This is a genomic window from Streptomyces endocoffeicus (assembly GCF_016741935.1).
Taxonomy (GTDB): Bacteria; Actinomycetota; Actinomycetes; order Streptomycetales; family Streptomycetaceae; genus Streptomyces; species Streptomyces endocoffeicus.
The window spans coordinates 115343-173013 of the sequence record NZ_JAERRG010000006.1; the positions used below are offsets into that span (position 1 = coordinate 115343).

Consider the following 57671-nt stretch of genomic DNA (forward strand, 5'->3'; position numbering starts at 1 on the left):
GGCGGTTGCGGCTGGAGGGTGCCGTCGAGGACATACGTCCGGGTGTTGTCCAGCGGCCGTCCGATGGGCAGCGAGCGGGGCAGTTCCTCCCCGGCGCGGAAGGGGCGCCGGGTGGCGAAGGTCGTGGTCTCGGTGGGCCCGTAGCCGTCCATCACCGTCAGATCGGGGCAGGCCGCGAGCACTCGGCGCACCGCGCCCGGGGGCACCGCCTCACCGCCGGTCCACACCTCCCGGGCGCCGCGCAGACACTCCGGCGCCTCCTGCGCCAGCAGCCGGAACAGCCCGGCGGTCAGCCACAGGCAGCTCACCCCGTACTCGGCGATCGCCCGGCGCACGGTGTCCGCGTCCACGTCCCCGGGGGGCGCCAGCACGGCCCGGCCGCCGCGCAGCAGCGGCACCCACAGTTCGTACGTCGAGGCGTCGAACGCCTGGGGCGAGTGCACCAGCACCCGGTCGTGGTCCGCGAAGGCGCGGTCCGCGACGAGGGCGGTCACATCGCGGTGGCGCACCGCGACCCCCTTGGGCCGCCCGGTGGAGCCCGAAGTGAACATCAGATACAGGGCGTTGTCGGGGGAGAGCGCCACGTTCGGCGGCCGCGACGGGCCGTCGTCGTCGTCGCCGTCGTCGTCGCCGGGCCCGGACTTCACGAGCAGGGTAAGCGCGGCGTCCGAGATGTCCGCCGCCGTGCGTTCCCATGCGCGGTCGGTCAGCAGCACCTCCGCGCCCGCCTCCGCCAGCACGCTCCGCAGCCGGTCCTCGGGGGCGCGGGTGTCCAGCGGTACGTACACCCCGCCCGCCTTGACGACCGCCAGCAGCGCCACCACCAGCTCCACCGACCGGTCCATCAGGACGGCCACCGGGCGCTCCGGGCCGACGCCGTGTCCGATGAGCCGGTGGGCCAGCCGGTTGGCGCGGGTGTCCAGCTCCCGGTAGCTCACCGGGCCCGCCTCGCCGTCCAGGGCCGTCGCGTCCGGCGCACACCGCACCCGCTCGGCGAACAGTCCGGCCACCGTGGACTCGGGCAATGCGACCGCGGTGTCGTTCCACTCCCGGAGCACCTGGTGGCGCCGGGCGGCAGTGAGCATCGGAAGGTGTGCGGGCGCCCGGTCCGGAGTGTCGGCCATGGCCGTCAGCAGCACCGTCAGGTGCTCCGCCATCCGCCGGGCGGTGGCCTCGTCGAACAGCGCCGGGTCGTAGCCGAGCCGCAGCGCCAGCTCCGCGCCGGGGTAGACCACCAGGGACAGCGGGTAGTTGGTGGTCTCGACGCCGTTCAGCTCGCGCAGGGCGAGGCCGTGCGCGGCGGCGAGGTCCCCGCCGATCGGGTAGTTCTCGAAGACCACGATGGAGTCGAAGAGGTTCACCCGCTCGGGCAGACCGGTCCAGGACCGCAGCCGGGTGAGCGGTACGAAGTCGAACCGCCGGTCCTCGGTCTGCCCGGACTGCACCGCGCCCAGCCAGGACAGCAGGGCGGACCCGGCCGGCACCGTGAGGCGGGTCGGCACGGTGGTGATGAACAGCCCGTTCATCGTCTCCACGCCCGGCAGCTCCGGCGGCCGTCCGGACACCGTCGTCCCGAAGACCACGTCCTCGCGGCCGGACTGCCGGGCCAGCAGCAGCGCCCAGGCGCCCTGCACCACGGTGTTCAGGGTGAGCCCCTCGTCCCGGGCCAGGGCCTGGAGCCGCTGGGTGGTGGCGGCGGGCAGGGTCACGCGGAGGTCCTCGGTGGACTCGGCGTGATGGGTCTCGGTGGGCTCCCGGTCGTACGGCAGCGGGGTGGGCTCGGCGAGATCGCCGAGCCGGGCCCGCCAGTGCTCCTCGGCCAGGGCCCCGTCGCGCTCCCGCAGCCAGGCCACATAGTCGCCGAACGGGCGGCGGCCGGGCAGCCCGGCGGCCATGGCCGCGCCGGACGCCCCGGCACGGGCCCGTGCGTGGCAGTGGAAGACGTCGGAGAGCACCTGGAACAGGCTCCAGCCGTCCAGGATCAGATGGTGGAACGTCCACACCACCTGGACCTCGGTCTCCGACAGCCGGGCCAGCGCCAGCCGCGTCAGCGGCGCGGCGGCCAGGTCGAGCCCGCGCTCCCGGTCCTCGGCGAGGAGCCTCCGCAGCTCCTCCCGGCGCTCGTCCGGCCCGGACAGCCGCCGCCAGTCGAGCAGGGCCACCGGGATCCGGACCCCGCGCTCCACCACCTGGACCGGCTCCGGCACGCCTTCCCACACCGCCCGGGCGCGTAACACCTGGGTGCGGTCGGCGACCTGCTGCCAGGCCGCGGCCAGCGCCGCCGGCTCCGGCACCCCGTCGAGGACGAAGGTGAGCTGCTGGAAGTAGGCCCGCCGGTCGCCCTGCGCCAGCGCGTGGAACAGCATGCCCGCCTGGGTGGGGGTGAGCGGGTAGATGTCCGCCACCGTGCCCCCGTTCCCGGCCAGCCGGTCCACGGCGGCCTGGTCGAGGGCGGCGAGCGGGAAGTCGGACGGGGTGCGGCCGCCCGCGCCGGGCGCGCTGCCGTGCCGGGCGATCTCGCACAGCGCCTCGCGGAACTCCCCGGCGAGCCGGGCGACCGTCTCCTCCCGGTGCAGATTCGCGGAGTAGAACCAGGTGATCTCCAGGTCGTCCCCCTCGACCCGGCCCACCACCTCCAGCGGATGCGGGCGCGGCGAGGTGGGGTCGGCGTCCAGGGCCAGCTCCCGGTGCAGACCGCGGAAGAGCCCGTCGCCGCCCGGCGCCTCGAACCGGCCGAGGTAGTTGAAGCTGATCCCGGCCGTGGGGCCGTCGGGGAGGCCCGCGCCATCGAGCAGATGGCGCCGCACCCCGTAGCCCAGACCACGCCGCGGTACGGCCCGCATCTGCTCCTTGACGGACTTGAGGACCTCGCCCCAGCCGCCGTCCGGAAGGTCGAGCGCCACCGGGAAGCGGGTGGTGAACCAGCCGACCGTACGGGACAGGTCCAGGTCCGCGAAGAGCTCCTCGCGGCCGTGGCCCTCCACGTCCACCGGCACCCGGGCGCGCCCGGTCCAGCGGCGCAGCACCCGGGCCAGCGCGCTCAGCAGCACGTCGTTGACCTGTGTGCGGTAGACCTCGGGGAGTGTCTGGAGGAGTGCGGCGGTCTCCTCCGGGCCGAGCCGGACGGTGACCGACCGGGCCGAGGCATAGGTGTTCTCCGCCGCGTCCGCCCTGGTAGCCCCGTCAGCCCCGTTCGTTCCGTCCGCCCCGTTCAGGTCGGTCGGCAGCGAGGGGTCGCAGGCCCCGGCCAGGCCGGTCCAGTACGCCTCCTCGTCGGCGAACCCGCCTTCCCCGGCATGGGTGTTGAGCCGCAGCGCCCAGCGGCGCAGCGGGGAGGACTTCGCGGGAAGCCCGGCCCCCTCGTCCCGGGCCGCCCGCCGGTAGGCGCTGTCGAGATCCTCCAGGATGACGCGCCAGGCCACCCCGTCCACCACCGCGTGATGGATGGTGAGGTGGAGGACCGGGCGCGGCCCGGTGTCCCGGTCGAGCACCGCCCGCATCAGCGGCCCCCTGGCCAGGTCGAAGCGGCCCAGGTGCCCGGCGCCGGTGGTCTCGAGCGGTACGCGGACCGCGGCCGCGTCCTCGATCCGCTGGTACCAGCCGCCGTCCCGCCGCTGGAAGCGGGAGCGCAGGGCGTCGTGGTGGTCCACCAGCGCGTCCAGGGCGTGCCGCAGCGCGTCCTCGTCCACGTCCTCGGGCAGCACCAGCGAGATGGTCTGGTTGAAGTGGCCGGCCCGCTCGGGGTCGGTGGTGAACAGCCAGTGCTGAATGGGGGTCAGCGGCAGCTCCCCGGTGGCGGTCTCGTCCCCGCCGGAGCCGACGGGCTCGGCCGGGGCCGTGGTGGTGTCCAGGTGCAGGGCCAGCGCGGCGATCGTCTGATGGCGGTAGACATCGCGCGAGGTGACGGCGAGCCCGGCCTGCCGCGCCTGGGAGACCAGCTGGATGCTGAGGATCGAATCGCCGCCGAGGGAGAAGAAGTTGTCCTCCATCCCCACGCGGTCCACCCGCAGGATCCGGGCCCAGACCGTCGCCAGGGTCCGCTCGGTGGCGGTCCGGGGCGCCACATAGCCCGGTGCCGCGGCCTCGGCCCAGTCCGGCTCGGGGAGTCGGCCGCGGTCCAGCTTGCCGTTGGGGTTGAGGGGCATCCGCTCCAGGACGACGACGGAGGCGGGCACCATGTAGTCGGGCAGCGAGCGCCGCAGGAACCGTCGCAGCCCCGCCGGGTCGGGCTCGGCGCCCGCGGCGGCCACCACATAGGCGATCAGCCGCTGATGGCCGTCCGTCTCCCGGGCGACGGCCGTCGCCTCGGCGATGTCGGGGTGGTGCAGCAGCGCCGTCTCCACCTCGCCCAGCTCGATGCGGAAGCCGCGGATCTTCACCTGGTCATCGGCTCTGCCGACGTACTCCAGCTGGCCCTCGCCGTTCCAGCGGACCAGGTCACCGGTGCGGTACATCCGGCTGCCGGGCGGCCCGAGGGGGTCCGCGAGAAAGCGGTGGGCGGTCAGTCCGGGCCGCCGCAGATACCCCCGGGCCAGGCCCTGCCCGCCCAGATACAGCTCACCGGTCACCCCGGGTGGCACCAGCCGCAGCGTCGGGTCCAGGACGTAGGCGCGGGTGCCCGCGACCGGGCGGCCGATCGGCGGGGCCTGCGCGGGCGCCTGGCCGTCGCAGAACCAGCCGGTGGCGTACACGGTGGCCTCGGTCGGCCCGTAGAGATTGGCGATCCGGCAGGACGGCATGGCCTCCCGGATGTCCCGTACGGTCTGGGCGGGCAGCGCCTCGCCCGCCAGTACGACGGTCCGGGCCCAGTCCGCCGGGCGATCCTCGCCCAGCAGCCGGGAGAACACCGAGGGCACCCCGCTGAGCAGCCCCGTCGCCCGCGGCCGCCCCTCGGGGTCGGTGAGGGCGAGCAGGTCACGCACCACCTCGACGCTGCCGCCGGCCAGCAGCGGGCAGAGGATCTCGAAGACCGACACATCGAAGTTGAGCGAGGTCGAGGCGACCACGTCGGTCAGCCGCTCGCGCCCCAGCTCCGCCTCGGCCCAGGCCGCGAGCCCCGCCACCCCGCGGTGGTTGACCACCACGCCCTTGGGCCGGCCGGTCGACCCGGAGGTGTAGATGACATAGGCGGGATGGGCCGGGACCAGTGGCCGGAGCCGCTCGGCGTCGGTGATGTCACCGTCCGCGAGCCCGTCCAGCCGGGCGCGTACCTCCGGGTCGTCCAGCAGCAGCGGTGCGGCGTCCGCGGGCAGACAGCCGGCCGCGCCGGTGGTGGTGAGGACGGTCGAGGGCGCGGCGTCCGCCAGCATGAACGCGATGCGCTCGGCGGGGTATTCGGGGTCCACCGGCAGATATCCGGCGCCCGCCTTGAGCACCGCCAGCAGGACGACGACGAGCTCGGCCGAGCGGGGCAGGGCGAGGGCCACCAGCCGCTCGGGACCGGCGCCCCGGTCGATGAGCAGCCGCGCCAGCCGGTTGGCGCGCCGGTTCACCTCTTCGTAGGAGAGGCTGGTGTCCCCGCAGGTCACGGCGGTGGCCGTGGGCCGCCGCGCCACCTGGGCGGCGAAGAGGCCGGGCAGGGTGGCCTCGACCGCGGGCCGCTCGGGCCCGTTCCAGGCGTCGAGCATCGCATGCCACTCGGCGTCGGCCAGCATCCGCAGCTCGATCAGGGTGGCGCCCGGATCGGCCACCATGGCGGTCAGCAGCCGGTGCAGATGCCCGGCCATCCGCTCGATCGTGGCCGCGTCGAACAGATCGGAGTTGAACTCGACGGTCAGCCCAAGCGAGCCGTCGTCACGGGGCAGGAACTCCAGCACCAGGTCGAACCGCGCGGCCGGGCGCGGCAGCGAGTGCTCGGTGATCCGCACACCCCCCGCCTCCTGGCCGGGCACCATGGCGCTCTGCTGGACGACCAGCGCCTGCACCAGCGGATTGCGGCTGGGGTCGCGGCGTGGCGCCAGCTCCTCGACGACTCGCTCGAACGGCAGCCGGTCATGGCTGAAGGCGTCCAGCACCGTCTCGCGCATCGCGTCCAGGAACCGCTCGACCGTGCTGTCCCCGTCCACATCGGCGCGCAGCACCAGGGTGTTGACGAAGAACCCGGCGACCGTCTCCAGCTCCTCGCGGTGGCGCCCGGCGGTCACGGTGCCGAAGGCGATGTCCCGCTGGCCCGAGTAGCGGGAGAACAGCACCGCCGCGGCGGCCGCGAGCAGGGTGAACTGCGTGGTGTCCCGCTCCCTGCCGAGCCGGGCCAGCCCCGCCACCAGCTCGGCGGGCAGCTCACGGCGGTGCACCGCGCCCGCCGTGGTGCGCACCGGCGGGCGCGGGCGGTCGGTGGGCAGCTCCAGCGTCTGCATCCCGGCCAGCCGGCCCCGCCAGTACTCCAGATCGGCGTCCGCACCGGCGGTGGCGGGACGGCTCCGCTCCCACACCGCGAAGTCCGGGTACTGGAGGGCGGGTTCGGGGAGCGCGGCGGTGGTGCCGGACACCTCGGCGGCGTAGAGCGCGGCCAGTTCGCGCACCAGCAGCCCGACCGACCAGCCGTCGGTGACGATGTGATGCTGCGCCAGCAGCAGGATGTGCTCCTCGTCGGCGAGCCGGATCAGCAGCGCCCTGGTCAGCGGTCCCTGTCTGAGGTCGTAGGGCCGGTTCAGCTCGGCGGTCAGCGTGGCGTCGAGCGCCTCGGCGCGCCGCCGCGCCGGATGCCCGCCGAGGTCGAGCCGCTCGAGCGGTACGGTCCCGTGCGCGGCCACCTGCTGCACCCCGTGCCCGTCCACGGTGGCGAAGGTGGTGCGCAGGGCGTCATGGCGGGCGGCGAGCCGGTCCAGCGCCCGGCGCAGCGCGGCCACGTCCAGCGGGCCGTCGAGCCGCAGCCCGGCCCCGGTGTTGTACTCGGTTCCGCCGGAGGTCAGATCGTCCAGGAACCACAGCCGCCGCTGGGCGGAGGACAGCGGCAGCGGACGGTCGCGCGGCGCGGGCGGGATCGGCGCCTCGGGCCGCTCGGCCGCCGCGGCGGACAGCTTGCCGGCCAGCCGCGCCACCGTCCTGGCGTCGAGCAGATCGCGCAGCGAGAGCTCCACACCCAGCTCGGCCCGGATCCGGGTCAGCAGCCGCACCCCGAGGATGGAGTCGCCGCCCAGGCCCAGGAAGTCGTCCGCCACGCCCACGGTGTCCACCGGCAGCACCTCGGACCAGATGCGGGCCAGGGCCTCCTCGGCGGGGGTGCGCGGGGCGATGTGGCGCGAGTCGCCGTCCGGCGCGGAGCGCGGGGCGGGCAGCGCCTGCCGGTCGATCTTGCGGTGTTGCGTGAGGGGGAACGCGTCCAGTACGACGTAGGCGGACGGCACCATATGCGCCGGCAGCACCCGGGCCACCGCGGCGCGCACCTCCGCGGCCTTCGGCGGGGTCCCGCCGCCGGGCGGCACCACATAGGCGACCAGCCGCTTCTGACCGGGCTCGTCCTCCCTTACGGTGACCACGGCGGACCCCACCCGGGGGTGGCGGGCCAACGCGGCCTCCACCTCGCCCAGTTCGATGCGGAAGCCGCGTATCTTCACCTGGTGGTCGGCCCGGCCGAGGAATTCCAGTTCACCGTCGGCGTTCCAGCGGACCAGGTCACCGGTGCGGTACATCCGTGCGCCGGGCGGCCCGAACGGGCAGGCGGTGAAGCGATCGGCGGTCAGCCCCGGCCGGTCGAGATAGCCGCGGGCCAGGCCCGCGCCGCTGACGCACAGCTCTCCCGTGACCCCGACCGGCACCTGCCGCGCCGCCTCGTCCAGTACGAACACCCGGGTGTTGGGCAGCGGACGGCCGATCGGCGGGGCGCCGGTCCCCGCCGCCAGGGCGTCCGTCCAGGAGGCCACGACCGTGGCCTCCGTCGGGCCGTAGGAGTTCACCATCCGCCGCCCGGGCGCCCACAGGTCCACCAGATCGGCGGGGCACGCCTCCGCGCCCACGATCAGGGTGCGGAAGTCGGGCAGCCCGTCGTGGAGCTCCTCCGGGGGCACGGTCGCGAGCGCCGCCGGGGGGATCAGGGCATGGGTCACCCGCCGCTCCCGCAGGACCGCCGCCAGCTCGGCGCCCAGCAGGGGCCCCTCCGGGGGCACCACCAGTGCCGCCCCGGCCAGCAGGGAGGAACACAGCTCCAGGACGGAGGCGTCGAAGCTGGGCGAGGAGAACTGCAGTACCCGGTCGCCGGGCCGGACCCGGTAGTGGGCGGCCGTCGCGGCCGAGAAGTTGCCCAGACCGGCGTGCGGCACCAGCACGCCCTTGGGCACGCCCGTGGAGCCTGAGGTGTAGATGACATACGCGGGATGCTCGGGGCACAGCGGGCCGAGCAGCTCCCCGCGGCCGGGCGCGTGATCCGGGCCCGCCCCGGCCCCCACCTCCCGGATCCGCGCCGGGTCGTCCAGCACGGCCACCGGCCGGGCGTCGGCCAGCATCATGGCCCGGCGCTCCTCGGGGTGCGCGGGGTCGATCGGGAGGTACGCGCCGCCGGCCTTCGCCACCGCCAGCTCGGCCACCACCAGTTCGGCCGAGCGGGGCAGCACCAGCGCCACCACGCGCTCCGGCCCCACACCCTGCCCGATGAGATGGTGGGCCAGCCGGTTCGCCCAGCGCTCGACTTCCCCGAAGGACCACTGGTGCCCGTCCGCCACCAGGGCCGGTGCCTCTGGGGTGCGTTCCGCCCAGATGGCGAAGAGCTCGCCGAGCGGTGCGTGGGAGACGGCGCGGTCCGTGGCGTTCCACGCCTCCGGAGGGAGGGCCGGGACGGGTTGGGGTGCGGACACCGATGAGGTCTCGTAGTGGTCCGTCATGGTGGGTTGTGGCCCTTCAGAGCGGTTGAACGGGCGGATATGGGGGGCGGCTCGGGCCGGCCGGCGCCGAGCCGGTGCGCCCGCGCCCGGCCGGGGGAGATGTGGGGAGTACGGCCGTGTGCGGGGCGGTGGGAACCTCAGACCAGGGCGCTTCTGCGGGCCATCCGGCCCGAGAGCTGGATCCGGTCCACGGCGCCGGTCCGCGGATCGCGGACGAACCGTCCGCCGGGGAGCCGGCGTCCGGAGGAGGGGTCCACCAGATCGCAGGTGAGGTCCTCGTGGCAGACCAGCGGCGCGGGGAGGTCGCCGTCCACGGACAGCGCGAGGCCGCCGCCGTCGCCGATGGTCACCTGGTACTCGATGTCGCCGTTGAGGTAGATCCCGGTGCACTGCGAGGTGGCGGCCATGGGGGTGGCCCGGTGCCGTGGGGTGGGTGTGGGGGGCACCCGGACGCCGGTGATCTCGCCGAGGACATCGGTCAGTTCGTTCCACAGCTCGGTGCCGGTGCCCGCATTGGCGGTGAACCCGACCACCGCGCCCGTGGCGGGATCGGCCCGCAGGAAGCAGGAGGTGCCCTGGGCGTTGCCGTCGTGCCCGAACCACAGGGTGTCACCGTGCCGGAAGAGCCCCCAGCCCAGGCCCCAGCCGTCGGCCAGCACACCGGGGTCGGCGCCGGGCACCGGGCGGCGCATCTCCTCCGCGAGCTCGCGCGGCAGCAATCCCGCGGCCCCGTCGCCGAGATGGGCCCGGCCCAGCGCCACCAGATCGAGGGCACTGGCCCGCAGCGCGCCGGCCGCGGCCTCGGCGGGGGCGAGGTTCTGCCGCACCGGCCGCGTTCTGCCGGTGGCCTTGTTGGCCGAGTGGCCGCGCGCCGTGGGCCGGTGCGGGGCGCCGGCCGTGCCGATGAAGGACGGCACGGTGCCCAGCGGATCGAGCAGAACGGACCGCACGGCCTCCTGCCAGCTCATCCCGGTGACCGTCTCGATCAGCCGGCCCGCGGCCACATAGCCCGCGTTGGAGTAGGAGAAGTCCGTACCCGGGGGCATCACCAGGGTGCGGTCGGTGCAGTGGTCCAGCAGATAGCGCGGGGCGCTCAGCGAGGCGACCTGGTCGGAGTCGGGCCCGGACGGAAGCCCCGCGGTGTGGCTGAGCACCTGGCGCACCGTGCACGGCTGACCGGCCCGCCGCAGCTCCGGCACATGGTCGCCGAGCGGGTCGTCCAGCTCCACATCGCCGTCCGCCACCAGGAGCATCACCACGGTCGCGGTGTACGCCTTGGTGATGGAGCCGATGGGCACGGCCGCGTCGGCGGCGCACGGCTCGCCGGAGTCCGCGTCCAGGACGCCGGTCTCCACGGCGAGGGTCATTCCGCCGCTGTGCACGGCGAGTTGGGCCCCGGGCACCTGATGGGCGCGGGCCAGGGCGGTCAGTCGGTCCTCGAGGACGCGGCGTATCTTCGACCGCTCCTCGGCGGACGGGGCCGGGGTCGTACGTAACACGGTGCACTCCTTGCCGGGGGATGGGACGGGCGACGGGGGCAGGGTCATGGCAGCTGGCTCGTGGCCGTGACGTCCCGGGGCACGATCCTGAAGCCCTGCCAGTGGGTGGGCATGGGGTCCTGGTCCTCGTCCCTGGGCACATGGTGGAAGTCGACACTGACCCAGGCCACCGGGTCGGTCAGCTTCTCGTCGCCGGTGTACTTGTCGACCGAGGTGGCACAGTCCGGGGCGGTGTTGCCGTAGGCCAGCCGTTCGCACTCCCGGTACTGCGTGAAGTACATGTCGTGATGGGTGAACTCCTCGGTCTCGCGCGGCCCCCGGTACTGGTCGCTCTGGTGGTTGTCGATCTCCCAGGACTTGGCGTGGCCGTCGGAGTTCTCGGTGGTGGGGTTCACCACCCGCCAGAAGCGGGTGGGCGCGAGGTCCGCCGCGGTCTCACGGGAGAACACCGTGCGCTTGGTGGTCCGCGCGGCCGTGCCACTGCCCGGGTAGTCGTACTGCTCCACGCGGTTCTTCGACTGTCCGTCGACGTCGAAGTCCAGCCGCCAGAAGATGTTGTGCGAGTGGTTCTCGCTGAACCGGGTGGAGCCCACTCCGGTCGGCCAGCCGCTGCTCGCGTCGGAGAACTGGAACGGCGAGAGGCTTCCGGTGGCGCCCGACCGGGGGGTGATGGAGCCGTCGTCCGAGAAGCGCCACTCGGTGATGTAGTCGTACCAGCCGATCTCGGAGACCGAGAAGACGACCAGGTCGGTGCCGTGCAGCACGCCATTCTCCACCGCGCTCTTGTAGGCGAACGGCCGCGGCTGCTCCTCGACGCACAGCACCGGGGTGTCACGGAAGTCGCGCAGCCTCCCGTCGGGGCAGTCCTTGGCGCCGAGCCGGGTGAGCGTGCCCTGCTCCAGATCGCCGAAGCCGATCGCCGAGACGTCGTAGAAGCGCGGCTGACCGCTGTCGTAGGGCACATGCACCTCGGCCAGCGAGGCGCTCTTGAGGACCCGGGTGGGGGTGCCGCGGTTCGGGGTGTAGATCACATCGCTCAGCACCGCACCGGTGTTGCGGTCGATGTCCCAGCACATCTGCCACCGGGCACCGTTCTTCAGGGTCGTGTCGATGCGATCCGCGGCGGGGCAGGACGGGGCCGCCGCGGCCTTCGCGGGCGCGGCGGAGGCCGGGCCCGGCACCCACAGGGCCAGCAATCCCACCGCGGCGATCAGCACACGGGCACGCCGAAACAGACTGGACACGGACAAGGCTCCCCTCACAGACCGATGACGGCGGCGCGCCTGGCCGACAGATCGATGACGATCCGGCTGGTGTCGATCCACTTGCCACCCGGAATGCGCACGAACAGCTGCACACACCGGTGCTCACCGCACCGGGACACCTTCCGGGCGCCGCCGACCCCCTTCGCCCGGGAGCCGAGGAACGACATGCTCTGGAGCCGCAGTTGGGTGGGCGAGGTCAGCCGCTTCCCGGTCTGCGAGGCGTAGGACTCGCGCATCCCCGGGCCGAGTGCGCGGTCGGCGAGGACGACCTTCACCGCCTCGCGGGCCTCGGCCAGGGTGGGCGGCGGCTGGACGCCGTGTTGGCGGGCGGAGTCGAGAACCTTCTTGGAGCGCAGATCGACCACCCTGGTGATGAGGGTGTCCGAGGCGTAGTCGTAGAGCTGGACCTCGGCCCGGCTGTCGGTGGCGGAGGACGCCGACTTGGCCCGGGGCGGACGGCGGGTGTCCAGCGGCTCGGCGCCGGAGCCGCCCGCGGCGTTCCGCTCCCCGTCATTCTTCTCCGTCGCTTTCCGACGGTCCTTCGCGGTCCCGGACCGGGTGGCGGCGTCGATGGCGATACGGGACGCCTCGCGCGATTCCTCGGATGTCAGCCGGCCGGAGTGTGAGGCGACGGCGGCCGCGGGCGCCGAGGGATCGGACGCGGGCGATCCGGCCGTACGGAGGGCGGCGATCCCGCCGCCCGCCAGCACCGCCGTCAGACCCAGTGCCGCGGATACGCGCCATCTCCGGTGACGGCGCCCCCTGGTATCGGCCGCACCCTTGTCCGTCGCGTTGTCTGTCATCACCCAGCCGTTTCCGTTGTCGGTCAAGTGAGCCCGGCGGGGCTCGCGGTGACAGCACTCGGCCGGATACCGGATTGTCGCTGGTGCGTTCCCCGTCGTGCAGACGGGATTCAAGCCGCTGACAACGGCTCGCGCGGACTCCCCCCGGACTCTTCGCTGTCCACTGTTAGCTCACGCTTTCACCACTCCGGGCGGCGTAACAGTCGCATTTGTCATCAAGCGGCTGTGAGAAACGCATGTCCCATGGACGGCTGAGCGGCCGCAAAGCGATGACGGGGAAGGCTCTGGGGAAGGCTCTCTGCCATCATGCTCACATGAGCCATTCGATCACCATTCGATGTGACATCTGTGGCGCCACTCATTCCTCCTCAGCGGCCGACAGCGTCGGTGCGCTTCGCGAAGTCATCGTCCAAATGAGCTGGTCGAGGGCGCGATGGGATGGCCGGGTGATCGATATGTGCGGTGGCTGCGGCGCCCGGGAAATGACGCCGAGCGCGCCCGGGCGGCGCTGCGGTTCCTGTGAGGGAGGCGAACTCTTCGATGCCCTCGGACACGACAGAATCGGACATCGTTTGGCCAATGCATTACTCAGAGCTGGTATCGATAATCTCGAACTACTCTCCGGTTTCTCCGCGCGTCAGCTTCGTGATCTGGACGGTATCGGTGCCGTGAGCGCACGCCACGCACTCAATCGTCTGCACTCCGCACCGAAGGAAAGGCGATCGTGAACGAATATTCCACTGGAACATCCGCCGGAACGTCCGCTGGAACGTCCGCACCGCCCGCTCTGTACGGCAGTCGGCGGCACCGGGTGCTGTGGGTGATGGGCGTGGTGTTTTCGGCCGGGCTGCTGGCGCCGCTGTTATTCCTCGGCGCCGCCCGAAAGGGGATCGTGCCGCGTACCGTACCCGCCGGATACGCGGTGGCCATCTATCCGATCGCGCTCGGACGGCAGTGGCTGCCGGACCCGGGGGACTGGATCTCATGGACCCTCGCGGCCGTGGTGCTCACCGCGGCCGTCCATGCCGCGGTCCTGGACACCGGCCGCACAGCCGCCGGTTGACCCCCGGGTGGGGAGGTCAGCTCTGCGCGGTGGGACGGACCACGATCTCGCCGACGTCGACACCGGCCGGCTGCTCGATGGCGAACGCGATGGCGCGGGCGATGGCGTCCGGGGAGATCGCGATCTTGTCCATACGGGTCTGGATCCCGTTCCTCGCGTCCGGGTCGGTGATGGAACCCGCGAGCTCCGTCCGGATGAACCCGGGCGAGACGGTGGTCACCCGCAGCGTCTCACCGGCCTCCTGGCGCAGCCCTTCGGAGATGGCGCGCACGGCGTTCTTGGTGCCGGCGTAGACCGCCATCGTCGGGACGATGACCAGCCCGGCGGTGGAGAGGGTGTGCACGAAATGCCCGGAGCCCTGCTCCCGGAAGACGGGCAGGGCCTCCGCGATGCCGTACAGCACCCCCTTGATGTTGACGTCGACCATCGCCTCCCAGTCCTCGACGCGCAGATCGTCGAGGGCGGAGATCGGGCTGATACCGGCGTTGCTGACCAGGACGTCCAGCCTTCCGTACCGTTCGCGTGCCGTCGCGATCAGACGGGACAGGTCCGCGCGCCGCTTCACATCCGTGACGACGGCGACGGCCTCGCCGCCCGCCCCGGCGATCCGGGCCGCCAGTGCCTCGATGCGGTCCGACCGCCGCGCCGCCAGGACGACCTTGGCGCCGCGCTCGGCCAGCAGCAGCGCGGTCGCCTCGCCGATACCGCTGCTCGCGCCCGTAATGGCGACGACCTTGCCTTCGATACCCGATGTCATGGGGTTCCTTCCAGGGAAACGTTGCGGGAGGGCAGGGGGGAAAGAGGGACGGCGATGGCCTACAGTGAGAAGTGGAGGCGCCGCCACTTCGCCCCACACTAAGTGGGTGTGCCTCCACTTAGCAACCGGGGAATGAGCCGGGGAATGAGGAGAGTCGCCGATGGCCAGGGATCCAGGGCGCCCGCTGCGGGCCGACGCACAGCGCAACCGGGAGAAGATCCTCTCCACGGCGGTGCGGGTGTTCGCCGAGGAAGGGCTGGACGCCCACCTCGAGCGCATCGCCAAGGAGGCGGGCGTGGGCACCGGCACCCTCTACCGGAACTTCCCGACCCGCGAGCTGCTGATCGAGGCCGCCTACCGCAATGAGCTGGCCCGGCTCTGCGACGCCGCCCCCGAACTCCTGGCGGCCCTGCCCCCGCGCGAGGCCCTGCGGGCGTGGCTGGCCCGCTTCATGGACTACGCCAACGCCAAGCTGGGCATGGCGGACGCGCTGCGGGGCGTGGTCGCGTCGGGCGTCAATCCGTACGCGCAGAGCCACGAGATGATCCAGGACGCGCTCGCGCGGCTGATGGACGCCGCCGTCACGGCCGGTGTGATCCGGTCGGACATCAGCGCCGCCGATATGTTCGCCGCTCTCACCGGCATCGCCCTCGCCTCGGGGAAGCCCGAACAGCGGGAGCGGGCCGACCGTCTCCTCGACCTCACTCTGGACGGGCTGAGTGCCGGAGCCGGTCAGTAAAGATTTCTGAGTTTTCAGTTCAGACTCTTGTGCCACCCGCTCAGCGCTCTTAACGTGTCCGGCCATGGAGAACGAACACGCCACGGACCGGGCCGCGGGATCCGGCGACGAGTCCGTGGGCGACCGGCTGCGTGCGCTGCGCAAGGCACGCCGGCTGACCCTGCGGACCGTCGCCGAGTCCGCCGGGATCAGTGAGGGCTATCTCAGCCAGATAGAGCGCGGGCAGGCCAATCCCAGCATCGCCACCCTCCAGCAGGTCGCCGCCGCGCTCGGCCTGAAGGTGGCCGATCTGTTCGGCGACGACTTCACCAGCGGCCCGAGCGTGCTGCGCGCCGAGGAGGCGCCCCGGCTCGCCCTCGGGGTGCTCGGCGGCCGCAAGTTCCGGCTGACCCCGGGGCCGCAGCACCATCTCGAAGTGTTCCTGGGGGAGTTCGACGCCCATGGCTCCACGGGCGAGACCCTCTACAGTCACGGTGACTCGGAGGAGTTCCTGTACGTCCTCGAGGGCACGGTCGGACTCCAGCTCGGCGACCGCTCCTTCACCCTCGGCGCCGGTGACAGCATCCGCTACTCCTCCGCCGTACCCCATCGGCTCAGCGAGACGGCCGGGGCGGCCGCCCGGGTGCTGTGGGTGATCAGCCCACCCAGCTACTGATCCACCCCACCTCACACCACTCGCCCCCTCGAGCCACTCCGATCCGCGACGAAACCGGGGCCATCCCAGGCCGCCCGACCAGCGGCCGTTCGACCACGATTGGCTGAGTGCCGCAGTGCTGAACGGAAATGTGTCCTTCTGGTACCGCCAGACCGGCTTCCCCGAACGGCGTCCGCCGCTCGACGGTGACCTCGCCACCGATGTGTGCGTCGTGGGCGGGGGCTTCACCGGGCTGTGGACCGCGTACTACCTCAAACAGGCCGCCCCCGATCTCGACATCACCGTCGTGGAGCGGGAGTTCGCCGGATTCGGCGCCTCGGGGCGGAACGCCGGCTGGCTCAGCTGCAAGATCGCCGGATCGGCCGGGACCTATGCGAGGAAGCGCGGGCGCGAGGCGACGATCGCCCTCCAGCGGGAGATGATCCACACCGTGGACGAGGTGATCTCGGTGGCCCGTACCGAGGGCATCGAGGCCGACATCGTCAAGAGCGGCTATCTCACCGTCGCCCATGGCGCCGCCCAACTGCCCCGGCTGCGCGCCGCGTACGACCAGCTGCGCCACTGGGGCGGGCAGGACCTGGAGTGGCTGAGCGCACCCCGGCTCGCCGAGCGGCTGCGCCTGGACGGGGCGCTGGCCGGCTACCACAATCCGCACTGCGCCCGGGTCCACCCGGCCAAGCTGGTGCGCGGCCTGGCCGCCGCGGTGGAGGCGCTGGGCGTGCGGATCCTGGAGTCCACCCCGGTCACCGCCATCGCCCCCGGCCGGGTCAGCACCCCGTTCGGCACCATCCGCGCGGGCCGGATCGTCCGTGCCACCGAGGGCTTCACCAGCGGTATCGAGGGCGAGCGGCGCACCTGGCTGCCGATGAACTCCTCGATGATCGTCACCGAGCCGCTCCCCGACGAGCTGTGGAAGCGGCTCGGCTGGGAGGGGCAGGAACTCCTCAGCGACGCCACCCACGCGTACACCTACGGACAGCGCACCGCGGACGGCCGCATCGCCATCGGCGGCCGCGGAGTGCCCTACAAGTTCGGCTCCCGCACCGACCGGGCGGGGCAGACCAGCGCGGACACCGTGCGCGCCCTGCGGCGGATCCTCACCGGCCTCTTCCCGGACACCGCCGAGGCCGCCATCGACCACGCCTGGTCGGGGGTGCTGGCCGTGCCCCGCGACTGGTGCGCCTCGATCGGCTACGACCCCGCCACCGGCGTCGGCTTCGCCGGTGGATACGTCGGCCATGGCGTGGCCGCCACCAACCTCGCCGGGCGCACCCTGCGCGATCTGCTGCTCGGCCACTCCACCGAGCTGACCGCGCTGCCCTGGGTCGGCCACCGCACCCGGCGCTGGGAGCCCGAACCGTTCCGGTGGATCGGGGTGCACGGCATGTACGCCGCGTACCGCGCCGCCGACCGCTCGGAGTCCTCCGGCCGTACCACCACGTCCCCCATCGCCCGCCTCGCCGACCGCATATCTGGACGCTGACCATGAGCAAGCCCACCGTCACCGCCACCGCCGCGGCCACGGACCGCGCCCCGGACACCGACCGCGAGCGGACCGCCCGCAGGGCCGGCCTCGCCTCGTTCATCGGCACCACCGTCGAGTGGTACGACTTCTACATCTACTCCACCGCCTCCGCGCTCGTCCTCGGCAAGATCTTCTTCGGTGGCGGCGGTGACACCACCGGCGCGCTGCAGGCGTTCGGCAGCCTGTGGCTCGGCTTCCTCGCCCGGCCGATCGGCGGCATCGTCTTCGGGCACCTCGGCGACCGGATCGGCCGGAAGAAGACCCTGGTCACCACGTTGCTGATGATGGGGATCGCCACCACCCTGATCGGGCTGCTCCCCGGCTACGACGAGGTCGGCGTCGCCGCGCCCATCGCGCTGGTGCTGCTGCGCATGGTGCAGGGCATCGCGGTCGGCGGCGAATGGGGCGGCGCCGTCCTCATCGCCAGCGAACACGCGCCCAAGGGGAAGGCGCTGTCCTTCGGCGCCTTCGCCCAGCAGGGGTCCCCGGCCGGATCGATCCTGGCCACCGGGATGTTCGCGCTGCTCACCCAACTGCCGGACGACGACTTCGACGCCTGGGGCTGGCGCGTGCCGTTCCTCTTCTCCGCCGTGATGGTGGTCATCGGCCTGGTGGTGCGCCTCAAGGTCGAGGAGTCCCCGGAGTTCGCCCGGCTGCGCGACGAGAAACGGGTCGCGAAGGTGCCCCTGCGGGAGCTGCTCACCGGCCACCCCGGATCCCTCGCACTCGGCGTGCTCGCCAGCTCCATCGGCATCGCCGCCACCTACTTCATCACCACCTTCGTCCTGTCCTGGTCCACCGACAGCCTCGGCATGGAGCGCTCCACCATGCTGAATGTGCTGCTCGTCTACAGCGTCCTGCAGTTCGTCACCCAGCCCTTCGGGGTGGTGCTGGCCGGCCGCTTCGGCCCGCGCCGCACCGTGGCGGCCCTGCTGGGCCTCAACTTCCTGCTGGTGCCGGTGATGTACGCCTGTGTCTCGACGACCCAGCCGGTCGTCGTGGGGCTCGGCATCTCCCTGCTGGGCATCACCGGCGCGATGAACTACGCGATCCTGGCCGGACTGCTCGCCGCCGCCTTCCCGATCTCCGTGCGCTACACCGGTATCTCCCTCTCCTACCAGCTGTGCTCGGCGCTCATCGGCGGTACGGCACCCCTGGTCGGCGAGTGGCTGCTGCACTCGGCCGGCGGATCGATCGTGCCGGTCGTGATCTACCAGATGGTGCTGGTGGCCGTGTCCCTGGTCTGCTCCCTGGCGCTGCTCAACCGCTCGCGGACGGCGTAGCCGCGGCCGGGCCTTGGCCGAACGGTCAAAGCCACGGACGGGTCTTTGGCCGATGCGTGCACCTCCCCGCCCGCTCCCTTCCGCATCATCAGGGGCCGTACAGCGCGGCGGCGCGGACAAGGGAGGCAATGTGAACGGTGTGCGAACACAACCGCACGGCCGGCGAACCCCGGCGCAGGCCACCGGCCCGGTCGGCAGGCTGACCCGCCGCCGGGAAGTGGCGGAGCTGGTCGCCGAGGCAGGTGGCGGTCCGCTCCGCCGCACCCTGGGGCTGACCCAGCTCACCCTGCTCAGCGTCGGCGCCACGCTCGGCACCGGGATCTTCGTGGTGCTCGGCGAGGCGGTGCCCCAGGCGGGCCCGGCGGTGGTGCTCTCCTTCGTCCTCGCCGGGGTCACCGCGCTGTTCTCCGCCCTGTCCTACGCCGAGCTCGCGGGCATGATCCCGGGCGCCGGGTCCTCGTACAGCTACACCTACGCCACCTTGGGCGAGCTGGTGGCCTGGGTGTGCGGCTGGTGTCTGATCCTCGAGTACGGCGTCTCCGTGGCCGCGGTCGCGGTCGGCTGGGGTCAGTACGTCAACGAACTGCTCCAGCTGACCGTCGGCCGGACCCTGCCCGACGCGCTCGCCGCCCCGCCCGGCGACGGCGGGGTGCTGAACGTCCCCGCCGCCGCCATCGTCGTCCTCGCCATGGTGGTGCTGCTCCGCGGCGCCCGGGAGAGCGCCGTGGTCAACACCGTGATGGTGGCGGTGAAGCTGGCCGCGCTCGTCATCTTCTGCGCGGTGGCCTTCACTGCCTTCCACGCCGGGAACTTCCGGCCGCTCTTCCCCCTCGGCACGGCCGGGATGACCGCGGGCGCCTCCTCGCTCTTCTTCTCCTACATCGGCTTCGACGCCGCCTCCACGGCGGGGGAGGAGGCCAAGCACCCGCAGCGCGATCTGCCCCGCGCCATCGTCCTCTCGCTCGGCCTGGTCACCGCCCTGTACTGCGCGGTGGCGCTGGCGGCGGTCGGCGCGATGCCCTGGCAGCGGTTCGAGGGCACCGAGGCCACGCTCAGCCAGGTCCTCGTCCGCTCCGTCGGCGGTGGCGAGCTGTGGCCGATCCTGCTGTCCATCGGCGCGGTCGTCGCCACCACCAGCGTGGTCCTCACCGTGCAGTACGGGCAGATCCGCATCCTGTTCTCGATGTCCCGCGACGGACTGGTCCCGGGGCTGTTCTCCAGGGTCCACCGGCGCACCGGGGTGCCGCGCGCGGGCACCGTCATCGTCTCCGCCTTCGTGGCCGCCCTCGCCGCGCTCATCCCGCTCGGCGACCTCGCGGACGCCACCAGCATCGGCACCCTCTTCGCCTTCGCCCTGGTCAACCTGGCCGTGCTGATCCTCCGGCGGCGCAAGCCGGACGCGCCACGCAGCTTCCGGGCGCCGCTCGCGCCCGTAACCCCCCTGCTGGGAGTGGTCTGCTGCGGGTATGTGATGTACGGGCTGGGGGCCGACACCTGGATCGCCTTCGGCGCCTGGATGGCGGTCGGACTCGTGGTCTACGGGCTCTACGGCATCCGGCACTCCACCCTCAACCGCCCCGCCCCCGAACCGGAGACCACGGAAACCACGGAGACCACGGAGACCACCCCATGACCCCGCTCGATCCCACCGCCGATGTGCTCGCGCTCACCCGCGCCCTGGTCGACATCCCCTCGGAAAGCGGCCATGAGGCCCCGCTCGCCGACGCCGTCGAAGGCGCGCTGCGCGCCCTGCCGTGGCTGACCGTCGAGCGGCTCGGCCACTCCGTCGTGGCCCGCACCCATCTGGGCCGCGACCGGAGGGTGGTCATCGCCGGGCACCTGGACACCGTCCCGGCCGCGGACAACTTCCCCTCCCGGCTGGACGAGGGGCTGCTGTACGGCCTCGGGGCCTGCGACATGAAGGGCGGTGTCGCGGTCGCCCTCCGGCTCGCGGCGGCGCTCCCCGCGCCCGCGCACGACATCACCTATGTGTTCTACGAATGCGAGGAAGTGGCCGGCGACCGCAATGGCCTGGCCAGGATCGCCGCGGAACGCCCCGAGCTGGTCCAGGCCGATCTGGCGATCCTCATGGAGCCCTCGGACGCCGGTGTCGAGGCGGGCTGCCAGGGCGTGCTGATGGCGGACATCGCCGTACGCGGCGAGCGGGCGCACACCGCCCGCGCCTGGAAGGGGGTCAACGCCGCCCACCGCGCCGCCGCCGTCCTGCGGCGCCTGGACGACCACACCGCCGGGCGGATCACCATCGACGGGCTGGAGTACCGCGAGGGGCTGAGCGCCGTGGCCGTGCGCGCGGGCGTGGCCGGGAACGTGGTGCCCGACCTGTGCGTGATCACGGTCAACCTGCGTTTCGCGCCCAGCCGTTCACCGCGGGAGGCCGAGGCGTACGTACGCGACCTCTTCCCCGAGTACGAGGTCGAGATCACCGAGAACACCCCGGGTGCCCTGCCCGGTCTGGACCAGGAAGCGGCCGCCTCGCTGGTGGCGTACCTCGGCGTGGCGCCCCGCCCCAAACTGGGCTGGACCGATGTCGCCCGCTTCGCCGCGCTCGGCACACCGGCGCTCAACTACGGCCCCGGCGACCCGTCCCTGGCCCACACCGCGGGCGAGTATGTGCCGGTGGAGCAGTTGCGGGAGTGTGAGACGCGGCTCATGGGCTGGCTCGGCTGAATCCGCAGGACACCCCTGAGCAGGTCGGCGGAAGTCGGCTGTGGCTCGAAAGGCGCCCCTAAGGGGCGCGGGGAACTGCGCGACCAGCCACGATGGTGCTGCGGACGATCGACGGCAGTTCGGGGCACTTCCAGTAGAGCGCTTAGGCGCACGCGCTCCGCAGCCCGGCGAGCGTGCGCAGCTGGAGCCACAGCACCAGCCGCTCGTCCGGGTCGTCCAGGTCGATGCCCAGCTGCGTCCGCGCCTGCCGCAGCCGGTAGCGGCAGGTGTTGGGGTGGACGGCCAGCAGCCGGGCCGCCCGCGCCATATCGCATCCGGCGTCCAGCCAGCACACCAGCGTCCGGGCATAGTCGGTGCCGTGCCCGGCGTCGTACGCCACGATGTCCCGCCAGGCTCCGGCCGCCAACTCCCGCCGTTCGCCCAGGAGTTCGGTGAGCCGGAGCAGTACGGCCCGGGCCCGGACCTCGTCCATGGCGGCCACCGTCTCCTCCGGGCCGAGCACCCGCAGCACCAGATCGGCGTCCTCCCGCGAGCCGCGGACCTCCGCCACCTCCGGCACCACATCGCCGAGACCGGCCCGCACCGGCACCCTCAGGGCCTGCTCCGCGCGGCGCACGATGTCCTCGGCCAGCCGCCGCTGCCGCTCCCCGGCCCGACCGTCGGCCACCGGCAGCAACGCGTACACCACCCCGTCGACCAGCACACAGGCATGCCGCCCGTACCGGGCCTCGCACTGCAGCCGTACGAGATCCAGCAGCCGCAGCGCGGCCTGCTCCCCGTCCGGCGCGCCCGCCGCGCCCTCCAGCGCGAAGGCGGCCACCCGCACCGGGGTGCCGGGGGTCATCCCCAGGCGCTCGGCGGCGGTGGCGGGCTCGGCGGTGCCGTCCAGGAGACGGCGCAGCAGATCGCCGGTCATATGGCGGGACAGCTCCTGTGCCGCCCGCGCCCGCAGCAGGAGCAGGGCGGCCGTGGAGGCGCCCTGGGCCAGCGCCTCCTCGGCGTCCGGTGCGAGGGTTCCGTCGTCGACGACCCACAGCGAGCCGAGGGTCTCACCACCCGCCCGTACGGCGACGGCCAGCCGCGGCAGTTCCTCGGCGCTGAGGGCGGGCAGGCGCACCGGCCCGTGGGAGGCGAACAGCACCCGGTACTGCTCGGTGTTCTCGGGGCTGCCCGGCACCTGACGGCCCAGGATGCCCTGGCGCCGGGGCTCGTCCACGGGCTGGCCGGGGATGGTGGAGTGGGCGAGGATGCGCTGGCGCGGATCCTCGATCACGGTGGCGCCGCCCACGGCCGTGGCCACGGCGCCCGCGAGCGAGAACAGATCGCCGAGCGCGGCGCCGCCCGCGGGGGAGGGCCGGGCCCCGACCGCCCCGGCCAGCAGCAGATGGACATGGTGCCAGGCGGCGTCCTCGTCCAAGGTGAGCAGGGCCGGCCCCCGCTCCCGCGCCCGGGCGACGGCGTCCGCGAGCCCTTGCCCGTGCCCGGACACGGATCCCTGCCCGGACGAGGGCCCCTGTCCGGATGAGGGTTCCTGCTCGGACAAGGGCCCGTTCGCACCGCGTATGACGAGACCCGCCATCCGCGCGGCCGCCGCCTCGTCCACCAGCGCCCCGGCCGCATCCGCGCGCACCCCGACCGCCAGCAGCAGGGCGCCGGGCGCCCGGTCCGGGAACGGGGCGTGGGCGTCGTACAGCAGCACCTCGGTGACGGGCGTGGTGAGCCCGGACGGGGCGGTGAGCAGCCGCAGCGCGGGCTCGCCCAGGGTGTCCAGCAGCTCCCCGAGGGTGCGGGTGTCCATGGGCGGTACCGGGCCTTCCAGGGGCTGACGCACGAGGCGATTGGCTGATCGCAACAGGACCCTAGGCCGCGGTTGTGCGTCCGGACAAGCCGAGCGCGGGCCCGCCCCGGGAGACTCGGGCCCATGACATCAGTGACGATGGACGCCGAGGCGCTGGCCACCGCCGCCGCCCGCGCCGCCGGGGTCGCCGTCCGCACCGTCCACGACGTGGCCGGTGTCCAGGCGGTGGCCGACTTCTTCGCCGAGGTGTGGCGGCTGCCGCGCAGCAATCCGCCCTATCCGGCCGAGGTGCTGCACAGCATCGTCCACGCGGGCGGCGCGGTGCACGCCGCGTACTCCACCGGGCCCGACGGGCAGGAGGGCGAGCGGCTGTCCGGTGCCGCGGTCGCGGTCTTCGGCCCGCCGGCCGACCGGGAGGTGTACTCGCTCGTGGCCGCCGCCACCGCCTCCGACCGGGGCGTCGGCCACGCCGTCAAACAGGCCCAGCGCGGCTGGGCCCTGGAGCACGGGGCCCACACCATGCGCTGGACCTTCGACCCGCTGGTCGCCCGTAACGCCCGCTTCAACCTGGTCAAACTGGGTGCCGTCGGGGCCGAGTACCTGGTCGACCTCTACGGGCCCATGAACGACGGGGTGAATGACGGCGACGAGAGCGACCGGCTCACCGCCCGCTGGGACCTCCTTGCGCGACCCGCACCCGCACCCGCACCCGCACCCGCACCCGCACCCGCACCCGCCTCCACCCCCGCCGATGACACCGACGACCGGGCAGCGGCCCCGGTCCTCCGCCATGCCCCCGACGGCGGCCCGCTCGCCGCCCGCCACGGGGACCGGCTGTGGTGCAGGGTGCCCGGGGACATCGTCGCGCTGCGCACCGCCGACCCGGCCCTGGCGCTGCGCTGGCGGCACGCCGTGCGCGAGGTGTTCACCGAGGCGTACGCCGAGGGCTTCCTGGCCACCGCGATGTCCCGCGACGGCTGGTACCGGCTCACCCGGAACCCCGCCCCGACCACCCCCGGAGAGGACCCGCGGCCATGAGGCTCGAACGTGCCGAACTGCTCCATGTCGCCCTTCCGCTGATCACTCCCTTCCGCACCTCCTTCGGGACGATGACCAGCAAGGACACCTTTCTGCTGCATATCGTCACCGACCGGGCCGAGGGCTGGTCGGAGTTCGCCGCCGATCCGGAGCCGCTGTACTGCGCGGAGTTCGTCGCCGGCGCCGAGATCGTGATCCGCGACTTCCTGCTGCCCCGGGTGGCCGCCCTCCCCACGCCCACGACCGCGGCCCTCGCCCCCGCCATGGCCGCCGTCAAGGGCCATGAGCTGGCCAAGGCGGCCCTGGAGACCGCGCTGCTCGACGCCGAACTCCGCGCCCACGGCATGCCGCTGGCCACCTTCCTCGGCTCGGTCCACGAGCGGGTGCCCGCCGGGGTGTCCGTGGGCATCAAGGACTCCCTCCCGGAGCTGATCGACGACGTCGAGCGGTATCTCGCCGAGGGCTATGTGCGCATCAAGCTGAAGATCGAGCCGGGCTGGGACGTGGCGCCGGTGCGCGCGGTACGGGAACGGTTCGGCGAGGCGCTGCCGCTTCAGGTCGACGCCAACACCGCGTACACCCTCGCCGACGCCGAACACCTCAGGAAACTCGACGAGTTCGGGCTGCTGCTCATCGAGGAGCCGCTGGAGGAGAACAACCTCCACGCCCACGCCCGGCTCCAGCGGCGGCTGACCACCCCGGTCTGCCTGGACGAGTCCATCCACAGCGCGCGCGACGCCGCGTCCGCGATCGCGATGGACGCCTGCCGGGTCATCAACATCAAACCGGCCCGGGTCGGCGGCTATCCGGAGGCCCGCCGCATCCACGACCTCGCCGCCGCCCACGGCGTCCCGGTGTGGTGCGGGGGCATGCTGGAGACCGGTATCGGCCGCGCCCCCAACCTGGCCCTCGCCGCCCTGCCCGGCTGCACCCTGCCCGGTGACACCTCGGCCTCCGGCCGGTACTTCGCCGAGGACATCACCGAGCCGTTCGTCCTCCAGGACGGCCACCTCCCGGTGCCCACCGCGCCCGGCATCGGCATCGACCCGCTCCCGGACGCCCTCGCCCGCTTCACCACCGCACGGCGGCAGCTGTACCCGCGCTGACCCGCGCCCGCCACCAGCCGGTCGGGTCCAGCCGGCCGGGTCCAGCTGGTCAGGTCCAGCTGCTGGTCAGGTACGGCCGGTCAGCACGACCGTGCAGCCGCGCAGCTCATAGCTGTCGATCCCGTCCTTGAAGCCGACCCTGGGCGGGGTGGCCATACGGACGCCGGGCAGGGCGAACAGCCGGCTGAGGAAGACATCCGTCTCCAGGAGCGCGATGGCCGCCCCGGGGCATTTGTGCGCACCGTCCCCGAACGACAGCCCCGGCGCCCCCGCGCCCGCGGCCATCGGGCGGCCCGGACACACCCGCTCCGGCCGCCCGCCCACCGTACGGGCGTCGAGATTGGCGCGGTGCAGCAGGACATCGACCAACTCCCCGGCCGGGACCGTCACTTCCGCGTCCGGGTCCCGGCCGTCGCCGGGCAGCCGGAGCGGTGCGGTGGTACGGCGGCGGAGCCGGCCGATGACCGGTTCGAGCCGGAGGATCTCCTGGAGGACCGCGATCCGGCCGGGCTCGTCGGCGGCCCGGTAGCGCGCCAGCAGGGCGGCGTCGCCGAACAGATGCCACGCGGCCATATTGACGAACTCCCGGGTGGTGACCATGCCCGCGGCAGCGAAGGTGAGGCATTCCCCCAGGATCTCGCCGGACGAACACCCCTCGTCCAGCAGATGGGAGATCAGGTCGTCGCGCCGCCGTCGCCGCCGCGCCCGTACGGCCGGACGGACATCACCCCAGTAGACCCGCAGCCAGTTGGCGTTCTGCCGCACCAGCCAGCGGATCCCGTGGAGGCTGGTCAGCCCGGGCGTGCCGAACTTCTCGGGGAAGAAGCGCTCCAGCCGCGTCCGGATCCCGGGCCGGCTCTCCGTCAGGCCGATCACGGCGCCGGCCACCTCGATGGCCAGATGGAAACTCAAGTCGGCGAGGTGGCCCCGGCCGGTCTCCCGGACGGTGTCGAGCTGTGCCTCCGCCACCCTGACCATGACCTCGCGGTAGTGCTCGTCGACCCGGCGCGGGGTGAAGAACCGGGCGGTCTGCCGCCGGTCCTCGCGGTGTTCCGGACCGTCCCGGTAGAGCACCGGGCGCCGGAACCGGGACGGCAGCTTCTCCACCGTCTCGACGCCGAGCCCGGCCTGCACAGTGGCGGTGGCGCGCAGTACGGCGCGGGCCTCCTCGTAGCCGGACACCTGCCAGATCCCGTCGGGCCCCCGCCGCGCCGGGCAGCCGTCTCCGTCCGGCCCCCGGCCGGCCCTGCGCTCCCCGTAGTGGTCCATGGGCGGCACCTCCCGGCCCAGACTAGGAGTAGCGCGGCCACCTTACGAGGCCCTGACCGTGCTTTCCCCGGTCTACGCTCGCTTTCATGGACAGCGAGAACCCTCTGGGGCGCTTTCTGCGCGCCCGCCGTGAACGGGTGCGGCCCGAGGACGTGGACATCCTGCACGCAGGCCGGCGCCGGGTGGCGGGGCTGCGCCGGGAGGAGGTCGCCCTGCTGGCCGGGGTCAGCACCGACTACTACATACGGCTGGAGCAGGGCCGGGAGCGGCATCCCTCGGCGCAGGTGGTCGAGGCGCTGGCCCGGGCGCTGGTGCTGGAGGAGGACGCGGTCGCCCATCTGCACCGGCTGGCCCGCCCGGCCCCCGGCCGGCGCCGCCCGGCCGCGCGGCGGGAGCGGGTGAGCCCGACCCTGCTGCGGATGATGGAGGGCTGGCCGCGGACCCCGGCCGTGGTCCTGGGCCGCTGTCTGACCGTACTGGCCCACAACACCCTGGGCAGGGCCCTCTTCGACGGGCACACCCACAGCCGGGATCTGATGCGGCTGGTCTTCCTCGACCCGGACGCGCGGGAGTTCTACCCCGACTGGGAGCGGGTGGCGGTCAACACCGTCGCCGGGCTCCGCGCGGCGGCCGGCATTGACGCCGAGGACCCGGAACTGATCGCCGTCGTCGGTGAGTTGTCGCTGAAGAGCGAGTCGTTCCGGCGGCTGTGGGCCCGCCATGACATCCGCCAGAAGACCCATGAGACCAAGCGCTTCCGGCACCGGCTGGTCGGTGAGCTGACACTGGAGTACGAGGCACTGACCGTGAACAGCGCCCCCGGCCAGCAGCTCATCGTCTACCAGGCCGAGCCGGGCAGCCCGTCCGAGCAGGCGCTGGCCCTGCTGGGCAGCCTCACCGCCGACATGGTGGAGGCGCCCCACGACCCCATGACCACCACGACGAAGGACACATCCGCATGACCGTCAACGACTCGCCCGTCTGGTTCATCACCGGCTGTTCCACCGGTCTGGGCCGGGCCCTGGCCACCGCCGTCCTCGGCCACGGCCACCGCGCGGTGGTCACCGCCCGCGACCCCCGGCAGGTGGCCGACATCGTCGCCGGTCACGGGGACCGCGCGCTGGCCCTGGCGCTCGACGTCACCGACAAGGCCCGGGTGGCGGAGGCGGTGAAGGAGGCGGAAACCGCCTTCGGCCGCATCGACGTACTCGTCAACAACGCGGGCTACGGCTACCTCGCCGCGCTCGAGGAGGGCGAGGACGAGGAGGTCCGGGCCCTGTTCGACACCAATGTCTTCGGCCTGGTGGACGTCACCCGCGCGGTGCTGCCGGGCATGCGCGCCCGCCGCGCCGGCCACATCGTGAACATCTCCTCCCTCGGCGGCCTGGCCGCCTTCGGCGCCACCGGCTACTACCACGCCACCAAGTTCGCCGTGGAGGGCCTGTCCGAATCGCTCGCCGCCGAGGTGGCCCCGCTGGGCGTCAAGGTGACGATCGTCGAGCCCGCCGCCTTCCGCACCAACTGGTCCGGCCCCTCCATGTGCCAGTCCGCCACCACCATCGACGACTACGCCGGGACCGCGGGCGCACGGCGCGCCGGCACCCTCGCCACCTACGGCCACCAGCCCGGCGACCCGGTCCGCGCGAGCGAGGCCATCATCGGCGCGGTGGAGGCGGCGGAACCCCCGCTGCGGCTGCTGCTGGGCAAGGCCGCCTACGACATCGCCCAGGCCCGGCTGGACTCCCTCAGGGCCACTTTCGACACCTGGCGCGAGGTCACGCTCGGAGCCGACTACCCCGTGGCTGCGGCGTCCTAGGGGCGTCCGACGTGTGGTGACGCCTGCGGCGGGCTGTTCCCCTCCCCGCCCCTTCCCACAACTGGGGCTCCGCCCCAGACCCCAGACCCCAGACCCCAGACCGGGGCTCCGCTCCCTTTCGCCGTCACGGCCGAGGTGCCCCTCCCCGGCGGCGGCCCCCGCACCTATGCTCGGCCGGGTGCTCGCGGGAAACGAAATATCCTCTCCGGGCAGCGGCCCGTCCGGGCCGGGGCTTTGAGGAGCACCCTTGAACGCTTGTACGCTCGGCGACCTCGTCGGCAGCTTGGCCCTGCGGCTCCACACCGCGCCCGCCGGCCCCGCCACCCCGGTCACCGAGGTGCTGCTGTATGACGCGCACGTCCCGCTCCCGCATGCGCCCGGGGCTCTGCTGCTGGCGGTCGGGGTGCGGGCAGTCGCGGCCGGGTCGCTGGTGTCGGCCGCGGCGGCGGCCGGGGTGACCGGGGTCGTGGTGCGGGGCGCGGACGGGCCGGTCGGGGAGGCCGAAGCGTATGGTGTGGCGCTGCTGTCGGTCGACGAGGAGGTGTCCTGGCACCATGTGTATCTGATGCTGGCCTCGGCGATCGGCGCCCGGTCCGCCCCCGGAGGTGGGCCGGATGACCTGTTCGCGCTGGCCGACGCGATTGCGGCGGCGACCGGCGGGGCCACGTCTGTGGAGGACCCGCACCAGCGGATTCTGGCCTACTCCACGGTGCCCGGTCAGCCGGTCGATGAGGACCGCCGCCAGGGCATCCTCGGCCTTCGGGTCCCGGACGGCGTGGCGAACGAGGACCAGGTCCGGCTGGTGTTCGGCTCGGACGGGCCGGTGCGGCTGCCTCCGCTCACCGTTGGAGACCTGCCGCGGCTCGCGGTCGCGGTGCGGGCCGGTGGCGAGACGCTCGGCTCGATCTGGGTGGTCGACGGCGGCACGCTGGCCGCGGGCGTGGAGGAGACCCTGGCCCAGGGCGCGTCCACGGCGGCGTTGCTTCTGCTGCGCGCCCGCGTGGCCCGGGAACTGGCTCGCGATCAGAACACCTACCTGGTACGCCGGTTGCTGGAGGGTTCGGCGGATGCTTCGACGGCGGCGCACCGCCTGGGGTGGGACGCGGTCCGGGTGGCCGCGTTCGTGCTGGACTCATCGGCGAGTGTGCCGGACGCCGAGCGGGCCCTGCTCAGGCTGCTGGACGTCGTGCGCCTTCAGTGCGAGGCCCGCCACGGGCAGCATGGGTGCGTGCTCCTGGACGGGGTGGTGTACGCCTTGCTTCCCGCGCCGGCACGCGGGAAGCAGGGCGGGGAGCATATGACGCAGGAGCAGAGGACGGCCGACCGGCGGCACCGGCACTTGGCGGAGGACATCGTGCGCCGGGCCGGGCGGTCGCTGCGGGTGCCGGTACGGGCGGCGCTCGGCGAGGTGGTGCCCGACCTCGGCGAGGTGGCGGACTCGCGTGCGGACGCGGACCTGGTCCTGCGGCTGCTGAACGACGATCTGCCGGTGGCCACCGTAGCCGAGGTGCGTCCCCGGGTGACGCTGCTGCGGCTCCGCGATGTGATGGGGGAGCGGCGGGAGTTGAGGGCGGGCGCCTGGCGGCGGGTGCTGGCGGCGGACGCCGAGCACGGCACCGATTACGCCCGCACCCTGGTGTCCTGGTTCGACGCGGGCTGTGATGTGGCAGGCGCGGCCAAGGCGCTGTCCGTCCATCCCAACACCTGCCGCTACCGTCTGAAGCAGGTCGGCCGGCAGCTCGGGATCGACCTGGCGGACCCCGACGAACGGCTGGTCCTTTGGCTGCAGTTGAGGGTTCTGGCCGAGGGCTCCTGGTCGGATGGTCCCTGACAGGTCGGATGGTCCCTGACAGCCGCTCCCTGACAGCCGCTTCCTGACAGCCGCTCCCCGTCAGCGCAGGTCGCGGATGAGTTCGCGGAGGATGGAGTCCACCTTCTCCTCCTTGAACTCTTCCGAGCCGATCAGCAGCGTCACGGCCCGCCGGCCGTCATCGGTGACAGCGTTCCTGAGCTTGTGGCCGGTCTCCATGAAGCCGCTGTGTCCCCAGGTGACAAAGCCCGGGGTGCTCTCATATCGCTCGACTCCCAGGCCGTACCGCCCGCCGCTCTCCTCGGGGTCCGCAACGGTCCGCTTCATCTCGGCCAGCTCGGCCGGGGCCAGCAGCTTCCCGGACATCAGCGCGGTGAAGAAGGTGGTGACGTCGGCACCGGTGGAGACCAGCGCACCGGATGCGTCGGCCGCGGAGACGTTCCACTCCGTCCAGTCCAGCACTTTCCCGGACCGCTCCACGTAGCTTCGCAGGTCCGGCTTGGGGAGCGTGGTCCGGTCGCCCGGCCAGGAGGTGTGGCGCAGTCCGAGGGGCTTGATGATCCGTTTCTTGATCTCGGTGCTGATGCTTCGGCCGGTGACCTCGGTGACGATCAGGCCGGCCAGGTTGTAGTTGGTGTTGGAGTAGGAGAAGCGGTGCGGAGTGCTGTTGTCGGCTGTAGGCAGAGTCAACGCCTGCAGGACCGTGTCCAGGGGCTCGAAGTGATCCCAGCGGTGCGCGACCTCGTCCTCCCAGTATGGCGCGTCCAGGTAATCGGGCAGGCCACTGGTGTGCTGCAGCAGCTGCCGAATCGTGATCTTGCGCCCGTCATAGTGTTTGGTGCGGATCAGACCCGGCAGATAGTGGTCGACGGTGTCATCGAGCTTGATCCTGCCTTCGCCGACGAGCTGGAGCACGACCGTGGCCACCCAGGTCTTGGTGTTGCTGGCAATACGGCTGTGCTCATCGCCGACGACCTTACGTCCCGTCCTCAGGTCGGCGAGGCCGACCCCGGCGTTCCGCACACCGCAGCGTGGACTCTTCACCGTCACGCTGATCCCCGAGGCGTCGGCGCTGCTCAGTTCCTTCAACGCCTTTTCCATGGGCTTCGTGTCACACCCCGGTGCCGCGGCCGACGCGGCGGGAGCGGCCAGCAGAGGGACGATGACCGCCAATGCCGCAACAACGCTGGTCCTACGTCGCATCAAGTCTCCTTCATCCCGTGCGGTTACGTGCGGCGCAACCGGTTGCGCACAGCATCGGGCATGGGCCGGCCCTGGGCATGCAGCGCCTGGCAAGGGATTTCACCCATGGTTTGTACGCCTGGCCAACAGGCCGTCTCATCCGATCTGTTATGCGGCGGAGCCCTTGTCCACACGTCCAAGCGACGACCGGCTGATTTGTTCTGCGAGACCAAGGCGCGGGGGCTCACCGTGCGTACGTTGAGGACACGTTCCCCGAGCCCTCCGCAGGTATGCCGGGGTCACGTCTGCTCCCGTCCCCGCGAAAGGCTCCGCCGTGTCCTTGAATCCGCGTCACCGCGCCGTCGTCGCCGATGCCCACAACGACCTCCTCATGGCCGTCGCGGCCCGTCCCGCGAAGCGCTGGGGCGGCTACTTCCGGGACCGGTGGCTGCCGCAACTGCGCGCGGGCGGCGTGGACATCCAGGTGCTGCCGGTGTTCGTCGACGACCAGTACCGCCCCGAGGGAGCGCTGCGGCAGACCCTCCGCATGGTCGAGTGCGGCCATGTTCTCGCCGAGGCCAACGCCGACCAGGTCGCGCTGTGCGGCAACGGTGCGGACATCGACAGGGCCCTCGCCGAGGGCAGGATCGCCCTCGTTCTCGCGCTGGAGAGCGCACCGGGCGTCGACACCTCCGTCGAACTGTTCTCCACCCTTTTCCGGCTCGGGGTGCGGATCGCCTCGATCGCCCACTGGGGACGCACCCCGCTCGCCGACGGCAGCCGGGAGAACGCCACCGGCAGCCGGCTCACCCTCCCCGGCATCGAGGCGCTGCGGGAAATGGAGCGCCTGGGCATGCTCTTCGACATCTCCCACCTGGGGGAGAGCGGTGTCGCCCATGTCCTTGAGCTCACCACCCGCCCGCTGATCGCCACCCATTCCTGCGCCCGCGCCCTGCGGGACCACCACCGCAACCTCACCGACGACCAGATCCGTGGGGTGGCCGACACCGGCGGCGTCGTGTGCGTGAACTTCGTCCCGGACTTCCTCACCGACGACCAGGCGAAGGTGAACGTCGACCGGGTCGTCGACCACATCGAGCACATCGCCTCCGTGGCCGGGATCGACCACGTCGGCCTCGGCTCGGACTTTCTCCGCGAGGTCATGGCGGACCTCACCCCACCCTGCTGCGAGAACACCGACGACGAGGACCCCCTGTTCGACTTCCCCGGCCTGGCGGGCCCGGCCGACCTGCCCCTGGTGACCGAGGCGATGACCCGCCGTGGACTGCCCGAGGAGGACGTCCTGAAGATCCTGGGCGGGAACCTGCGACGGCTCATGACCACCCACATGGGCTGACGCCGGCGCAAGCCCGACGGAGCCCCGCGTGTCCTGCGTCCGGCCCATCAGCCGTTCCGCCTCTGGAGGTTTCACCCCGTGCCGCACGATGATGACCGCTTCTCCCCGGCCCGGGACGACCGTCACTCCCACGGTGACGCGGGCCGGCACCTCGAACAACGCCGTACCCGCGCGGGCCGGGCTGAGCGTGGACGTGCGCGTGCCCGATCCGGCGGCGCGGCAGGCGGTCGACCGGCTCATCAGGGCCCTGGAGCCGCGGTTCCGGCCGGATGCCCCGCGCTCGACGGCCTCGGTGCGGTCGGCGACGCTGCGCACGCCGACCACGAACACGTCATCACCGCCACCATGCCGGCCCGTGCCCGGCTGCTGGCCCATCTCGTCGGAGCGCTGCGATGAACGGACCGACTGTCCGAGAACTCCACGTCATGGAGGACTTCGACGCCGTCAATCTCCTCTACGCCGACATCTGGGGGACCGCCCCCGGCAGCGGCTCGCCCATCTCCGCCGAGGTCATGCGGGCCCTGTCCCACTCCGGCAACTACGTGGCCGGAGCGTACGAGGACGACCGGCTGGTGGGGGCCTCCGTCGCCTTCTTCGGCGAGCCCATGGGCACCAGCCTGCACTCGCACATCACCGGCGCCGTCATGGGGCGTGGCGCGGGCCTTGCCCTCAAGACGCACCAGCGGCAGTGGGCACTCGCCCGTCGGTTACGGCGCATCACCTGGACCTACGACCCACTCATCCGCCGCAACGCCTACTTCAACCTGGTCAAGCTCGGCGCCCGGCCGGAGGAGTACCTGACCTCCTTCTACGGTGCGATGGACGACGCCCTCAACGCCGGCGACGAGTCCGACCGGGTCCTGGCCGCCTGGGACCTCACCGCGCCCGCCCCACTCGGAACGATCGAGCCGCCTCCCGGCGCCGCGCACGGCCTCCGCAACCACCATGGCCGCCCGGAGACCGCGGCGACCGACGCCGGCACCGTACTCATCGACCTCCCGGACGACATCGAGGCCCTGCGCCGCACGGATCCCGGCGCCGCCCGGGCCTGGCGCTTGGCCGTACGGCACACCCTGGGCGGCCTGCTCGCCGAAGGCGCCCGCGTCGTCGGCTTCCACGAACGCCGCCGCTACGTGGTCCAGCGCACGACACCCCGTTCCTGACCCGCCTGCAGAGGAGCCACCAGTCATGAAGACGAAGATCTCCGGCGTCGAGCTGCGGCGGATCGCGATGCCGCTCGTCGCCCCGTTCCGTACCTCCTTCGGCGTGGAGACCATCCGCGATGTGCTACTGGTCCGTGTCGTCACCGCCGACCGTGAGGGCTGGGCCGAGTGCGCGGCCATGTCCGAACCTCGCTACTGCTCCGAGTACGTCGACGGTGCGCAGGACGTCCTGCGCAGGTTCCTCATCCCCGCCCTGCCGAAGGACGGCCTGGACGCGCAGGCGGTGGGTCGCCTCCTGGAGCCCTTCACGGGCCACCGCATGGCGAAGTCCGCGCTGGAGACAGCGGTGCTGGACGCCCAACTCCGCGGCGTCGGCGAGTCCTTCGGCGGCTATCTGGGTGCCGCCCGGGACCGGGTGCCCTGCGGTGTCTCCGTCGGGATCACGGACTCCGTGCCCGCGCTCCTCGACGCCGTGGCGGGATACCTCGCCGAGGGCTATGTCCGGATCAAGCTGAAGATCGAGCCCGGTTGGGACGTCGAACCCGTACGCGCCGTGCGCGAGCGCTTCGATGACGATCTGCTCCTGCAAGTCGACGCCAACGCCGCCTACACCCTGGCCGACGCACAACACCTCGCCCAATTGGACGACTTCCGCCTTCTGCTGATCGAACAGCCGCTGGCCGACGACGACCTGGTCCAGCACGCCGAACTGGCGAAGCTGTTGCGCACCCCGATCTGCCTGGACGAGTCCATCAAGTCGGCCGCCGACGCCGCGGCGGCCATCTCTCTCGGCTCCTGCTCCGTCATCAACATCAAGCCGGCCCGGGTCGGCGGCTATCTCGAAGCCCGCCGCATCCACGACCTCGCCCGCGCCCATGGCATCCCCGTCTGGTGCGGCGGCATGCTGGAGACCGGTATCGGCCGCGCCGCCAATGTCGCCCTGGCCGCCCTGCCGGGCTGCACCCTCCCCGGCGACACCTCCGGCTCCAGCCGCTACTTCGCCACCGACATCACACAGCCGTTCGTCCTCACCGACGGCCACCTCGAGGTCCCCACCGGCCCCGGCCTCGGCGTCGAGCCGCTGCCCGATGTCCTCAACGAGGTCACCACCTCCAGCGAATGGATACCGCTGTGAGCACGTATCGGGCCTGAGTGACGAGCATGGGGAAGCGCGGACCGCTCTCCGCGATATCCGGGATGCGTGAACGGCAGGGCACCGCGATCGCGCGGCACCACGGGCCGGGCGATGAGTTTCGCGGATGTCGGAAGTCCACACACGTGGGTTGCGGCGATTCGGCCGGCCCTTCCCGGGGCTGCGTCCCCGGGGATGCGAGAGAAGGGAAGAGCGGCGTGTCGGTCATTGTCGCCGGTAAGTTGTATGTGGACCCCAAGGAGAGGGACCGCTTCGTCGAGGGGCACCGCCCCATCGTGGAGGCGGCCCGCAGCCGGCCAGGCTGCCTCGACTTGTCCATCTCGCCCGATCCGATCGAGCCGGGCCGCGTGAACAACTTCGAGCACTGGGAGTCGCAGGAGGCCCTCGACGCCTTCCGGGCGGTGGCACCGCGCCCCTCCGTATCCGTCGACATCAGGGACGACCAGGTATTCAAGCACGAGATCTCGCATACCGGACTGCCCTTCGGCTGACGGGTTTTGCCGGAGATACCGCCCTCGCCCACCCCGCCCCACGCACAGCTCGACGTCCGTCTCACCACGCACGACACGGTCCAAGCCCAGCCGGGCCCTCAGCGTCCCCGCACCCGGCGGCCCCACCGGCGCAGCAGCCCCCGCCGGGCCCGGGGAGCCCGGGGTCCGGAGGGCCGGCGGCCCTCCGGACCGAGGCGGCTCGGCGTCCACTGACCGTCGGGGGACAGGATCGGTGCCTTGCGCTCCGCCTGCGCCCGGATCTCGTGGTGGGAGTCATACGCGGTCACCCGGAACGCCTCGTCGTGGGAGGCCAGAGCCGCCCGCAGGGCCGCGCCGGTGGCACCACGGCGCCGGGCGAGGGACGCCACCCAGCCGAGGAGGCTCATGAGTGCGGCGAGCACACCGGCGACGATCAGATACGGCAGTAAGTCACCCATGGGCCGAGGCTACGTGAGGCCGTACGTCGTCGAGCAGGCCCAGTTCCAGACGGCCCAGCCGCACGGGGTCGGCGATCACCTCGTACGCGGCGATCCTCCCGTCCTCGACGGTGACGGTCAGGGCGAGGAGCAGCCGGCCGCGCGGGGCCACGACCACCCCTACGGACCCGTTCACCAGCGCGGGCTCCGCGAACCGCGCCCTCGGCGCGAAACCGGCGGTCTCCTCCGCCACCGCCCGCGCACCGCGGGCCACCGTGGGCACCCCCTCGGGCAGGGCGGCGCGGTCGGCACGCCGGACGACATCCGGGTCGAGCACCGCGAGCAGCGCCTCCATGTCGCCGCCGCGCGCGGCGGCGAGGAAGGCGTCGACGGTGCGCCGCTGCCGGTCCAACTCGGCGCGGGGCACGGCCGCGACGCCCCGCACCTTCTGGCGGGCGCGGCTGGCGAGCTTCTTCGCGGCGACCGGTGAGCGCTCCACGATGGGCGCGATCCGGTCGAACGGCACCGCGAACACATCGTGCAGCACAAAGGCGATCCGCTCGGCCGGGCCCAGCGTGTCCAGCACCACGAGCAGCGCCCTGCCGACCGAGTCGGCCAGCACCGCCTCGTCCTCCGGACCGCCGCCGTCCCCGGTCTCCCGGGCCATCTCGGGCAGCTCCTGGCCGACCGGTTCCTCCCGGCGCGCGGTGCGGGAGCGCAGCATGTCCAGGCAGATCCGGGAGACGACCGTCCGCAGCCAGCCGGTCAGGTTCCCGACCGCCTCGGCGTCCGCGCGGCTGAGCCGCAGCCATGTCTCCTGTACGGCGTCGTCCGCCTCGCTGAGCGAGCCGAGCATCCGGTAGGCGACCGCCCGCAGCCGGCCGCGGTGCGTCTCGAAGCGCTCCGCCAGCGCGTCCTGTGGGTGCCGGTGTTCGTTTCCCGGTTTCCGCCCGTCCATCGGTCACCTTTCCTCGCCGCGCTCCGTCACTTCCTCAGACGTAACCACGACGTATCCCACGCGGCAGAGGTGACGAGGAGAGACATCATGACCACCACCTGTTCGACCGTCCTGGACCAGCCGCTGCTGCGCCCGGTGGAGCTGGGGGACCTCCGGCTGCCCAACCGGGTGGTGATGGCCCCCATGACCCGGGCCCGGGCCACGGGCGAGGGGCTGGTCCCGAACGGTATGCACACGGACTACTACGGTCAGCGGGCCGGGGCCGGGCTGATCGTCACCGAGGGGACCTGGGTGAGCGAGCGGGCCATCGGCTTCCCGAACGTCCCCGGTGTCCACAGCGAGGAGCAGATCGGCGGGTGGCGCCGGGTCACCGACGTCGTCCACGCCCTCGGCGGCCGGATCGTGCTGCAGCTGTGGCACACCGGCGCCGCCTCGCACCCCGACCACCTCGGGGGCGCCCTTCCGGCCGGTCCGTCGGCGGTCGACCCCCGGGAGCGGACCTACACCCCCGGCGGGCCCAAGGCCACGGTCACCCCGCGGGAGATGACGACCACCGATATCCGGGACACGGTGGCGGAGTACGGCGCGGCCGCGGTGAACGCCCGCCGCGCCGGTTTCGACGGCGTCGAGGTGCACGCCCTGGGCCCGTTCCTGATCCCGCAGTTCCTCAATCCACGGCTGAACCGCCGCCGCGACGCCTACGGCGGCGACCCGGCCGGGCGGCGGCGACTGCTGATGGAGATCGTGGACGCGGCGGCCGCGGCCTGGGACGGCCGCCGGGTGGGCGTGCGCCTGTCGCCGTACTGGACCGCCGAGCGGTTCACCGCCGACGAGCGGACGCTCGCCGACTACGACGCGCTCGTGGCGGAGCTGTGCGACCACCCCGTGGCCTATCTGCATCTGCGGGGGCCGGCCCCCGCCGCGCCGGGCGCCGCCCCGGACCATGACCCCTTCGCCCGCTACCGGCGCCGCTTCGACGGCCCGCTGATCGCCAACCACGGCTTCGACCGGGAGACCGGCAACGCGCTGATCGACGCCGGGCTCGCGGACGCCGTCTCCTACGCCACCCACTTCGTGGCCAACCCCGACCTCGTGGCCCGGTTCGCCCTGGACCGCGAGCTGGCGGCGGGCGACCCGGGCACGTACTACACCGGCGGGGCGGGCGGCTATGTCGACTATCCGGCGAGCCGCTGGGGGGACGGCGTCAGGCGCTGAGGACGCCCGTGCCGAGCAGCCCGAACAGCGCCACACCGATCACGATCCGGTAGATCACGAAGGCGTTGAACGAATGCTTGGCGACGAACTTCAGCAGCCAGGAGATGGAGGCGTAGGCCACCGCGAACGACACCACCGTGCCGACCGCGAGCGGCATCGCGCCCACGCCACCGCCCATGGCGTCCTTGAGCTCGTAGAGCCCCGCGCCGGTCAGCGACGGAATGCCCAGGAAGAACGAGAGCCGGGTGGCGGCCACCCGGTCCAGGTCGAGCATCAGGCCGGTGGCCATCGTGGCGCCCGAGCGGGAGAAGCCGGGGAAGAGCAGCGCCAGGATCTGCGAGGAGCCGACCAGCATCGCGTCCTTGACGCTGGTGTCGTCCTCCCCGCGCTTGTGGCGGCCCATCCGGTCGGCCAGCCACATCAGCCCGCTGCCCACGATCAGCGAGGCGGCCACCACCCACAGGGAGGCGAGCGGGCCCTCGATCAGCGGCTTGGCCGCCAGGCCCACGACCACGATGGGGATCGTGGCGTAGATGACCCACCAGGCGAACTTGTAGTCGTGGTGGTACCGCTCCTCGCGGTTGACCAGCCCCCGCGCCCATGCGGTGGCGAAGCGGCGGATGTCGCTGAAGAAGTACAGCAGGACGGCGGCGATGGCGCCGACCTGGATCACCGCGGTGAAGGCCACGACGGACTTGTCGTCCACCGGGATGTCCATCAGCCCCTCAGTGATCTTGAGGTGGCCGGTGGACGAGACCGGGAGGAATTCCGTGACCCCCTCCACGACGCCGAGAACGACGGCCTGTCCGATGTTGATCGCGCTCACGTGGTCCGTCCCGCCGGTGTCTTTCCGTGATCGGTTGTCCACGGGACGGTAGACGATGAGTCGGGACGGTGGCCAATCAGCGAACGGCCCGCCGGGATCGGGCGTCGCCGCGGCCCGTGCCCGTACGAAGCGGGAGCACGGGCCGCCGCGGGAGGGTCAGGCGGCCGGGCCGGAGCCGCTGAGCAGGCTCCGCACGCCGTTGGCCGAGAGGGTGACGGCCTCCGGGGCGCCCGCGTCGATGGTCAGCGAGAGCTCTTCGGAGGGCCATCCCTGGGCCAGCGCGCCCAGCGGCACCAGGTGGTACCGCTCGATCTGGGGCAGGGCCTGGTGCATCCGGGCCGGAGTGGTGAAGACCGGTACCAGCTGCGCGCCGTCCTCCTGCTGGAACACGGGCAGGGTCACGGCCTGCGGGTCCGTCTCCTCTCCGGTCTCGGCGGAAGGGAGGAGGACCTCACTGTTGGCAAGGGTGTTCAGCGCCGACTCGTCCGCCCGGTCGGCCGCCAGCTCGCCTAGGGCCTGCTGGGTGGCGGAGACGTTTTCATCGGAAGGGCTGGTCATGATTCCGTCCATGGATCGGGTTTTGGGTCTTCATGGGTTTCTGGGTCCCAGAGCGGCTCGAGTGAACAGCCGCGGCTGGCTCGAATACCCCGCCTCAGGGAACTCACACGTCCCGTTCCGCCTCGATTCCTCCGCGGTCCATGGAGGCATATGCCCCGGGCTACGACGCGGCCCAGCCCAGCGACCTCTCGACCGCCCGCCGCCAGTTCTCGTACTCCGCCTCCCGCCGCGCGGGGTCCATCGTGGGCATCCACTGGGCCGCGCGGTGCCAGTTGCGGCGCAGCCCCTCCAGATCCGGCCAGTAGCCGGAGGCGAGCCCCGCGGCGTAGGCGGCGCCGAGGGAGACGGTCTCGGAGACCATGGGCCGCACCACGGGCATGTCCAGGACATCGGCCAGGAACTGCATCAGCAGATTGTTGGAGGTCATCCCGCCGTCCACCTTCAGCCCGCGCAGCGGCCGAGGTGAGTCGGCGTTGATGGCGTCGACCACCTCCCGGGTCTGCCACCCGGTGGCCTCCAGGACGGCCCGGGCCAGATGCCCCCTGGTGATGTACGAGGTGAGCCCCACGATCACCCCGCGCGCGTCGCTGCGCCAGTGCGGGGCGAACAGCCCGGAGAAGGCGGGGACGATGTAGCAGCCGCCGTTGTCCTCGACGCCGCGGGCGAGGGTCTCGATCTCGGGGGCGCTGTGGATCAGCCCCAGGCGGTCGCGGAACCACTGCACCAGCGAGCCGGTGACGGCGATCGGACCCTCCAGGGCGTAGACCGGCGGTTCGCCGCCGACCTTGTAGCCCACCGTGGTCAGCAGCCCGTGCCGGGACCGTACGAGCTCGGTGCCGGTGTTGACCAGGAGGAAGCTGCCGGTGCCATAGGTGCACTTCGCCTCGCCGGGGGCGAAGCACGTCTGCCCGAACAGCGCCGCCTGCTGATCGCCGAGGGCGGCGCAGATCGGGACGTCCGGCAGCAGGGCGCGGGCCATGCCGTAGCACTCGGCGGAGGAGCGGATCTCCGGCAGCATCGCCCGGGGCACATCGAAATAGGCCAGCAGTTCATCGTCCCAGGCCAGGCTGCGGATGTTCATCAGCATGGTGCGGCTGGCGTTGGTGGCGTCGGTCAGATGCAGTCCGCCGTCGGGCCCTCCGGTGAGGTTCCAGATCAGCCAGCTCTCCATGGTGCCGAACAGCACCTCGCCGCGCTCCGCGCGCTCGCGCAAGCCGTCGACATGGTCGAACAGCCAGCGCAGCCGGGGCGCGGAGAAGTAGGTCGTGGGCGACAGACCGCAGCGTTCCAGGAAGAAGTCGTCACCGGTGGTCCGCCGCAGCTCCTCGACATAGCCGCTGGTACGGGTGTCCTGCCAGGTGATGGCGCGGCCCACCGGAACGCCGGTGCGCCGGTCCCAGACCACCGTGGTCTCGCGCTGATTGGCGATGCCGATCGCCGCGATCTGCTCGGGCCGGATCCCCGCGCCCTCCAGGGCCCGGGGGACGACGACACGGCGCAGATGGGACCAGATCTCGGTGGGGTCGTGCTCGGCCCAGCCGGGCCTGGCGAAGTACTGCTCATGTTCTCGCTGGCCGACCGAGACCAGCCGTCCCTGGTGGTCGAAGAGGATGCACCGGGTGGACATGGTGCCCTGGTCGATGGACATCACATAGCGTTCAACCATGGCCTGGCCTGCCTTCGGGCGGGTTGGAGCAGGGCATGGGGCATCACCAGCGGGTCGCGCCGAGATCGCGGGAGATCGCCCGGGAGGCGTCGCGCGTCAGCCCGACGAGCGAGCCGTGCGGCCGTCCCTTGCTGTCGCAGAGGCGGTCCATGGCGCCGGAGATGCCGACGGCGCCCACCACCAGGCCGCCCTGTCCGCGGATCGGCGCGGCGATATCCGCCTCGCCCATCATCATTTCCTGTGCCGCGAACGCCCACCCGGTGTCGCGGATCTCGGCCAGCGCCCGGCTCAGCCGCTGGGGGGAGTCGAGCGTGTGCCGGGTGTAGCTCTCCAGTTCGGTTTCCATGAGCGGCTCCAGGGGAGTCGCCCCGTACGCCAGCAAGATCTTGCCCAGCGCACTGGCGTGCAGGGGCAGCAGCGAGCCCACGTCCAGGGTCTGGAAGGTGTCATCGGGCCGGAAGACGTGGTGGACGATGAGGACCTTGCCCTCCAGGGGCACCCCGAGGCGGACCGCCTCACCGCTGCGCGCGGCCAGGGCGTCGGTCCAGTTGATGGAGCGGGACCGCAGCTCGTTGATGTCGAGATAGCTGGTCCCCAGGTGCAGCAGCGCCGCGCCGAGCTGGTACTTCCCCGTCGCCTTGTCCTGTTCGACGAAGTCGACGCTCTGCAGGGTGCGCAGGATGCCGTGGGCGGTGCCCTTCGCGAGGCCGAGCGAGGCCGCCACCTCGCCCAGACTGAGCCGACCGGACCCCTGGGCGAGCAGCCGCAGGATCGCCGCCGCCCGCTCGATGGACTGCACCGGGCCGGCCATGTCGCGATCGTAGCTCTTCGGCCAGTGGCACAGCCTGTCGGCGTGGACGCCGAACGTTCGGCAATGCCGACCCGGGTTCGTTGACCCCGGCGGTTGGCGCCCATAGCGTCCGTATCGGGACAAGAAGAGCAGTATGCCGAAAGGTGCCCCGAAGGGCGCCCGGCAGAGAGGCACAACCCGGCTTGGAGAGGAGGAGACGTGGCGGAACAACTGAGCCTGCCGACGCCCGGCGTCACCGTGCCCGGTATCACCAGGCACGGCGTGACCGGGCAGGCCGCGGGGACCGTCGATCTCACCGACGTCCGTCTCATCGGCTCCCAGGCGCCGGACCCGGACTTCCCGGACTCCCTGATGGCGTCGGGGGCCGCCCGCGCCGAAATCCCGGCCCGGCCGCCGGCGGCGAAGCGCGATGCGGCCCCGGCCCGGCCCTCGGCGGACGAGACCGGCGACCATGTCCTGCCCGTCCCGCACATCTGCGAGGCCGTCGCCACCGTACGGCGGCGGGCGCACGCGCTGCTGTCCGCATGGGAGCTGCCGGCCGACCGGGTCGACGAGGCGCTCATGGTGATCTCGGAGCTGGTCACCAACGCGATCCTGCACGCCCTGCCCCCGGCCGTGCTGCGGCTGAGCTGGACCGAGTGCGAGGGCCGCGCCGGCCTGCGCATCGAGGTCACCGACGGGGGCCCGATCCCCGCCGACCAGCGGGCGGACGAGGACATCGAGCCCGATGAGCACGGCCGCGGGCTCGGCATCGTCACCGCGCTGTCCTCGCGCCACGGCAGCCGCACCTGCCATGAGGGCATCACCTGGTGGGCGGACCTGCCGGCCGCCTAACCGACGGCACGGTCCCAGGTGACCGGGAGCCGGTGGACTCCGTAGATCAGCATGTCGTGGCGCAGCGGCACCTCGTCGGGCGGCACCGCCAGGCGCAGCGTGGGGAAGCGCCGCAGCAGGGCGGGGTAGCCGGTCCGCATCTCCAGCCGCGCCAGATGCTGGCCCAGGCACTGGTGAACGCCGTGGCCGAAGGCGATCTGATCGCCCGGGTCGCGGGTGATGTCCAGGGCGTCCGGGGCGGCGAACCGCGCGGCGTCCCGGTTGGCCGAGGCCAGCGCCCCGACCACCGTCTCCCCGGCCCGTACCCGCGCCCCGGCGATCTCCAGGTCCTCCCGGGCGACCCGTACGATCCCGAACTGGACGATGGTCAGATACCGCAGCAGCTCCTCGACCGCGTGGTCGATCACCTCGGGCCGCTCGCGCACCCCGCGCGACTGCTCGGGGTGGCGCAGCAGCGCGTAGGTGCCCAGGGCCAGCATGTTCGCCGTCGTCTCATGCCCCGCGACGAGCAGCAGCAGCCCCACACCGGTCAGCTCCTCGTCGGTCAGCCCGGCCGCCGTGGCGCTGCCGGGGCCGCCGGGCGCGCCGTGGTCGCCGTTGACGAGACGCGAGAGCAGCGCCTCGTCCGGCCGCTGCCGCTTGGCGTCGATCAGCCCCCGCATGTACTCCCACAGCGCGTCCCGGGCCGCGTAGACCTCCTCCTCGCGCCGGCCGAGCCGGAGCAGCACGGTGGCCCACCGCTGGAAGTCGGTCCGGTCCTCGTACGGCACGCCCAGCAGCTCGCAGATCACCAGTGACGGGATCGGCTGGGCGAACGATGTCACCAGGTCGGCCGGGGGACCGGCACGCTCCATCGCGGCCAGGTGGTCCTCGACGATCTCCTCGATCCGCGGCCGCAGCCCCCGCAGCCCCCGGGCGGTGAACCACGTGCTCAGCAGCCGCCGGTAGCGGGTGTGCTCGGGCGGGTCCATGCCGATGAACGAGCCCAGCATGCGGCGGTCGTCCGGGCGGACCGGAAACGCGTGCACCGGCGAGGAGGCGCGGCGGCGGTCCGAGCTGAAGCGGTCGTCCGACAGCAGCCGCGTCACGTCCTCGTGCCGGGTGAGCAGCCAGCCCACCTTGCCGTCCGGAAAGGCCAGCCGACTGGCCCCGCCGTCCTCCCGCAGCGCCGCGTAGGCACCGGGCGGATCGAAGGGGCAGTCGCGATGTCTGGGCAGCGGCGCCGGAGCCGACGCGCGTGATGTGACGGACACGGAAACGCTCCCTTCGAAGGCGACGAAGGCGAACCGAGTCCCTCTTTCGAGCCTAGCTCCGCACGGTGGGCCGGGCGACGCGAGCCTTACGGCAACGGGCCCCCACCTTGGGCGGATTTCCGGGCCGGTGTGCCATCGTGGCGCCGGGCGAGAGGAGACACCGGGAGGTCCCGGGAGCGCCGGATGGGGGAGAAGAGCAGGATCAGCCCGGCGAGCGGAATGCCCGCCGTGGTGATCCACATGGCGGCGCGCAGGCCCAGCGCGGTGCCGAGCGCACCGCCGAGCAGGGCCCCGAGGGGCAGCGTTCCGTAGCTGATGAACGCCGATGTCGCGGTGAGCCGGCCCAGGAGCTCCGGCGGGCAGTAGCGCTGCTGGAAGCTCGCCTTGATCACATTGCCGCCCACCACACCGGCGGTGACGCAGACACCGCCCGCCACGAACAGCGCCGTCCCGGGCCCCTCGACGGTCATCGGCATCAGCAGGGCGCCGACGGCCAGGCCCACTTCGAACAGGAGGGTCGCCCGTGCGTCGCCGACCCGGGCGGCGACGCGGCGGGCGCAGAACGCCCCGGCGACGCCCCCGAGGCTGACGGCCGCGATGAGGCCGCCGACCAGCCCCGGTGCCAGACCGACGGTCCGGACCAGGAAGACCACCGCGATCGACTGGTATCCCATCAGCGCCAGATTGGACGCGGCCGCGAAGAGCGTCAGGGTGCGCAGCCACCGGTCGCCGGCGATCAGCCGCAGCCCCTCGGCCACCTCGCGGGCCAGCGCCCGGGGCGGGCGCTCGGCCCGGGGGACGCGCGGTTCGCGGAAGCGGATGCCGGTCAGGCAGAGCAGGGAGACCAGAAAGGTCGCGGCGTTGACGAACATCCCGTTCACCGCGCCCGCCAGCTGTGCGATCAGACCGCCGGAGCCCTGCCCGGCGATCTGCGCGGCGGACGCGCTGCCGTGCAGTTTGGCATTGCCCTCCGGCTGGTCGGCGGGGTCCAGGAGCCCGGCGAGATAGGCGCTGTAGGCGGTCTGGAAGAACACCGCCGCCGTACCCGTCAGCAGGGCGACGGCCAGCAGCAGCCCGACGCTCAGCAGCCCGGTCCGGGCGGCCACCGGGACGGATGCGAACAGCACCAGCGAGGCCGCGGCGGCGGCCAGCATCACCGGCCTCCGGGGCAGCCGGTCCACCCACGCCCCCACCGGAAGACCGATGAGCAGCCAAGGGGCCCAAGCGGTGGCGGCCAGCAGACCGACCTCGAAGGTGTCCGCGTGCAGGGTGGAGACGGCGATCAGCGGCATCGCCACACCGGTGACGGCCGAACCGTACTTCCCCGCGGTCTCGCCGCACCACAGCAGCCGGAAGTCGCGGTGGCGCCGCAGCAGGCCACCGGAGGTTCTGGGAGTCACGCCGGTCGGGCTCCTCGGTCGGGGAGAAGGGCGGCCGCGTGGCGGAGAAGCGCGTGCAGGGCCGGGTTGTCATTGTTCTTGCGCCACACGAGATTGAGTTCTACCGGCTCCGGAGTGGTCAGGTCCACCGATTTGAAGACGGTGTTCGGGTAGCGCGGCCGGGCGGCCGTCTCCGGGACCAGGGCCACTCCCCAGCCGCCGTTCACCAGGGCCAGGATGGTGTGGACCTGGCTCAGGTACTGGGAGAAGACCGGGGTGGCGTGTGCGGCGCGGAAGATGCTGATGAGCAGCTCGTTGAAGTAGCGCGCCTCGATGGGCGAGTACATCAGCAGTTCCTGCCCGTCGAAGTCGGCCACCTTCAGCGGCCCTTCGCCCGCCGCCAGCGGATGCCCGGTCGGCAGGGCGGCCAGCAGCCGCTCCCGGGCCGCGGGCCGGGAGCGCAGATCCGGTCCGGTGACCGAGGGCCGCACCAGCCCCAGGTCCAGGCTCTGCTCGGTGACGGCCTCCAGCTGGTCACGGGTGACCATCTCGCGCAGGGTGATCTCCGCGCCCGGCATGGCCGCACGGGCGATCTCCAGCAGTGTGCCGAGCACGGAGTGGGCGCTGGCCGCCGTGAAACCGATGGCGATGCTCCCCGCCTCGCCCGTGGCCACCTGCTGGGCGGCGAGCACGGCGTGCTCGGACTGGCGCAGGATGCGGCGGGCCTCGGTGAGGAAGGCGCGTCCCGCGGGGGTGAGCCGCACCGAGCGGTTGGTGCGCTCCAGCAACTGGACCCGCAACTCGGTCTCCAGCAGCTGGATCTGGCGGCTCAGCGGCGGCTGGGTCATCTTCAGCCGCTCCGCGGCCCGGGTGAAATGCAGCTCCTCGGCGACCGTCACAAAGCTGGTGAGTTGCATGAGCGTGAACAACGATGCTCTCCCGGTATCAACGCATGCCAATTTTAAGTTAGACGTAGATCGTCCGGCGACCTTAGCTTGCAAAGGAGCTCGTCGGCCGCCCGGGCGGTTCCGACGACATCCACTCGCCCCGCCTACGGGCCCCACACGCAGGGACAACACGTGGTGACCACATCGCATACGGCAACGCACACCGCGCAGCAGGCAGGTGAGGCGACCCTCGACCGGGTCTCCTGGATCCGAGTGTCCTCGGTCGTCCTTCCCCTGGCCACTCCCATCAGCGACGCCAAGGTGCTCACCGGGCGCCAGAAGCCGATGACGGAGGTGGCCTTCCTCTTCGTCGAACTCGCCACCGAGGAGGGGCACGAGGGCATCGGCTTCAGCTACTCCAAGCGCGCCGGAGGGCCCGGCCAGTTCGCCCACGCCCAAGAGATCGCGCCCACCCTCCTCGGCGAGGACCCCAGCGACATCGCCAAGATCTGGACGAAACTGGTGTGGGCCGGCGCCTCCGTGGGCCGCAGCGGGCTGTCCACCCAGGCGATCGCGGCCTTCGACATCGCCCTGTGGGACCTCAAGGCCAAGCGGGCCGGGCTGCCGCTGGCCAAGCTGCTGGGCGCGCACCGCGACACCGTCCGCTGCTACAACACCTCCGGTGGCTTTCTGCACACGCCGACCGAGCAGCTGCTGGAGAACGCGACGGCCTCGCTGGCCAGTGGAATCGGCGGTATCAAGATCAAGGTGGGGCAGCCGGACGGCAAGGAGGACCTGCGCCGGCTGACCGCCGTACGGGAGCACCTGGGCGACGACGTACCGCTCATGGTGGACGCCAATCAGCAGTGGGACCGGCCCACCGCACAGCGCATGGGGCGCGCCTTCGAGGAGTTCGGCCTGGTCTGGATCGAGGAGCCGCTGGACGCCTATGACGCGGCCGGTCACGCGGCCCTCGCCGCCTCGCTGGACACCTCCGTGGCCACCGGGGAGATGCTGGCCAGTGTGGCCGAACACTGGGAGCTGATACGCCACAACGCGGCGGACATCATTCAGCCCGACGCACCGCGCATCGGTGGCATCACCCAGTTCCTCAAGCTGGCCACCCTCGCCGACCAGCACCATCTGCAACTCGCCCCGCACTTCGCGATGGAGATCCACCTCCATCTGGCGGCCGCCTATCCGCAGGAGCCGTGGGTGGAGCACTTCGACTGGCTGGAGCCGCTGTTCAACGAGCGGCTGGAGATCCGCGACGGCCGGATGCGGGTGTCCGCACGGCCCGGTCTCGGCGTCACCCTCAGCGAGCAGGCCCGCGCCTGGACGGGCGCCAAGGCGGAGTTCGGCGCCCGATAAGCCCGTTTCGCTCCCACGGGGCCCGTTTCGCGCCCACGCCGGTCACGGATCCATGGCCGTACCCATTGACCGGTGGTGTTCACCCCTCTAGCCTCCATCTGCATATATAGACGGAGTGCATGTACGTGGACTCCTTGGCCCGTCTGGCAGCCGTTCGAGTCTCCGGCTCAACCGGCCGCAGTTCAAAGGGGAACTGAAGACATGCCTCTAGTCGTCGTCGGAATCAGCGTGGCGATCCTGCTGTTCCTCATGACCAAGCTGAAGCTCAACGGCTTCATCGCCCTGCTCCTCGTGGCCGTCGGCGTCGCGCTGGTGCAGGGGGTCGAGATGGAGAAGATCCCCGATGTCCTCGGAGAGGGCGTCGGGGGTCAGATCGGCGACACCATGCTCGTCGTCGGTCTGGGCGCCATGGTCGGCCGGGTCATGGGCGACTGCGGCGCGGCCCAGCGCATAGCCAACACCCTCATCGACACCTTCGGACTGCGCTGGGTCCAGGTGGCGATGGTGGTCACCGCCATGCTCATCGGCGTGACCATGTTCTACGAGGTGGCCTTCGTCATCATCGTGCCGGTGGCGTTCACCATCGTCCGGGTCACCCGCAAGAACCTGCTGTGGGTCGGCCTTCCGATGTCCATCGCCCTGTCCACCATGCACAGCTTCCTGCCGCCCCACCCCGGGCCCACCGCGGTGGCCTCGACCTTCCACGCCTCCGTCGGCCTGACCCTGTTCTACGGGCTGTTCATCGCCGTGCCGGCCGGTGCGCTGATCGCCCTGGTGTGGCCGCGCCTTCCGTTCGTCCGCCGGATGGACCCCGAGATCCCCAAGGGCCTGGTCAGCGAGCGCACCTTCACCGAGGAGGAGATGCCGGGCCTCGGCTGGTCGCTGTCGGTGGCCCTGGTCCCGGTGGTGCTGATCGCGGGCGCCGCGGTGACCGACATGGCCGTGTCCGGCTCCAGCCCGGTCCTGCACTTCATCACCTTCATCGGATCCGCGCCGATCGCCCTGCTGCTGACCCTGCTGCTGGCGGTGTGGGCGTTCGGCCCGCGGATCGGCCGGAGCCTGTCCGAGGTCAGCGCCTCCTGCAACTCCGCCGCCCAGGCGATGGCGATGATCCTGCTGGTCATCGGGGCCGGTGGCGCGTTCAAGAATGTGCTGGTCGAGGGCGGGATATCCGACTACATCAAGGACCTCACCGACGACTGGTCCATCTCGCCGATCATCCTCGCCTGGCTCATCGCCGTCGTCCTGCGGATCGCGCTCGGATCCGCCACGGTCGCCGTGGTCACCGCCGCCGGTGTGGTGCAGCCGCTCCTGGAGAACAGCGGAGTCCACCCCGAGCTGATGGTCCTCGCCGTCTCGTGTGGATCGATCGCCTTCAGCCATGTGAACGACCCCGGCTTCTGGATGTTCAAGGAGTACTTCAACCTCTCCGTCATCGACGCCATCAAGGCGCGCACCACCTACACCACCGTGCTCGCGGTCCTCGGCCTCGGCGGCGTGCTGGCCGTCGAGGCCGCCCTCGAAGCACTCAATGTCTGACACTGCAGGTCCGACACTCAACGTCTGACCGCCCCCGACCCAAGGACGCCACGATGAGCCAGCCGACCGTCACCTCGTTCTCCGTCTACCCGGTCGCCGGCCGCGACAGCATGGAGCTGAACCTCTCCGGCGCCCACGGCCCCTACTTCACCCGCAACGTGGTGGTCCTCGAGGACTCCGAGGGCCGTACCGGACTGGGCGAGGTGCCCGGCGGTGAGAAGATCACCCAGACGCTGCGGGACGCCGAGTCCCTCGTCGTCGGGGCGCGGGTGGGCGACTACAAGCGGGTGCTGCGCGATATCGGGCAGCGGTTCGCTGATCGCGACGCCGGGGGCCGGGGCACCCAGACCTTCGATCTGCGCACCACCGTGCACGCCGTCACCGCCGTCGAGTCGGCCCTGCTGGACCTGCTGGGGCAGCATCTGGAGGTGCCCGTCGCGGCGCTCCTGGGCGACGGGCAGCAGCGCGACTCGGTACGGGTCCTGGGCTATCTGTTCTACGTCGGCGACCCCGGCCGGACCGACCTGGAGTACGTCCGGGAACCCGACGCCGACGCCGAGTGGTACCGCATCCGCCACGAGGAGGCGCTGACCCCCGAGGCGATCGTCCGCCAGGCCGAGGCCACCTACGACCTCTACGGCTTCGCGGACTTCAAGCTCAAGGGCGGGGTCCTGGAGGGACACGAGGAGGTCAAGGCGGTACGGGCGCTCAAGGAGCGGTTCCCCGAGGCCCGTATCACCCTCGACCCCAACGGCGCCTGGTCGCTGCGCGAGGCGATCGAACTGTGCCGGCCGCTGCTCGGCACGCTCGCCTACGCCGAGGACCCGTGCGGCGCCGAGGACGGCTACTCCGGCCGGGAGATCCTGGCCGAGTTCCGGCGGGCCACCGGACTGCCCACGGCCACCAACATGATCGCCACGGACTGGCGGCAGATGACCCACGCACTGGCGCTGCAGTCCGTCTCCATCCCGCTGGCCGACCCTCACTTCTGGACCATGCAGGGGTCGGTACGGGTGGCCCAGCTCTGCCATGAGATGGGCCTGACCTGGGGCTGCCACTCCAACAACCACTTCGACATCTCCCTGGCGATGGTGGCCCACTGCGGAGCCGCCGCCCCGGGCGCGTACAACGCCCTGGACACCCACTGGATCTGGCAGGAGGGGATGGAGCGGCTCACCGTCGAGCCGCCGCGGATCGCCGGCGGTGAGATCGCCATCCCGGACGCCCCCGGGCTGGGGATCCGGCTCGACCGCGACCGGCTCCTCGCCGCCCACGCCCTCTACCAGGAGAAGGCGCTGGGGGCGCGGGACGACGCGGTGGGCATGCGCTATCTCATTCCGGGCTGGACCTTCGACAACAAGCGGCCCTGCCTGGTCCGTTAGCGTGCCGTCGTCCGGTGGGTCGGACCGACCCACCGGATTCGCGGCGCGCGGATCGGGGCCGTACGGCTCAGACCTCCAGGTCGGCCTCGATCTTGCGCAGCTGGTGGCGTGCCATCGCCAGATTGGCCCGGTTCCTGTCCAGCGCCAGATAGAGGAAGAGACCCTGGCTGTCCCGGCCCCTCAGCAGCCGGATCAGGTGGTACTGGCTGCCGAGGGTGATGAGGATGTCCTCGATGCCGTCCTGCAGACCGAGCTGCTCCATGGTCCGCACCTTGGCGCGCACCACATCGGTGTTGCCCGCCGCGGCCACCGTCAGGTCGAGCTCCTTTCCTCCGCCCACGGTGCCGAGGGCCATCCCGCTGGAGTAGTCGACCAGCGCGGCGCCGAGGGAGCCCTCGATGGACGTCATCGCCTCTTTGAGCGCGGTCTGGGTGTTCGCCATGATCGTGGCTGTTCCTTTCGATGTCAGTGATGTGCGATCGGGTCTCGGCGCGCGGGGTGCGCGCCGGGTGGGGGAGGTCGTGGGTCAGGGCTGCTCGGCCCTGCTGAGGGCGCCGCCCACCAGATCGGCGAGCCGGGCGCCCGAGCGCCGGGCCTCCATATGGAGACGGCCGACGTTGGTGCGGTCACCTGCCAGTACGGTCAGTACGGCCGTGGACCCCGCGGCGTAGGTGGCCACATAGCCGTTCTCACCGCGGACCAGCAACTCACGGAAGGCGCCCCGCCCGGTGGCACCCGCCAGCGACTGCGCCACCCCGAGGGCCGCGGCGGTCAGCGCCGCCACGCCCTCGGGCTCGATGGTGGCCGTGTCATGCGCCAGCACCACACCATCGCTGGTGGCGGCGAGGGCGCCGGTCACATGGGTCACCCGGGCCCGCAGCCGGCGCAGCTCCTCCAGCACCTCGGGCTCGGCGGCCAGCAGCCACTTCCGCTCCGTGCGCTGCCGCAGGGTGAGCCTCATGACGCCGCGCACGGGTCGGGCGGGTCGGTCGGGGCGGGCGGGTCGGTCGGGGGAATCACAGGGTTGCCTCCAAGGCGTCGCGGAGCCGACGCAGCAGGTCGATATCGGGATCGGTGAAGACGGCCGCGCCGGGACCGCGGTCCGGGGTGGTCGGCGCGGAACCGGCGGAACCGGCGGAACCGGCGGGCGGGCCGGGGCGGCCCGGATGTTCCGGATGTGTGGGGCGTGGGGTGGCGACATGGCCCGCCGCCGCCAGCCGCCGTATGTCGATCAGCGTGTGGAAGGCGGGCCGGCCCAGCTCGCGGGCGATACGGGCGGGGGTGCGGACCCCGTCGGCCAGCGCCAGCACCGCGCGCTGACGGGGGGTGACGGCCGGGGCGCGGCCGTCCGGTCGGCGCAGCACCACCGGCTCCGTGTCCACCTGCGGATACGGCCACAGGGCGGCCAGCAGCTCGCCGCGGCGCCGGGTCTCGCGCTCGACGGCCACCGCGCCCACCGGGCGCACCGGCCCGAGCCAGTGGGCCGCGCCCCGCTGGAAGCCGCGGGGGCCGCTGCCGTGCCCCAGCGCGAAGTACGCCGCGTCGAACAGCGCGCCCAGATGGCAGATCTCCAGCTCCGCGCCCGACAGCCGGCCGCTGTCGACGAGGAACCGCCCGACCCCACCGGCCCGGCCGGTCCGGCCCACCGCCTCCCGCCAGCTGTCGGCGGTCAGCCGCCCACCGGTGGTGAGCAGCACCTCGATCCCGGGGGCCGCGGGGCTCTCGGCGTGCACGACCTGGCCGTCCCGGAGATAGACCGTGCCCGCGTCGCACAGCAGGGCGCCGCTGGCCCGCTCCTCGGCGAGCCCGGTGAGGCTGGGGGCGTGCCCGGTCCGTGCCCCGGTCCGGTGCGGCAGGCTCATATCAGTGCCAGCCGCCCGCACAGGTCGCGCAGCCGGATCCGGGCGAGCGCCAGATTGCCCTCCCGGCGGTCGAGCCACAGATAGAAGAAGACGCCGCTGTCGAAGGCCGTGTCGACGAAGCGCAGCAGGTGGTAGCAGGTGCGGGTGGTGACGATGACGTCCTCGACGGCGGGCTCCCCGTCCGCCTCGTCGGCGTCGGCGCCGCTCTTGCCGCTCCCGGGGTCCAGCGCGGCGAACGCCCGCTGCTCGGCGGCCATCCGGGCCAGCTCCGCCGTCTCCGCCGCGGTGGCCTCGGGGTCCTCGTCGCGCACCTCGCCGACCATGCCGAGCGCAAGTCCGCTGGTCCACTCGATCACGGCGGCTCCGCGCGCGCCGTTCACGGTCATCGCTTCCAGTAAGCACTCGTCGATTCCGGGCATGCGGCCTCCCCTCCCTGCGTCACTCATGGCGGGCGCCCACCGGTGGCGCTTCGCCAGTGACGGTGAGGTTACGCAGGGTTCAGCTGTTGGGGGTTAAATCCAGTAATGCTCGGAAATGGCGGGCGGAGCGTAGTAGGGTCCGCCGCCCCATGGGTCCCGTAGGTCTCGGCAGCCCCTGCCCGGGGCCGTGCCGGGCCCGGTCATCGGCCCTCTGAACGATTCCTAGCGGGTGCGGGGCCCGCCGGGCCACAGGCGGGCGGGCGCATATTCCACCGTCCTATTGCAGACGTGGTGGATGGGTCAGTAGACGGTCGTGCGATGGTCGAGTACGCATACGCGTGGAGCCGGGGCGCGGCGCGGTGCCCGCCGGGGGTGGTCATGAGGCTCTCCCGGAGCCGTTTCGCACCCCCGCGGCGCACAGAGTGGCGTGATTTGACGGTACCGATGTGGCGGAAACCGCCCGCGTTTCACCCGGCTTGTCTGCGCTCTCCTGACGGTGTGTTACGGAACGGCGGGCGCGGAGGGGGAGGAGGTGGCGCCCGGAGTGGTCGGGGAGGCCGAGGAGCCCGGCGCGTCGTCGACCGGGGCGGGCGGGGACGCCGTGGGCGGTTCACCCTTCCCCTCGAGCGAGGCCGGCTTCTTGAGGACGACCATGGGCTCACCGGGCTTGGGCAGCACCGGCTTGGTGAAGTTCGGGCCCTGGGTCGGGGTCGCGGTGATCTGGGCGGGAAGCCGCTGGTAGTCGACCATCCCGGTGTTCTCCATCTGCGTGATGTGGTCCAGCACCGTGTTGTTGGCCTGGGTGGCGAGCTGACGCACCAGGGTGTTCTTGCTGGTCGCCCGGATCTTGGCGATGGAGCTGAAGATCTGGCCGTGGGTGATGCGCAGGATCTGGGCCATCTGGCTGTCGAAGTTCTTGCCCGTGGCGGCCGTCAGGGTGTCCAGGAACCCCTGCTGCTGCGGCGTGGGCTTGTTGGGCAGGGTGATGCCGAGTTTGGGGGCGATGTCGCGCGAGGCGTCGTCCAGCTGCGCATGCCCCACGATCAGGTGTTCACCGGCCGTCTTCACCGCCGCCGTGGTGCCCTTCTTGAGGGCCAGCTCACCGACGGGGTACTCCCACAGTCCGGCGAGCCGGACCTTGACCACGAAGTCCCGGTCGGCGCCGGTGAGCGGTCCGTACTGCGTCGTGCTCGTCTTCGCCAGGTTCGTCTGGTTCGTCTGCTGCACGCCCGTCAGTACGGGCGACATGATCACACCGAGGGTGACCACCACGGAACCTATGAGGAGGGAGGTACCTGTCACGAAGTACCGGGATCGCATAGAGCCTCCTGGCGGGGACGCCGGTCGTTGTGCGGAGCAGTGTCTGCCCGTGCTTGCACCGGCGAATACGGATCACGAAGGCCCTCTGCTCAATGGCCTGGCGGCTGTTTATATATCTTTGGACCGTTACTTACCGCCCGCTATGGCCTATCTCACAGCCGCCTCCCGAACGCTCCTGGTTGAGGACGTCCACCAGCCGCTGGAGGGCCGGGTTGGGGCTGTCCGGGCTCCAGCAGGCGTGGAGGGTCACGGAGTGGGCGTCGGCCGGGGCCAGTTCGCGGTAGCGGACGCCGTGGACGCCCATGGTCATGATCGAGCGGGGGATCAGGGCGCAGCCCAGGCCCGCGCGGACCAGGGCGAGCATGGTGGGGACCTGGGACGTCAACTGGCTGACGGCGTAGCGGTCCACGCCGATCATCGCGGCGCAGATGTCGTGCAGATAGCGGGAGCCCTCGGGGCTGTAGCCGATGTAGTCGTCGGCCACGTCGGTCAGGGCGACGGGGGTGTCCTCGTCGCCATGGGCCAGCGGATGGCCGGAGGGGACGGCGAGGACGAGGTCCTCGGAGTGGACCGGGAGCGAGGCGTACCCCTCGGGGATGGGCGGCCGCACCAGACCCAGGTCGATGCGCAGCTCCGAGAGGGCGGCGAACTGATCGGGGCTGACCAGTTCGGTCAACTCGACGGTGACATCGGGGAGATGCCGTTTCACCAGATCCAGCACGTCGGCCAGGATGGCGTACGCGCCGATCGCGGTGAAGGCCAGCCGCAGGGTGCCGGTGCGGCCCTCGGCGGCGCGGCGGGTGGCGGTCGGCGCGGCCTCCAGCAGGGCCAGCACCCGGTGGCAGTGGTCCAGGAAGACCCGGCCCGCCGCGGTGATCCGGGCGCCTCGTCCGGTGCGCTCGAACAGGACGACGTCCAGGGCGCGTTCCAGCGCCTGGATCTGACGGGTCAGCGGCGGCTGGGTCATATTGAGGCGGGCGGCGGCACGGCCGAAGTGCCGCTCCTCCGCCACCGCCACGAAGCCGCGGAGCTGCTGCAGGGAGAGGTTCATGCCCTCACGGTATGGGGCGATGCGAAAGTGGGCTTGGACGGGCATGGCGGCGTGCCCCTACGGTCATGACGACCGCCACAGGGCAGATCCGCGCCGATCCCGTCCGAGGAGCCAGGTTGTCCAGACTCGCCGTCGCCATGACCCCCCAGCGTGCCGCCGATGTGATCAGCGCCGAGGCCCGGCGGCTGATGGAGAAACGTTACGAGGTGAGCTGGGCCGATGAGCCGCTGACCGCGGACGTGGTGGCCCGGCTCGCCGCCGGCAGCGATGTGCTGCTGACCAGCTGGGGCACACCCCGTCTGGACCGGGCGATCTGGGCCGGTGGCGATGGCCCCCGGGTGGTGGCCCACGCCGCCGGGACGGTGAAGAAGCTCATCGACCGCGAGGTGCTCGACCAGGGCGTCGCGGTCTTCTCGGCCGCCGGGCGGATCGCCTGGTCCGTGGGGGAGTACTGCCTGGCGGCGATGCTCACCCTGGCCCGCCGGCTGCCGCTGTTCGACACCGCGATACGCGCCGGCGGCTGGAAGCAGAGCGGCTTCCGGGGCGGTGAACTCACCGGCCGGCGGGTGGGCGTGCTCGGCGCGAGCTCCACGGCCCGCGCCCTGATCACCCTGCTCCGGCCGTTCCGCTGCGAGGTGGTGGTGTACGACCCGTATCTGGACCAGGAGGCGGCCGCCGCGCTGGGGGTGCGGGCCGCCACGCTGGAGGAGGCCCTCGGCTGCCCGTTCGTCTCCGTCCATGTGCCCGACCTCCCCGACACCCGTGGCCTGGTGAGCGCCCGGCTCATCGAGCGGATCCCCGACCACGCCGTGGTCGTCAACTCCGCCCGGGGACCGGCCGTCGACCAGGGCGCGCTGCTGGAACAGGTCCTGGCGGGGCGGCTGTTCGCCGCGCTGGACGTCTTCGACCCCGAGCCGCCGCGGTTCGGCGAGTCCGTGCTGGGCTGCCCGAACCTGCTGCTCACCCCGCATATCGCCGGGGACACCGTGGACGGGCATCTGGCGCTGGCCGGATATGTGATGGCGGACGTGGCCGACTGGCTGGACAAGGGTGTCCGCGGTCCGAGCTTCGTGGACCCCGCCTCCTGGCCCATCGCCGCCTGACCGGCCCCCGCGCTCCGCATCCGGCCGTTCGCGTCATCGACCTTATGTCAGGAGTCACTTCACCATGTCGCGTATCACGGCGGTCGAGGTCTTCCCCGTGGCCGTGCCGTTCGCCCGGCGGTTCGTGCTGGGCAGCGGCGCCGTCGGCACCCCCGATCAGGCGGGGTCGGTCATCTTCGTCAAGCTGACCACCGAGGACGGGGTGGTCGGCTGGGGCGAACAGCGCGCCCTGCCCAGCTGGAGCTATGAGACCGCCGAGACGATCGCCGTCGTCATCAAGCGCCATCTGGCCCCCATCCTCCTCGAACTCACCCCGTTCGACGTGGAGTTGTTCCACACCCGGGCGAGCCGCAGGCTGAGCCCCGCGGTGTCCAACGGCTTTCCGTTCGCCCGCGCCGCGGTGGACATCGCCCTGCACGACGCGGCCGGCAAGCTGGCCGGGCTGCCGGTCCACGCCCTGCTGGGCGGCAAGCTCCGGGACACGGTGCCGCTCTGCTCGGCCATCGGGGTGGGCGAGCCCGCCGCCGTCCGCGAACACGCCCACCAGTCCTCGGACTACACCGCCTACAAGGTGAAGATCGGCGGCGATCCCGCGGCGGACACCGCGGCCATCACCGCCGTCGCGGAGGTCGCCGCGGGCAAACCCCTCTGGCTGGACGCCAATCAGTCCTACCGGCCGACCGCCCTCGCCCGCCTGATGGACGCGGTGCGCGAGGTGCCGCACCTGACGTGCGTGGAGCAGCCCGTGCCGGGCACCGACACCCTCGCCCTGCGCCGGGTCCGGGACCTGATCAGCTTGCCGGTGGCCATCGACGAGGGCAGCTTCACCGCCCAGGACCTGGCCCGCACCCTCCGCCTGGACGCCGCCGATCTGGTGGTCGTCAAGATCTGCAAATCCGGCGGGCTGCGCAACGCCCTGAAGACCGCCCAGGTCGCGCTGGCGGGCGGCCTGGAGGTGCTGGCCAGCGGGCTGACCGACTGCGGCATCGGCTTCGCGGCCGCGCTGCACCTCTTCAGCCAGCTGGAACTGGCCCTGCCCGCCGAGCTGAACGGACCGGAGCTGCTGGCCGACCTCTACGTGGAGAACCTGGACATCGTCGCGGCCACCGCCACCGTCCCCTCCGGCCCCGGGCTCGGCGTCGAGGTCGACGAGGAACGCATCCGCGCCGAATCCATGGACCTGGCCTGGTCCTGAACATCTGCGCACCCAGACCCAGCAGCGAGGAGACGACGATGTCTTCCAGCTTTTCCCGGCGTGCTCTGCTCAAGGGGGCGGCCCTCGGCGGACTCGCCACCACGGGAGCCCTCGGCGGCTGCTCCTCCGGTCCGCCGCCCGGCACGGCCACCTGGTCCATGTGGTCCAGCAGCCCCGAGGAGAACCGGGTCTGGGCCGACTTCGGACGCTATGTCGAGCGGCGCATGCACATCAGATCGGCCTCGACCCTCACCCCCTCCGACGGCTACCCCACCAAACTCGATCTGCAGCTCGTCAGCGGAACGGCCGGGATGGTCACCGCCCTCAACGGCTGGCTGATCCCCACCTAC

At 72.2% G+C, this 57671-nt stretch carries 48 protein-coding genes and 1 pseudogene (2 of these 49 running past the window's edge); 26 read left to right on the forward strand and 23 right to left on the reverse strand.

All coding sequences use genetic code 11. From position 1 onward, the window contains the following. The 4 genes from JK364_RS17150 to JK364_RS17165 all read right to left on the reverse strand — a co-directional run. Positions 1–8816: the beginning of a non-ribosomal peptide synthetase gene (locus tag JK364_RS17150; protein ID WP_201851965.1), read on the reverse strand. It extends 9865 nt beyond the left edge of the window; the window shows 8816 of its 18681 coding nt (coding positions 1–8816); it begins with the start codon at positions 8814–8816; its stop codon lies beyond the left edge, outside the window. A 137-nt stretch (positions 8817–8953) separates the two neighbouring features. Continuing rightward, positions 8954–10315 carry a serine hydrolase domain-containing protein gene (locus tag JK364_RS17155; protein ID WP_201851966.1) on the reverse strand — a complete coding sequence of 454 codons (1362 nt, stop codon included), beginning with the start codon at positions 10313–10315 and terminating at the stop codon, positions 8954–8956. 44 nt (positions 10316–10359) lie between these two features. Continuing rightward, positions 10360–11559: a copper amine oxidase gene (locus tag JK364_RS17160; RefSeq protein WP_201851967.1), complete on the reverse strand. Its 1200-nt coding sequence runs from the start codon at positions 11557–11559 to the stop codon at positions 10360–10362. A gap of 14 nt (positions 11560–11573) precedes the next feature. Continuing rightward, positions 11574–12383 carry a hypothetical protein gene (locus JK364_RS17165; RefSeq protein ID WP_201851968.1) on the reverse strand — a complete coding sequence of 270 codons (810 nt, stop codon included), beginning with the start codon at positions 12381–12383 and terminating at the stop codon, positions 11574–11576. A 314-nt stretch (positions 12384–12697) separates the two neighbouring features. Here JK364_RS17165 and JK364_RS17170 point away from each other — a divergent pair, with 314 nt between their 5' ends. Together JK364_RS17170 and JK364_RS17175 are read left to right on the forward strand one after the other, a co-directional pair. Next, complete coding sequence (locus tag JK364_RS17170; protein WP_201851969.1) at positions 12698–13111, forward strand: helix-hairpin-helix domain-containing protein; 414 nt, start codon at positions 12698–12700, stop codon at positions 13109–13111. Beyond that, positions 13108–13446 carry a hypothetical protein gene (locus tag JK364_RS17175; RefSeq protein ID WP_307841309.1) on the forward strand — a complete coding sequence of 113 codons (339 nt, stop codon included), beginning with the start codon at positions 13108–13110 and terminating at the stop codon, positions 13444–13446. The genes JK364_RS17170 and JK364_RS17175 overlap by 4 nt, the downstream gene beginning before the upstream one ends. A 16-nt stretch (positions 13447–13462) precedes the next feature. On the opposite strand, the gene JK364_RS17180 is transcribed toward JK364_RS17175, so the two are convergent. After that, on the reverse strand, positions 13463–14203 hold the full coding sequence (locus JK364_RS17180; protein ID WP_201851970.1) for an SDR family oxidoreductase: 741 nt from the start codon (positions 14201–14203) through the stop codon (positions 13463–13465). Positions 14204–14363: 160 nt separating this feature from the next. Between JK364_RS17180 and JK364_RS17185 the strand changes: the two genes are divergently transcribed. The 6 genes from JK364_RS17185 to dapE all read left to right on the forward strand — a co-directional run bounded on the left by JK364_RS17185 (position 14364) and on the right by dapE (position 21093). Continuing rightward, positions 14364–14942 (forward strand): TetR/AcrR family transcriptional regulator, encoded by a 579-nt coding sequence (locus JK364_RS17185; protein ID WP_201851971.1) that lies wholly within the window; start codon positions 14364–14366, stop codon positions 14940–14942. Between the two features lie 64 nt (positions 14943–15006). Next, complete coding sequence (locus JK364_RS17190; RefSeq protein WP_201851972.1) at positions 15007–15597, forward strand: helix-turn-helix domain-containing protein; 591 nt, start codon at positions 15007–15009, stop codon at positions 15595–15597. A 115-nt stretch (positions 15598–15712) separates the two neighbouring features. Next, positions 15713–17080 carry an NAD(P)/FAD-dependent oxidoreductase gene (locus tag JK364_RS17195; RefSeq protein WP_307841310.1) on the forward strand — a complete coding sequence of 456 codons (1368 nt, stop codon included), beginning with the start codon at positions 15713–15715 and terminating at the stop codon, positions 17078–17080. 2 nt (positions 17081–17082) lie between these two features. Beyond that, entirely contained in the window at positions 17083–18405 is a 1323-nt protein-coding gene (locus tag JK364_RS17200; protein WP_201851973.1) for an MFS transporter, read from the forward strand. Between the two features lie 130 nt (positions 18406–18535). Then, complete coding sequence (locus JK364_RS17205) at positions 18536–20038, forward strand: amino acid permease (protein ID WP_372461955.1); 1503 nt, start codon at positions 18536–18538, stop codon at positions 20036–20038. Then, on the forward strand, positions 20035–21093 hold the full coding sequence (gene dapE / locus JK364_RS17210) for a succinyl-diaminopimelate desuccinylase (RefSeq protein WP_201851975.1): 1059 nt from the start codon (positions 20035–20037) through the stop codon (positions 21091–21093). The genes JK364_RS17205 and dapE overlap by 4 nt, the downstream gene beginning before the upstream one ends. A 142-nt stretch (positions 21094–21235) precedes the next feature. Here the strand turns inward: dapE and JK364_RS17215 are convergent, their stop codons facing one another. Further along, complete coding sequence (locus JK364_RS17215; RefSeq protein ID WP_201851976.1) at positions 21236–22891, reverse strand: PucR family transcriptional regulator; 1656 nt, start codon at positions 22889–22891, stop codon at positions 21236–21238. Between the two features lie 123 nt (positions 22892–23014). Between JK364_RS17215 and JK364_RS17220 the strand changes: the two genes are divergently transcribed. Further along, positions 23015–23929 (forward strand): chorismate synthase, encoded by a 915-nt coding sequence (locus JK364_RS17220; RefSeq protein WP_230992091.1) that lies wholly within the window; start codon positions 23015–23017, stop codon positions 23927–23929. Continuing rightward, a complete protein-coding gene (gene menC, locus JK364_RS17225; RefSeq protein WP_201851977.1) occupies positions 23926–25035 on the forward strand; it encodes an o-succinylbenzoate synthase in 1110 nt (369 codons plus the stop codon). Before JK364_RS17220 ends, menC (JK364_RS17225) begins: the two co-directional genes overlap by 4 nt. A 66-nt stretch (positions 25036–25101) precedes the next feature. On the opposite strand, the gene JK364_RS17230 is transcribed toward menC (JK364_RS17225), so the two are convergent. Then, positions 25102–26304, reverse strand: a complete 1203-nt coding sequence (locus JK364_RS17230; protein ID WP_201851978.1) for a cytochrome P450 — start codon at positions 26302–26304, stop codon at positions 25102–25104. An 86-nt stretch (positions 26305–26390) separates the two neighbouring features. Between JK364_RS17230 and JK364_RS17235 the strand changes: the two genes are divergently transcribed. The 3 genes from JK364_RS17235 (at position 26391) to JK364_RS17245 (ending at position 29951) form a co-directional block, all read left to right on the forward strand. Then, complete coding sequence (locus JK364_RS17235; protein ID WP_201851979.1) at positions 26391–27266, forward strand: helix-turn-helix transcriptional regulator; 876 nt, start codon at positions 26391–26393, stop codon at positions 27264–27266. Next, positions 27263–28120, forward strand: a complete 858-nt coding sequence (locus JK364_RS17240) for an oxidoreductase (protein ID WP_201851980.1) — start codon at positions 27263–27265, stop codon at positions 28118–28120. Before JK364_RS17235 ends, JK364_RS17240 begins: the two co-directional genes overlap by 4 nt. 247 nt (positions 28121–28367) lie before the next feature. Further along, positions 28368–29951, forward strand: a complete 1584-nt coding sequence (locus JK364_RS17245) for a PucR family transcriptional regulator (RefSeq protein ID WP_201851981.1) — start codon at positions 28368–28370, stop codon at positions 29949–29951. A 60-nt stretch (positions 29952–30011) separates the two neighbouring features. On the opposite strand, the gene JK364_RS17250 is transcribed toward JK364_RS17245, so the two are convergent. After that, complete coding sequence (locus JK364_RS17250) at positions 30012–31133, reverse strand: serine hydrolase domain-containing protein (RefSeq protein WP_230992092.1); 1122 nt, start codon at positions 31131–31133, stop codon at positions 30012–30014. A 313-nt stretch (positions 31134–31446) separates the two neighbouring features. On the opposite strand from JK364_RS17250, the gene JK364_RS17255 reads away from it, so the two are divergent. The 5 genes and pseudogenes from JK364_RS17255 (at position 31447) to JK364_RS17275 (ending at position 35276) form a co-directional block, all read left to right on the forward strand. Beyond that, entirely contained in the window at positions 31447–32469 is a 1023-nt protein-coding gene (locus JK364_RS17255; RefSeq protein ID WP_201851982.1) for a dipeptidase, read from the forward strand. Between the two features lie 91 nt (positions 32470–32560). Next, positions 32561–32656 (forward strand): annotated as a pseudogene (locus tag JK364_RS55320) (hypothetical protein); the annotation flags it as partial. A 205-nt stretch (positions 32657–32861) separates the two neighbouring features. Further along, positions 32862–33632, forward strand: a complete 771-nt coding sequence (locus tag JK364_RS17265; RefSeq protein ID WP_201851983.1) for a GNAT family N-acetyltransferase — start codon at positions 32862–32864, stop codon at positions 33630–33632. 25 nt (positions 33633–33657) lie between these two features. Beyond that, on the forward strand, positions 33658–34767 hold the full coding sequence (gene menC, locus JK364_RS17270) for an o-succinylbenzoate synthase (protein ID WP_201851984.1): 1110 nt from the start codon (positions 33658–33660) through the stop codon (positions 34765–34767). A gap of 215 nt (positions 34768–34982) precedes the next feature. Then, on the forward strand, positions 34983–35276 hold the full coding sequence (locus JK364_RS17275; protein ID WP_201851985.1) for a putative quinol monooxygenase: 294 nt from the start codon (positions 34983–34985) through the stop codon (positions 35274–35276). A gap of 98 nt (positions 35277–35374) precedes the next feature. Here JK364_RS17275 and JK364_RS17280 read toward each other — a convergent pair whose 3' ends face one another. Together JK364_RS17280 and JK364_RS17285 are read right to left on the reverse strand one after the other, a co-directional pair. Then, the gene (locus JK364_RS17280; protein WP_201851986.1) at positions 35375–35713 is read right to left on the reverse strand and encodes a hypothetical protein; all 339 of its coding nucleotides are present in this window, start codon (positions 35711–35713) and stop codon (positions 35375–35377) included. Beyond that, the gene (locus JK364_RS17285; RefSeq protein WP_201851987.1) at positions 35706–36650 is read right to left on the reverse strand and encodes a sigma-70 family RNA polymerase sigma factor; all 945 of its coding nucleotides are present in this window, start codon (positions 36648–36650) and stop codon (positions 35706–35708) included. The genes JK364_RS17280 and JK364_RS17285 overlap by 8 nt, the downstream gene beginning before the upstream one ends. Before the next feature lie 87 nt (positions 36651–36737). Between JK364_RS17285 and JK364_RS17290 the strand changes: the two genes are divergently transcribed. After that, the gene (locus tag JK364_RS17290; RefSeq protein ID WP_201851988.1) at positions 36738–37865 is read left to right on the forward strand and encodes an alkene reductase; all 1128 of its coding nucleotides are present in this window, start codon (positions 36738–36740) and stop codon (positions 37863–37865) included. Here JK364_RS17290 and JK364_RS17295 read toward each other — a convergent pair. From JK364_RS17295 to JK364_RS17310, 4 genes are all read right to left on the reverse strand, one after another. Further along, positions 37855–38691: an undecaprenyl-diphosphate phosphatase gene (locus tag JK364_RS17295; RefSeq protein ID WP_201851989.1), complete on the reverse strand. Its 837-nt coding sequence runs from the start codon at positions 38689–38691 to the stop codon at positions 37855–37857. The genes JK364_RS17290 and JK364_RS17295 overlap by 11 nt on opposite strands. Positions 38692–38847: 156 nt before the next feature. After that, entirely contained in the window at positions 38848–39249 is a 402-nt protein-coding gene (locus tag JK364_RS17300) for an SseB family protein (RefSeq protein WP_069872347.1), read from the reverse strand. A gap of 160 nt (positions 39250–39409) precedes the next feature. Further along, on the reverse strand, positions 39410–40915 hold the full coding sequence (gene glpK / locus JK364_RS17305; RefSeq protein WP_201851990.1) for a glycerol kinase GlpK: 1506 nt from the start codon (positions 40913–40915) through the stop codon (positions 39410–39412). A gap of 43 nt (positions 40916–40958) precedes the next feature. Beyond that, positions 40959–41726 (reverse strand): IclR family transcriptional regulator, encoded by a 768-nt coding sequence (locus tag JK364_RS17310; RefSeq protein WP_201851991.1) that lies wholly within the window; start codon positions 41724–41726, stop codon positions 40959–40961. 198 nt (positions 41727–41924) lie between these two features. Between JK364_RS17310 and JK364_RS17315 the strand changes: the two genes are divergently transcribed. Beyond that, the gene (locus JK364_RS17315) at positions 41925–42560 is read left to right on the forward strand and encodes an ATP-binding protein (RefSeq protein ID WP_307841311.1); all 636 of its coding nucleotides are present in this window, start codon (positions 41925–41927) and stop codon (positions 42558–42560) included. On the opposite strand, the gene JK364_RS17320 is transcribed toward JK364_RS17315, so the two are convergent. From JK364_RS17320 to JK364_RS17330, 3 genes are all read right to left on the reverse strand, one after another. Continuing rightward, on the reverse strand, positions 42557–43813 hold the full coding sequence (locus JK364_RS17320; protein ID WP_201851992.1) for a cytochrome P450: 1257 nt from the start codon (positions 43811–43813) through the stop codon (positions 42557–42559). The genes JK364_RS17315 and JK364_RS17320 overlap by 4 nt on opposite strands. Before the next feature lie 86 nt (positions 43814–43899). After that, positions 43900–45213 (reverse strand): MFS transporter, encoded by a 1314-nt coding sequence (locus tag JK364_RS17325; RefSeq protein WP_201851993.1) that lies wholly within the window; start codon positions 45211–45213, stop codon positions 43900–43902. Continuing rightward, positions 45210–46121, reverse strand: coding sequence for a LysR substrate-binding domain-containing protein (locus JK364_RS17330; protein ID WP_201851994.1), 912 nt, complete (start codon positions 46119–46121; stop codon positions 45210–45212). The genes JK364_RS17325 and JK364_RS17330 overlap by 4 nt, the downstream gene beginning before the upstream one ends. A 150-nt stretch (positions 46122–46271) precedes the next feature. Here JK364_RS17330 and JK364_RS17335 point away from each other — a divergent pair, with 150 nt between their 5' ends. The 3 genes from JK364_RS17335 (at position 46272) to JK364_RS17345 (ending at position 50371) form a co-directional block, all read left to right on the forward strand. Beyond that, positions 46272–47450 carry an L-talarate/galactarate dehydratase gene (locus tag JK364_RS17335; RefSeq protein ID WP_201851995.1) on the forward strand — a complete coding sequence of 393 codons (1179 nt, stop codon included), beginning with the start codon at positions 46272–46274 and terminating at the stop codon, positions 47448–47450. 201 nt (positions 47451–47651) lie between these two features. Beyond that, a complete protein-coding gene (locus tag JK364_RS17340; protein ID WP_201851996.1) occupies positions 47652–48989 on the forward strand; it encodes a gluconate:H+ symporter in 1338 nt (445 codons plus the stop codon). 53 nt (positions 48990–49042) lie between these two features. Next, entirely contained in the window at positions 49043–50371 is a 1329-nt protein-coding gene (locus tag JK364_RS17345; RefSeq protein WP_201851997.1) for an enolase C-terminal domain-like protein, read from the forward strand. A 67-nt stretch (positions 50372–50438) separates the two neighbouring features. Here the strand turns inward: JK364_RS17345 and JK364_RS17350 are convergent, their stop codons facing one another. The 6 genes from JK364_RS17350 to JK364_RS17375 form a co-directional block, all read right to left on the reverse strand. Further along, the gene (locus tag JK364_RS17350) at positions 50439–50813 is read right to left on the reverse strand and encodes a hypothetical protein (RefSeq protein WP_201851998.1); all 375 of its coding nucleotides are present in this window, start codon (positions 50811–50813) and stop codon (positions 50439–50441) included. An 84-nt stretch (positions 50814–50897) separates the two neighbouring features. Then, complete coding sequence (locus JK364_RS17355) at positions 50898–51332, reverse strand: roadblock/LC7 domain-containing protein (RefSeq protein ID WP_201851999.1); 435 nt, start codon at positions 51330–51332, stop codon at positions 50898–50900. Between the two features lie 55 nt (positions 51333–51387). Beyond that, positions 51388–52233 (reverse strand): transcriptional regulator, encoded by an 846-nt coding sequence (locus tag JK364_RS17360; RefSeq protein ID WP_201852000.1) that lies wholly within the window; start codon positions 52231–52233, stop codon positions 51388–51390. Continuing rightward, complete coding sequence (locus tag JK364_RS17365) at positions 52230–52652, reverse strand: hypothetical protein (protein ID WP_201852001.1); 423 nt, start codon at positions 52650–52652, stop codon at positions 52230–52232. Before JK364_RS17365 ends, JK364_RS17360 begins: the two co-directional genes overlap by 4 nt. Positions 52653–53153: 501 nt before the next feature. Continuing rightward, the gene (locus tag JK364_RS17370; protein WP_201852002.1) at positions 53154–53972 is read right to left on the reverse strand and encodes a DUF4142 domain-containing protein; all 819 of its coding nucleotides are present in this window, start codon (positions 53970–53972) and stop codon (positions 53154–53156) included. A gap of 130 nt (positions 53973–54102) precedes the next feature. Next, positions 54103–55023: a LysR substrate-binding domain-containing protein gene (locus JK364_RS17375; protein WP_230992094.1), complete on the reverse strand. Its 921-nt coding sequence runs from the start codon at positions 55021–55023 to the stop codon at positions 54103–54105. 116 nt (positions 55024–55139) lie between these two features. On the opposite strand from JK364_RS17375, the gene JK364_RS17380 reads away from it, so the two are divergent. The 3 genes from JK364_RS17380 to JK364_RS17390 all read left to right on the forward strand — a co-directional run. Further along, a complete protein-coding gene (locus tag JK364_RS17380; RefSeq protein WP_201852004.1) occupies positions 55140–56126 on the forward strand; it encodes a hydroxyacid dehydrogenase in 987 nt (328 codons plus the stop codon). A 64-nt stretch (positions 56127–56190) separates the two neighbouring features. After that, positions 56191–57321, forward strand: coding sequence for a mandelate racemase/muconate lactonizing enzyme family protein (locus tag JK364_RS17385; protein WP_201852005.1), 1131 nt, complete (start codon positions 56191–56193; stop codon positions 57319–57321). Between the two features lie 38 nt (positions 57322–57359). Next, positions 57360–57671: the beginning of an ABC transporter substrate-binding protein gene (locus JK364_RS17390; RefSeq protein ID WP_201852006.1), read on the forward strand. The gene runs 1002 nt beyond the window's last position; 312 of the gene's 1314 nt are visible here — the first part of the coding sequence; the start codon lies at positions 57360–57362; the stop codon falls past the right edge of the window.

Excerpts from the sequence above, each read along its gene's own strand:
- JK364_RS17185 (WP_201851971.1), top strand. The coding sequence starts at position 14,364 with ATGGCCAGGGATCCAGGGCGCCCGCTGCGGGCCGACGCACAGCGCAAC.
- JK364_RS17310 (WP_201851991.1), bottom strand. The coding sequence starts at position 41,726 with ATGGCCGGCCCGGTGCAGTCCATCGAGCGGGCGGCGGCGATCCTGCGG.
- JK364_RS17250 (WP_230992092.1), bottom strand. The coding sequence starts at position 31,133 with ATGCGACGTAGGACCAGCGTTGTTGCGGCATTGGCGGTCATCGTCCCT.
- glpK (WP_201851990.1), bottom strand. The coding sequence starts at position 40,915 with ATGGTTGAACGCTATGTGATGTCCATCGACCAGGGCACCATGTCCACC.
- menC (WP_201851977.1), top strand. The coding sequence starts at position 23,926 with ATGAGGCTCGAACGTGCCGAACTGCTCCATGTCGCCCTTCCGCTGATC.
- JK364_RS17290 (WP_201851988.1), top strand. The coding sequence starts at position 36,738 with ATGACCACCACCTGTTCGACCGTCCTGGACCAGCCGCTGCTGCGCCCG.
- JK364_RS17365 (WP_201852001.1), bottom strand. The coding sequence starts at position 52,652 with ATGCCCGGAATCGACGAGTGCTTACTGGAAGCGATGACCGTGAACGGC.
- JK364_RS17370 (WP_201852002.1), bottom strand. The coding sequence starts at position 53,972 with ATGCGATCCCGGTACTTCGTGACAGGTACCTCCCTCCTCATAGGTTCC.
- JK364_RS17350 (WP_201851998.1), bottom strand. The coding sequence starts at position 50,813 with ATGGCGAACACCCAGACCGCGCTCAAAGAGGCGATGACGTCCATCGAG.
- JK364_RS17230 (WP_201851978.1), bottom strand. The coding sequence starts at position 26,304 with ATGGACCACTACGGGGAGCGCAGGGCCGGCCGGGGGCCGGACGGAGAC.
- JK364_RS17190 (WP_201851972.1), top strand. The coding sequence starts at position 15,007 with ATGGAGAACGAACACGCCACGGACCGGGCCGCGGGATCCGGCGACGAG.
- JK364_RS17385 (WP_201852005.1), top strand. The coding sequence starts at position 56,191 with ATGTCGCGTATCACGGCGGTCGAGGTCTTCCCCGTGGCCGTGCCGTTC.
- JK364_RS17340 (WP_201851996.1), top strand. The coding sequence starts at position 47,652 with ATGCCTCTAGTCGTCGTCGGAATCAGCGTGGCGATCCTGCTGTTCCTC.
- JK364_RS17355 (WP_201851999.1), bottom strand. The coding sequence starts at position 51,332 with ATGAGGCTCACCCTGCGGCAGCGCACGGAGCGGAAGTGGCTGCTGGCC.
- dapE (WP_201851975.1), top strand. The coding sequence starts at position 20,035 with ATGACCCCGCTCGATCCCACCGCCGATGTGCTCGCGCTCACCCGCGCC.
- menC (WP_201851984.1), top strand. The coding sequence starts at position 33,658 with ATGAAGACGAAGATCTCCGGCGTCGAGCTGCGGCGGATCGCGATGCCG.
- JK364_RS17170 (WP_201851969.1), top strand. The coding sequence starts at position 12,698 with ATGAGCCATTCGATCACCATTCGATGTGACATCTGTGGCGCCACTCAT.
- JK364_RS17280 (WP_201851986.1), bottom strand. The coding sequence starts at position 35,713 with ATGGGTGACTTACTGCCGTATCTGATCGTCGCCGGTGTGCTCGCCGCA.
- JK364_RS17265 (WP_201851983.1), top strand. The coding sequence starts at position 32,862 with ATGAACGGACCGACTGTCCGAGAACTCCACGTCATGGAGGACTTCGAC.
- JK364_RS17235 (WP_201851979.1), top strand. The coding sequence starts at position 26,391 with ATGGACAGCGAGAACCCTCTGGGGCGCTTTCTGCGCGCCCGCCGTGAA.
- JK364_RS17200 (WP_201851973.1), top strand. The coding sequence starts at position 17,083 with ATGAGCAAGCCCACCGTCACCGCCACCGCCGCGGCCACGGACCGCGCC.
- JK364_RS17180 (WP_201851970.1), bottom strand. The coding sequence starts at position 14,203 with ATGACATCGGGTATCGAAGGCAAGGTCGTCGCCATTACGGGCGCGAGC.
- JK364_RS17285 (WP_201851987.1), bottom strand. The coding sequence starts at position 36,650 with ATGGACGGGCGGAAACCGGGAAACGAACACCGGCACCCACAGGACGCG.
- JK364_RS17375 (WP_230992094.1), bottom strand. The coding sequence starts at position 55,023 with ATGAACCTCTCCCTGCAGCAGCTCCGCGGCTTCGTGGCGGTGGCGGAG.
- JK364_RS17240 (WP_201851980.1), top strand. The coding sequence starts at position 27,263 with ATGACCGTCAACGACTCGCCCGTCTGGTTCATCACCGGCTGTTCCACC.
- JK364_RS17360 (WP_201852000.1), bottom strand. The coding sequence starts at position 52,233 with ATGAGCCTGCCGCACCGGACCGGGGCACGGACCGGGCACGCCCCCAGC.
- JK364_RS17165 (WP_201851968.1), bottom strand. The coding sequence starts at position 12,383 with ATGACAGACAACGCGACGGACAAGGGTGCGGCCGATACCAGGGGGCGC.
- JK364_RS17220 (WP_230992091.1), top strand. The coding sequence starts at position 23,015 with ATGACATCAGTGACGATGGACGCCGAGGCGCTGGCCACCGCCGCCGCC.
- JK364_RS17345 (WP_201851997.1), top strand. The coding sequence starts at position 49,043 with ATGAGCCAGCCGACCGTCACCTCGTTCTCCGTCTACCCGGTCGCCGGC.
- JK364_RS17215 (WP_201851976.1), bottom strand. The coding sequence starts at position 22,891 with ATGGACACCCGCACCCTCGGGGAGCTGCTGGACACCCTGGGCGAGCCC.
- JK364_RS17300 (WP_069872347.1), bottom strand. The coding sequence starts at position 39,249 with ATGACCAGCCCTTCCGATGAAAACGTCTCCGCCACCCAGCAGGCCCTA.